The 55,098-nt window shown below is 64.3% G+C and carries 56 protein-coding genes and 2 tRNA genes (1 of these 58 running past the window's edge); 26 read left to right on the top strand and 32 right to left on the bottom strand.

The window, feature by feature from the left end:
- Positions 1-81: 81 nt before the first annotated feature.
- The 4 genes from infC to L5876_RS11185 all read right to left on the bottom strand — a co-directional run bounded on the left by infC (position 82) and on the right by L5876_RS11185 (position 3,804).
- Entirely contained in the window at positions 82-621 is a 540-nt protein-coding gene (infC, locus tag L5876_RS11200; protein WP_369281035.1) for a translation initiation factor IF-3, read from the bottom strand.
- A 120-nt stretch (positions 622-741) separates the two neighbouring features.
- A complete protein-coding gene (locus L5876_RS11195) occupies positions 742-1,722 on the bottom strand; it encodes a glycosyltransferase family 9 protein (protein ID WP_236956444.1) in 981 nt (326 codons plus the stop codon).
- A gap of 5 nt (positions 1,723-1,727) precedes the next feature.
- Positions 1,728-2,855: a glycosyltransferase family 4 protein gene (locus L5876_RS11190; protein ID WP_236956443.1), complete on the bottom strand. Its 1,128-nt coding sequence runs from the start codon at positions 2,853-2,855 to the stop codon at positions 1,728-1,730.
- 94 nt (positions 2,856-2,949) lie between these two features.
- Entirely contained in the window at positions 2,950-3,804 is an 855-nt protein-coding gene (locus tag L5876_RS11185) for an SDR family oxidoreductase (RefSeq protein WP_236956442.1), read from the bottom strand.
- 64 nt (positions 3,805-3,868) lie between these two features.
- On the opposite strand from L5876_RS11185, the gene L5876_RS11180 reads away from it, so the two are divergent.
- A complete protein-coding gene (locus tag L5876_RS11180; RefSeq protein WP_236956441.1) occupies positions 3,869-4,534 on the top strand; it encodes a hypothetical protein in 666 nt (221 codons plus the stop codon).
- A 636-nt stretch (positions 4,535-5,170) separates the two neighbouring features.
- Here L5876_RS11180 and mtgA read toward each other — a convergent pair.
- From mtgA to L5876_RS11160, 4 genes are read right to left on the bottom strand one after another with little or no spacing between them, the layout of a single operon-like run.
- Positions 5,171-5,929 (bottom strand): monofunctional biosynthetic peptidoglycan transglycosylase, encoded by a 759-nt coding sequence (gene mtgA / locus L5876_RS11175; protein WP_236956440.1) that lies wholly within the window; start codon positions 5,927-5,929, stop codon positions 5,171-5,173.
- The gene (queG, locus tag L5876_RS11170) at positions 5,914-7,011 is read right to left on the bottom strand and encodes a tRNA epoxyqueuosine(34) reductase QueG (protein WP_236956439.1); all 1,098 of its coding nucleotides are present in this window, start codon (positions 7,009-7,011) and stop codon (positions 5,914-5,916) included. Before queG ends, mtgA begins: the two co-directional genes overlap by 16 nt.
- A gap of 21 nt (positions 7,012-7,032) precedes the next feature.
- Positions 7,033-7,719 carry a glutathione S-transferase family protein gene (locus L5876_RS11165; protein WP_369281032.1) on the bottom strand — a complete coding sequence of 229 codons (687 nt, stop codon included), beginning with the start codon at positions 7,717-7,719 and terminating at the stop codon, positions 7,033-7,035.
- Between the two features lie 24 nt (positions 7,720-7,743).
- On the bottom strand, positions 7,744-8,718 hold the full coding sequence (locus L5876_RS11160) for a cation diffusion facilitator family transporter (protein WP_236956437.1): 975 nt from the start codon (positions 8,716-8,718) through the stop codon (positions 7,744-7,746).
- Positions 8,719-8,947: 229 nt separating this feature from the next.
- Here L5876_RS11160 and L5876_RS11155 point away from each other — a divergent pair, with 229 nt between their 5' ends.
- A complete protein-coding gene (locus L5876_RS11155) occupies positions 8,948-9,751 on the top strand; it encodes an undecaprenyl-diphosphate phosphatase (protein ID WP_236956436.1) in 804 nt (267 codons plus the stop codon).
- A gap of 119 nt (positions 9,752-9,870) precedes the next feature.
- Here L5876_RS11155 and L5876_RS11150 read toward each other — a convergent pair whose 3' ends face one another.
- Positions 9,871-10,845: a complex I NDUFA9 subunit family protein gene (locus tag L5876_RS11150; protein WP_236956435.1), complete on the bottom strand. Its 975-nt coding sequence runs from the start codon at positions 10,843-10,845 to the stop codon at positions 9,871-9,873.
- Between the two features lie 194 nt (positions 10,846-11,039).
- Here L5876_RS11150 and L5876_RS11145 point away from each other — a divergent pair, with 194 nt between their 5' ends.
- From L5876_RS11145 to L5876_RS11110, 8 genes are all read left to right on the top strand, one after another.
- Positions 11,040-12,278: a hypothetical protein gene (locus L5876_RS11145; protein WP_236956434.1), complete on the top strand. Its 1,239-nt coding sequence runs from the start codon at positions 11,040-11,042 to the stop codon at positions 12,276-12,278.
- A complete protein-coding gene (locus L5876_RS11140; protein ID WP_236956433.1) occupies positions 12,275-12,580 on the top strand; it encodes a hypothetical protein in 306 nt (101 codons plus the stop codon). The genes L5876_RS11145 and L5876_RS11140 overlap by 4 nt, the downstream gene beginning before the upstream one ends.
- 122 nt (positions 12,581-12,702) lie before the next feature.
- Positions 12,703-12,789, top strand: a tRNA-Leu gene (locus L5876_RS11135).
- Positions 12,790-13,166: 377 nt separating this feature from the next.
- A complete protein-coding gene (locus tag L5876_RS11130) occupies positions 13,167-13,913 on the top strand; it encodes an HNH endonuclease signature motif containing protein (protein ID WP_236956432.1) in 747 nt (248 codons plus the stop codon).
- On the top strand, positions 13,910-14,137 hold the full coding sequence (locus tag L5876_RS11125) for an ABC-three component system middle component 6 (protein ID WP_236956431.1): 228 nt from the start codon (positions 13,910-13,912) through the stop codon (positions 14,135-14,137). Before L5876_RS11130 ends, L5876_RS11125 begins: the two co-directional genes overlap by 4 nt.
- On the top strand, positions 14,134-15,882 hold the full coding sequence (locus L5876_RS11120) for a DUF2326 domain-containing protein (protein WP_236956430.1): 1,749 nt from the start codon (positions 14,134-14,136) through the stop codon (positions 15,880-15,882). The genes L5876_RS11125 and L5876_RS11120 overlap by 4 nt, the downstream gene beginning before the upstream one ends.
- A 290-nt stretch (positions 15,883-16,172) precedes the next feature.
- Positions 16,173-16,568, top strand: a complete 396-nt coding sequence (locus L5876_RS11115) for a hypothetical protein (RefSeq protein WP_236956429.1) — start codon at positions 16,173-16,175, stop codon at positions 16,566-16,568.
- Between the two features lie 188 nt (positions 16,569-16,756).
- Entirely contained in the window at positions 16,757-18,919 is a 2,163-nt protein-coding gene (locus L5876_RS11110; protein ID WP_236956428.1) for a TonB-dependent receptor, read from the top strand.
- Positions 18,920-18,931: 12 nt separating this feature from the next.
- On the opposite strand, the gene L5876_RS11105 is transcribed toward L5876_RS11110, so the two are convergent.
- Positions 18,932-20,110 (bottom strand): hypothetical protein, encoded by a 1,179-nt coding sequence (locus L5876_RS11105; RefSeq protein ID WP_236956427.1) that lies wholly within the window; start codon positions 20,108-20,110, stop codon positions 18,932-18,934.
- Between the two features lie 131 nt (positions 20,111-20,241).
- Between L5876_RS11105 and mltF the strand changes: the two genes are divergently transcribed.
- Positions 20,242-21,654 (top strand): membrane-bound lytic murein transglycosylase MltF, encoded by a 1,413-nt coding sequence (gene mltF, locus L5876_RS11100; RefSeq protein WP_236956426.1) that lies wholly within the window; start codon positions 20,242-20,244, stop codon positions 21,652-21,654.
- Positions 21,655-21,692: 38 nt separating this feature from the next.
- On the opposite strand, the gene L5876_RS11095 is transcribed toward mltF, so the two are convergent.
- Positions 21,693-23,093, bottom strand: a complete 1,401-nt coding sequence (locus L5876_RS11095) for a DEAD/DEAH box helicase (protein ID WP_236956425.1) — start codon at positions 23,091-23,093, stop codon at positions 21,693-21,695.
- A 488-nt stretch (positions 23,094-23,581) separates the two neighbouring features.
- Between L5876_RS11095 and L5876_RS11090 the strand changes: the two genes are divergently transcribed.
- From L5876_RS11090 to L5876_RS11075, 4 genes are read left to right on the top strand one after another with little or no spacing between them, the layout of a single operon-like run.
- The gene (locus L5876_RS11090; protein ID WP_236956424.1) at positions 23,582-25,363 is read left to right on the top strand and encodes an N-acetylglutaminylglutamine amidotransferase; all 1,782 of its coding nucleotides are present in this window, start codon (positions 23,582-23,584) and stop codon (positions 25,361-25,363) included.
- On the top strand, positions 25,360-27,147 hold the full coding sequence (gene ngg, locus L5876_RS11085) for an N-acetylglutaminylglutamine synthetase (RefSeq protein WP_236956423.1): 1,788 nt from the start codon (positions 25,360-25,362) through the stop codon (positions 27,145-27,147). Before L5876_RS11090 ends, ngg begins: the two co-directional genes overlap by 4 nt.
- Complete coding sequence (locus L5876_RS11080; protein WP_236956422.1) at positions 27,144-28,319, top strand: osmoprotectant NAGGN system M42 family peptidase; 1,176 nt, start codon at positions 27,144-27,146, stop codon at positions 28,317-28,319. The genes ngg and L5876_RS11080 overlap by 4 nt, the downstream gene beginning before the upstream one ends.
- A gap of 27 nt (positions 28,320-28,346) precedes the next feature.
- Complete coding sequence (locus L5876_RS11075; RefSeq protein WP_236956421.1) at positions 28,347-28,544, top strand: hypothetical protein; 198 nt, start codon at positions 28,347-28,349, stop codon at positions 28,542-28,544.
- Here L5876_RS11075 and L5876_RS11070 read toward each other — a convergent pair.
- Entirely contained in the window at positions 28,541-29,212 is a 672-nt protein-coding gene (locus L5876_RS11070; RefSeq protein WP_236956420.1) for a hypothetical protein, read from the bottom strand. The genes L5876_RS11075 and L5876_RS11070 overlap by 4 nt on opposite strands.
- Before the next feature lie 135 nt (positions 29,213-29,347).
- Between L5876_RS11070 and L5876_RS11065 the strand changes: the two genes are divergently transcribed.
- Positions 29,348-30,382 (top strand): aldehyde reductase, encoded by a 1,035-nt coding sequence (locus L5876_RS11065; protein ID WP_236956419.1) that lies wholly within the window; start codon positions 29,348-29,350, stop codon positions 30,380-30,382.
- Positions 30,383-30,480: 98 nt separating this feature from the next.
- Positions 30,481-30,918 carry a hotdog fold thioesterase gene (locus tag L5876_RS11060; protein WP_236956418.1) on the top strand — a complete coding sequence of 146 codons (438 nt, stop codon included), beginning with the start codon at positions 30,481-30,483 and terminating at the stop codon, positions 30,916-30,918.
- 101 nt (positions 30,919-31,019) lie between these two features.
- On the opposite strand, the gene L5876_RS11055 is transcribed toward L5876_RS11060, so the two are convergent.
- From L5876_RS11055 to L5876_RS11035, 5 genes are all read right to left on the bottom strand, one after another.
- Entirely contained in the window at positions 31,020-32,312 is a 1,293-nt protein-coding gene (locus L5876_RS11055; RefSeq protein ID WP_236956417.1) for a hypothetical protein, read from the bottom strand.
- Between the two features lie 103 nt (positions 32,313-32,415).
- Positions 32,416-32,865, bottom strand: a complete 450-nt coding sequence (locus L5876_RS11050) for a hypothetical protein (protein WP_236956416.1) — start codon at positions 32,863-32,865, stop codon at positions 32,416-32,418.
- A gap of 59 nt (positions 32,866-32,924) precedes the next feature.
- Positions 32,925-34,163, bottom strand: a complete 1,239-nt coding sequence (locus L5876_RS11045; protein WP_236956415.1) for an argininosuccinate synthase — start codon at positions 34,161-34,163, stop codon at positions 32,925-32,927.
- Between the two features lie 66 nt (positions 34,164-34,229).
- Positions 34,230-34,916: an SdpI family protein gene (locus L5876_RS11040; protein ID WP_236956414.1), complete on the bottom strand. Its 687-nt coding sequence runs from the start codon at positions 34,914-34,916 to the stop codon at positions 34,230-34,232.
- Positions 34,913-35,191: a metalloregulator ArsR/SmtB family transcription factor gene (locus tag L5876_RS11035; RefSeq protein ID WP_039712510.1), complete on the bottom strand. Its 279-nt coding sequence runs from the start codon at positions 35,189-35,191 to the stop codon at positions 34,913-34,915. The genes L5876_RS11040 and L5876_RS11035 overlap by 4 nt, the downstream gene beginning before the upstream one ends.
- Before the next feature lie 71 nt (positions 35,192-35,262).
- Between L5876_RS11035 and L5876_RS11030 the strand changes: the two genes are divergently transcribed.
- On the top strand, positions 35,263-36,591 hold the full coding sequence (locus tag L5876_RS11030) for an alpha/beta hydrolase (RefSeq protein ID WP_236956413.1): 1,329 nt from the start codon (positions 35,263-35,265) through the stop codon (positions 36,589-36,591).
- Between the two features lie 122 nt (positions 36,592-36,713).
- Here the strand turns inward: L5876_RS11030 and L5876_RS11025 are convergent, their stop codons facing one another.
- The 4 genes from L5876_RS11025 to L5876_RS11010 form a co-directional block, all read right to left on the bottom strand.
- Positions 36,714-37,133 carry a hypothetical protein gene (locus tag L5876_RS11025; protein WP_236956412.1) on the bottom strand — a complete coding sequence of 140 codons (420 nt, stop codon included), beginning with the start codon at positions 37,131-37,133 and terminating at the stop codon, positions 36,714-36,716.
- Positions 37,130-37,594, bottom strand: a complete 465-nt coding sequence (locus tag L5876_RS11020) for a hypothetical protein (RefSeq protein ID WP_236956411.1) — start codon at positions 37,592-37,594, stop codon at positions 37,130-37,132. Before L5876_RS11020 ends, L5876_RS11025 begins: the two co-directional genes overlap by 4 nt.
- A gap of 58 nt (positions 37,595-37,652) precedes the next feature.
- On the bottom strand, positions 37,653-38,117 hold the full coding sequence (locus tag L5876_RS11015; protein ID WP_236956410.1) for a hypothetical protein: 465 nt from the start codon (positions 38,115-38,117) through the stop codon (positions 37,653-37,655).
- Positions 38,118-38,189: 72 nt separating this feature from the next.
- Positions 38,190-38,663 (bottom strand): hypothetical protein, encoded by a 474-nt coding sequence (locus tag L5876_RS11010; RefSeq protein WP_236956409.1) that lies wholly within the window; start codon positions 38,661-38,663, stop codon positions 38,190-38,192.
- 144 nt (positions 38,664-38,807) lie between these two features.
- Between L5876_RS11010 and L5876_RS11005 the strand changes: the two genes are divergently transcribed.
- On the top strand, positions 38,808-39,629 hold the full coding sequence (locus L5876_RS11005; RefSeq protein WP_236956408.1) for an SDR family oxidoreductase: 822 nt from the start codon (positions 38,808-38,810) through the stop codon (positions 39,627-39,629).
- A gap of 11 nt (positions 39,630-39,640) precedes the next feature.
- On the opposite strand, the gene L5876_RS11000 is transcribed toward L5876_RS11005, so the two are convergent.
- Positions 39,641-40,150: a L,D-transpeptidase gene (locus tag L5876_RS11000; protein WP_236956407.1), complete on the bottom strand. Its 510-nt coding sequence runs from the start codon at positions 40,148-40,150 to the stop codon at positions 39,641-39,643.
- Positions 40,151-40,443: 293 nt separating this feature from the next.
- Between L5876_RS11000 and L5876_RS10995 the strand changes: the two genes are divergently transcribed.
- Positions 40,444-41,130 (top strand): response regulator transcription factor, encoded by a 687-nt coding sequence (locus L5876_RS10995; RefSeq protein ID WP_369281034.1) that lies wholly within the window; start codon positions 40,444-40,446, stop codon positions 41,128-41,130.
- Here L5876_RS10995 and xth read toward each other — a convergent pair.
- The 4 genes from xth to L5876_RS10975 all read right to left on the bottom strand — a co-directional run bounded on the left by xth (position 41,127) and on the right by L5876_RS10975 (position 45,962).
- Positions 41,127-41,942, bottom strand: a complete 816-nt coding sequence (gene xth / locus L5876_RS10990; RefSeq protein ID WP_236956405.1) for an exodeoxyribonuclease III — start codon at positions 41,940-41,942, stop codon at positions 41,127-41,129. The two genes, L5876_RS10995 and xth, sit on opposite strands and share 4 nt — an antisense overlap.
- 20 nt (positions 41,943-41,962) lie before the next feature.
- A complete protein-coding gene (locus L5876_RS10985; protein ID WP_236956404.1) occupies positions 41,963-42,556 on the bottom strand; it encodes a hypothetical protein in 594 nt (197 codons plus the stop codon).
- Positions 42,557-42,875: 319 nt separating this feature from the next.
- Positions 42,876-43,529: an outer-membrane lipoprotein carrier protein LolA gene (locus L5876_RS10980; protein WP_236956403.1), complete on the bottom strand. Its 654-nt coding sequence runs from the start codon at positions 43,527-43,529 to the stop codon at positions 42,876-42,878.
- Between the two features lie 66 nt (positions 43,530-43,595).
- Entirely contained in the window at positions 43,596-45,962 is a 2,367-nt protein-coding gene (locus L5876_RS10975; protein ID WP_236956402.1) for a DNA translocase FtsK, read from the bottom strand.
- A 74-nt stretch (positions 45,963-46,036) separates the two neighbouring features.
- On the opposite strand from L5876_RS10975, the gene L5876_RS10970 reads away from it, so the two are divergent.
- Both L5876_RS10970 and L5876_RS10965 read left to right on the top strand, forming a co-directional pair.
- Positions 46,037-46,393, top strand: a complete 357-nt coding sequence (locus L5876_RS10970) for a hypothetical protein (RefSeq protein WP_236956401.1) — start codon at positions 46,037-46,039, stop codon at positions 46,391-46,393.
- Positions 46,394-46,448: 55 nt separating this feature from the next.
- The gene (locus L5876_RS10965) at positions 46,449-47,720 is read left to right on the top strand and encodes a UbiH/UbiF/VisC/COQ6 family ubiquinone biosynthesis hydroxylase (RefSeq protein ID WP_236956400.1); all 1,272 of its coding nucleotides are present in this window, start codon (positions 46,449-46,451) and stop codon (positions 47,718-47,720) included.
- 86 nt (positions 47,721-47,806) lie between these two features.
- Here the strand turns inward: L5876_RS10965 and L5876_RS10960 are convergent, their stop codons facing one another.
- From L5876_RS10960 to L5876_RS10940, 5 genes are all read right to left on the bottom strand, one after another.
- Positions 47,807-48,112 (bottom strand): gamma-butyrobetaine hydroxylase-like domain-containing protein, encoded by a 306-nt coding sequence (locus L5876_RS10960; RefSeq protein ID WP_236956399.1) that lies wholly within the window; start codon positions 48,110-48,112, stop codon positions 47,807-47,809.
- Positions 48,109-48,333 carry a Trm112 family protein gene (locus tag L5876_RS10955; protein WP_236956398.1) on the bottom strand — a complete coding sequence of 75 codons (225 nt, stop codon included), beginning with the start codon at positions 48,331-48,333 and terminating at the stop codon, positions 48,109-48,111. Before L5876_RS10955 ends, L5876_RS10960 begins: the two co-directional genes overlap by 4 nt.
- A 45-nt stretch (positions 48,334-48,378) precedes the next feature.
- Positions 48,379-49,011 (bottom strand): LON peptidase substrate-binding domain-containing protein, encoded by a 633-nt coding sequence (locus tag L5876_RS10950; RefSeq protein ID WP_236956397.1) that lies wholly within the window; start codon positions 49,009-49,011, stop codon positions 48,379-48,381.
- Between the two features lie 47 nt (positions 49,012-49,058).
- Positions 49,059-49,973 carry a thioredoxin gene (trxA, locus tag L5876_RS10945; RefSeq protein WP_236956396.1) on the bottom strand — a complete coding sequence of 305 codons (915 nt, stop codon included), beginning with the start codon at positions 49,971-49,973 and terminating at the stop codon, positions 49,059-49,061.
- Positions 49,974-50,042: 69 nt separating this feature from the next.
- Positions 50,043-50,564: a prolyl-tRNA synthetase associated domain-containing protein gene (locus L5876_RS10940; protein WP_236956395.1), complete on the bottom strand. Its 522-nt coding sequence runs from the start codon at positions 50,562-50,564 to the stop codon at positions 50,043-50,045.
- A gap of 148 nt (positions 50,565-50,712) precedes the next feature.
- On the opposite strand from L5876_RS10940, the gene L5876_RS10935 reads away from it, so the two are divergent.
- Positions 50,713-50,787: transfer RNA gene (locus L5876_RS10935), tRNA-Gly, on the top strand.
- 211 nt (positions 50,788-50,998) lie between these two features.
- On the opposite strand, the gene L5876_RS10930 is transcribed toward L5876_RS10935, so the two are convergent.
- Entirely contained in the window at positions 50,999-52,447 is a 1,449-nt protein-coding gene (locus tag L5876_RS10930) for a hypothetical protein (RefSeq protein WP_236956394.1), read from the bottom strand.
- Positions 52,448-52,527: 80 nt separating this feature from the next.
- On the opposite strand from L5876_RS10930, the gene L5876_RS10925 reads away from it, so the two are divergent.
- The 3 genes from L5876_RS10925 to L5876_RS10915 all read left to right on the top strand — a co-directional run.
- Positions 52,528-54,405 (top strand): PLP-dependent transferase, encoded by a 1,878-nt coding sequence (locus tag L5876_RS10925; protein ID WP_236956393.1) that lies wholly within the window; start codon positions 52,528-52,530, stop codon positions 54,403-54,405.
- A gap of 104 nt (positions 54,406-54,509) precedes the next feature.
- On the top strand, positions 54,510-54,836 hold the full coding sequence (locus L5876_RS10920; RefSeq protein ID WP_236956392.1) for a hypothetical protein: 327 nt from the start codon (positions 54,510-54,512) through the stop codon (positions 54,834-54,836).
- Between the two features lie 39 nt (positions 54,837-54,875).
- On the top strand, positions 54,876-55,098 hold the 5' portion of the coding sequence (locus L5876_RS10915) for a hypothetical protein (RefSeq protein WP_236956391.1). 836 nt of this gene lie beyond the right edge of the window; 223 of the gene's 1,059 nt are visible here — the first part of the coding sequence; its start codon is at positions 54,876-54,878; the stop codon falls past the right edge of the window.

Raw genomic sequence — 55,098 nt, 5'->3', positions numbered from 1 at the left:
CCCCGGCGGTTCCGCAAAAAGAACACGCCGGGAAATCACTTCCCCGGCGTGCAATTCATCAATCGTTTCAGCGCGAAGGCGCTAGCGCGGTGCCAGCACCATGATCATCTGGCGGCCCTCGAGTTTCGGCGAGAACTCGACCTTGGCGACGTCGGAGAAATCTTCCTTCACGCGCTCGAGCAGGGTCATGCCGCGATCCTGGTGAGCCATTTCACGGCCCCGGAAGCGCAGCGTCACCTTGACCTTGTCGCCTTCCTCGAAGAAGCGGCGCATGGCCTTTGCCTTCACCTCGTAATCGTGGGTGTCGATGTTCGGACGCATTTTTATCTCTTTGATATCCTGCGTCTTCTGCTTCTTGCGAGCCTCGGTCTTCTTTTTCTGCTCCTGGTATTTGAGCTTTCCGTAGTCGAGGATCTTGCAGACTGGCGGGTCGGCGTTCGGTGACACCTCGACAAGGTCGAGGCCTGCCTCCTGGGCAGCTTCGAGCGCGGCGTCGACGGGCATGATGCCCTGCTTTTCGCCAGATTCATCGATGAGGAGCACCCGCGGTGAGCGGATTTCCTGGTTGATGCGCGGGCCGTCCTTCTTGGGCGGCGGGGCGGCGTGTGGTCGGCGGGCTATGCGTATTCTCCCTGATAGCCTCTGAAGAAAATCTGTGACCGGCTGGCCGAGGATAGAACGCGCGAAAGCGCGTCCGGTGCCATACGGAACCGGGCTGTTATCGCCTCAACCGGCGAAAAATCAAGCGGCACGGGTGGTCTCGTCGAATCCGCCGGCGAAACGCATGGCCTGCATCGCCTCTTCCGGCGTGACCTGGGCGAGTGTCGGCGCGTGCATGATGACGACTGTCGACGGGCCGCGCGGCGCGACCAGGGCGGGATCTTCCTCGCCGCCGGGATAGAGCGCCAGAGCCGGCGGACCGGCGGCGACCAAGAGGTGAAGAAGCCCGGTATCCTCGCCGAACACGAATCGCGCCCGGCGGCCGAGACCCGCCAGCTGAACCAGCTTGGCCTTCCCGGTGATGTCGCGCGCACCCGGGGCGCGCTCGGCGATATAGCGGCCGACCTCGCGGGCTGACGGGCCACCCACGACAGCCGGCGTGATCCGGGCTTCGGTCAGGGCGTGCGCCAGCGACGCCCAGCGTTCCTTCGGCCAGCGCAGGGCCGGCTTCACTTCGTCGCCGGCCGGGGCCAGCAGGGCGAAGGGACCGTTGATGCCGAAATATTCCGGCTCGAGCGTGCGCGAGGTCCGGGCGAGATAATCGACCCAGGACACGTCGGGGCCCGCGGCTTCACCGAGGCGATAGGCCCCTGCACCGAGACCCGCCCGGCCCAGTGCCATCGCGGCCGCCTCGACCGGGTGCGTGCCCGGCTCGGGCTTCGCGGCGGCCTCGATCCATTTCGTACGCGAGAAACGGAACCCGCCTTTGATGCGGCGCGAGGTGTCGTTGCCGACGAGATCGAAGACGGCGACCGGCTTGGCGATCTTGATGCGTTTGACCATCAACCGGCCGGCCGGGCCTTCGGCCAGCGCGTCGGTCTCGATCGCGCCGAACCACGGGCAGTGCTTCAGGAGGCCTTCATAGTCCGGCGTCGTCAGGAGGATCAGGCGTGCGCGGCGATTGGCTTCGTGAATCCGGCGCACGCTCGCCAGACCCCGGATGGTCTCGATGAGATCACCCCAGAGCAGCACATAGATCGTATCGCGGGCGGCTTCCTGCATCGGCGCTACTCTAGAAGGTCGCGGTAGACCTGCAAGGTCGCAGACTGGAGTGAAGCGGTGGTGAACAGCGCGCCGATTCTTGCGCGCCCCGCCGCGCCCATGCGTTTGCGCGCGGCCGGGCTTTTCTGGATGGCTTCCCACATGGCATCGGCGAGCGCGTCGGCATCGCCCGGCTTCACGCGCCAACCGGTCTTTCCGGCCTCCACGACTTCGCGGGCGCCGCCATGGTCGGACACGATCACCGGCTTGCCCGCCGCCGAGGCCTCGGCGGCCGTCCGGCCGAAGGCTTCGGGGTCGATCGAAGGGTTGAGCGCGACATCGCAGGCCGCAAAAGCGGCGGGCATGTCGGCGCAATGGCCGGCGAAGATCACCGAGGGCGCAACGCCGAGATCGTTGGCGAGCGTTTCGAGTTCCTGGCGGAAGTCCTTGCGGCCCTGATCGCCGCCCACCAGGACGAGGTGGGGGACGATTTCGCCGCGCGCCTTGAGTGCGCCCAGCGCCTGGATGGCGACGGTCTGACCCTTCCAGCGGGTCAGCCGGGCGGGCAGGAGGAAGAGAAATTCGCTCTCGTCGACGCCCCAGTCGCGGCGCAGCGCCGCACCGCGTTCGCTGGTCTCGTCTGACGGCGCGAAGCGCTCCGTCTCCACGCCGCGCGGAATGACGGTGATCGGCATCAGCGTGCCGTGTTCCAGGACGATATGGTCGTGGATGAAGTTGGAATTGGCGATCACCCGGTCGCCGCGCGCCATCACCGAATTGTACCAGCGCTTCAGCGGCGAGCGCGCATTGTAGGCGCCGTGATAGGTCGTCACGAAAGGCACGCCGGCCTTGCGCGCCGCCCGAAGCGCGCTCCAGGCCGGGGCGCGCGAGCGGGCATGAACCAGATCGACGCCGCGCTCTCGGATGATCGCAGCCAGGCGGTCGGCATTCTTCCAGATCGTCAGCGGGGATTTCGAAGACAGCGGCAGGCGGATTAATTCGCCACCCGCGGCCTCAAGCTCGCCTTCCATCGCTCCGCCTTCGCTGGCGACCAGCGCGGTGTGACCGTCGCGGGTGAGCGCTTCCGCGATCTCGATCGTCGTGCGCTCGGCGCCGCCGGTGTCGAGATTGGGAATGACCTGGAGGATTTTCATGGACAGGGGCGAAGTCGGGTGCGGGGCGGGAAATTGCAAGGGCGGGCCATCGCACGGATCGACGCCCGGGTCATCTGGTTTTCGAAACGAGGTATCAGAGAAGCGCGGTCAGCCCCTCTTTGTAGGTGGGAAAGCGCGGCGTCCAGCCAAGTTCCCGTTTCGCCTTGAGATTCCGCACACGGCGGCTCTCGGCATAGAAGCCGCGCAGCATGGCGCTCATCTCGGCGGTCTCGAAATCCTCTTCCGGGGGCGGGGCCATGGCGAGCAATTCCGCTGCGAAGGCGACCACGTCCGCGTTCGGGGCCGGCTCGTCATCGGCGAGGTTGAACACGCCGTCCGCATGCGGATGGTCGATGGACAGCGCGAGCGCCGCCGCAATGTCGTCCACATGGATGCGGCTGAAGACGTGGCCGGGCTTCACGATACGGCGCGCACGCCCGACGCGCAGCTGGTCGAGCGCGGAACGTCCGGGTCCGTAGATTCCGGCAAGGCGGAAGATCCGGATATCCGGCAGGGCGGCCTGCCAGGCCCGTTCCGCCGCAAGGCGCAGGACGGACCGCGGCTGGCGCGGGATGACGGGACTGTCCTCGGCGACCCAATCCCCGTCGCGGTCGCCATAGACCCCCGTCGTCGAGAGATATCCGGCCCATTGAAGGCGCGGCATCAGCGCGGCGATATCCGGTCCCAGCGCCGTCAGCACCCGATCGCCATGCGGTTCCGGCGCGGCGCTGATCAGGAGGTGGGTCGCCTCACCCAGCGCCGCACGCATCGGATCGGTCAGGCCATCCTCGGCGGACCAGGCAAGCGGCTCGATCCCGGCGGCGTGCACCTCATCGGCATTCGAGCGCGTCGTTCCGGCGCAGCGAATGCCGCGCTTGGCAAGCAACGGTGCCGTTGCGCGGGCGACATAGCCCGCGCCGATCATGAGGCAGAGACGGTCAGTGGACATGGACGGCGGGGTTTGACCTGCTAGTGTTCATGGCGAGTAAGGGTTCAGCTTGGGATCGGGCGTCATGCGTTATGTAGTGCTTCTTTCCGGCATGGCCGGGCTGGCGGCAAGTCTCGCCGCGCCGGCAGCCGCACAAATCGACTATGCCGCCGAGGAACGGGCCCGCTACGAGGCCTGTCTCGACCGCATCGTGACCGACCCGGAAAATGCCTATGAGGACGCGCTGGCCTGGCGCTATGAGGCGGGCGGCTGGCCGGCCCGGCATTGCGAGGCGCGCGCGCTCGTCGCGCTTGGCGAAACCGAGGAAGGCGCGGCACGGCTCGAAGCCATCGCCTCGGCGCCGGACACGACCGAGCAATGGGCCAAGGTGCTGATGTTTGCCGAAGCGGGCGATGCCTGGCGCGCGGCGGGCATGCCGGCGGAAAGCCGCCGCGCCTATACCGAGGCGCTGGAATACAACAATGAGAGCGCACCGCTCTGGGTCGGCCGGGCGCGCGGCGCGCTCGATCAGGAGATGTGGGCGGCGGCCGAGGCCGATGCCTCCGCCGCGATCCGGCAGGACAATACGCTCGGCGAGGCCTACACGATCCGCGCGACGGCGCGGCTCGAGCTTGGCGATCTCGACGGGGCGCAGCGCGACATGGAAATGGCCCGCCAGATCGACCCGGCGGACATCGACGCCCTGCTTATTCGCGGCCGCATCAACGAGGCACGGCGTACCGGCGGGTAAGTCCTGGTTTTCCTCGCTGCTGACGTTTCCCGGACGGCTTTGCCGATCCGGGATCCAGATTTTCTTGCCAGTCGGGGCCCGATCTTCGCTGCGCGAAACCGGGGAGCGTCAATGGGTAAAACCGGAAAGACAGCATCGTCCTTCCTTCTCCCCATTGGGGGAGAAGGTGGCCTGAAAGGCCGGATGAGGGGTTTTTACCGAGAGTCACCCCCCACCCCAACCCTCCCCCAAGGGGGAGGGAGAGACACGCCATGCTTTTCCCTCCCCTTGAGGGGGAGGGACGCGAGCGGCGGCCTTCAGGTCGACGGGAGCGGGGTGGGGTGAGCGTTCTTCTTCTCTCTGGGGTTCCCGCGCTCCCCGCCTCTACACCGACAGGCCCTGGGAATCCGAAACTTGGTGCCGGCTTCAGGTCCCCATTTGCATGGGGACCCCGGATGTATGCTGAATACTGAATTCCCGGACGCGCATCAGCGCGATCCGGGACCCAGAACCGGCAAAGCGCAGAGGCACCTCAAAGATCGCGCAAACTAACGGGCCGCATTGTCTCCCGAACCGGCCGAGGTCCCCGCTTACGCGGGGAATTCAACACGATTGAAGCGCCAACCCCTTCTCTCCCCTGGGGGAGAAGCCGGTTCATCACTCCCCCAACACACAATCCGCATAGCCCTCGCGGCGGACGACGCCGGCGCGGGCTTCGAGCGTGCCGGCCCGGCCGGACACGTAAGGCCCCGGCGGGTCGAGCCGCCACTCATTCGGATTGGGCAGGACGGCCGCCAGCAGTGCGGCCTGACGGCCAGAGAGCTCGCTGGCATGGGTGTCGAAGCGGATGCGCGATACCGCCTCCGCGCCGAAAATCCCGTCGCCCCATTCGGCGATGTTGAGATAGGCCTCCATGATCCGGCGTTTTGGCCAGGTCAGCTCGATCAGGAAGGTGAACCAGGCCTCCGCGCCCTTGCGCGCCCAGCCGCCGCCATTCCACAGGAAGACATTCTTCGCCGTCTGCTGGCTCAGCGTCGACGCGCCGCGGCGGCGGCCGCCTTCGGCGTTGTTCTGAAGCGCCTGGCGGATCGCCTCGACATCGAAACCGTGATGCGAACAGAAGTTCGAATCCTCAGCGCCGATGACGGAATGGACGAGGGCCGGGTCGATCTCGCTGAGCGGCACCTGCACCCGGCGAACGCTCGCGCCCTCGAGGCTGCGCTGGATCATCAGGATGGAGGGCGGCACGCCGACATAGCCCGCGACGAGAACGAGCAGGAGCGATCCGGCGGCGAAAGCCGCCCCGGCATAGAGGCCACCGCGAGCGAGCCGCCACAGGACGGTCAGCGCGGCCTGTCCGGGCCAGCGGCGGGCAAAGCGCCAGCGCGCCTTCACTGCTTTCAGGATGCCGCCCATTCCGCCCGCACCTCGCCGTCCGTCTCGGCCATTTCGCGGCGCGCCTTCAACGCTGCGAACCGGGCCGGATCAAGGCGCGACAATGCCCAGATGGCGGCACCGCGCACGACCGGCGCGTCATCGTCCAGGCGCGCCTCGACCTTTGAAACAAGCGAGGCGTCGCCGGAGTTTCCGATCGCGATCAGGACATTGCGGACAAAGCGGTCGCGCTTGATCCGCTTGATCGGCGAGCCGGAGAACAATTCCCGGAAAGCCGCGTCGTCCAGTTCGACGAGATCGCCGAGTGCGGGGGATTTCAGATCCTCGCGCGCCACGAGCTGCGCCTCGCTGGCCGTCGCGGCGAACTTGTTCCACGGGCAGACGGCGAGGCAATCGTCGCAGCCATAGATGCGGTTGCCCATCGCGGCGCGGAATTCGGTGGGGATCGGCCCGGCATGTTCGATCGTCAGATAGGAGATGCAGCGCCGGGCATCGAGCCGGTAGGGCGTGGGGAAGGCGTCGGTCGGGCAGATGTCGAGACAGGCGCGGCAGGAGCCGCAATGGTCCGTCTCCGGCGCATCGGGCTCCAACTCCGCATCGGTCAGCATGACGCCGAGAAACAGCCAGCTGCCCCACTCCCGGCTGACGAGATTGGTGTGCTTGCCCTGCCAGCCAACCCCGGCATTCGCGGCGAGCGGCTTTTCCATCAGCGGGGCGGTATCGACGAAGACCTTCACCTGATGGCCGGTCGTCTCGGCATAGGTGCGGGCGAGCGCCTTCAGGCGCTTCTTCATCACGTCGTGATAGTCGCGGTGGCGGGCATAGACCGAGATATTGCCGCGGGACGTCGCCTTGAGGTCTTCGAGCGGATCGGTGTCCGGCCCGTAATTCATCGCCACGACGAGGGCGGACTTCGCCTCCGGCCACATGGCGGTCGGGGCCTTGCGGCGCTCCAGAGTCTCCTCGAACCAGGCCATCGTGCCGTGGTGGCCGCTCGCGACGAATTCTTCCAGCCGCTCACCCGCTGCCCACGCCTCGTCGGCACGGCAGACGCGCGCGGCGTCGAAGCCGAGATCGAAGGCGAGCTGGCGGGGGTCGGTCATCGCGCCTTCCCGGTGCGGCGATCAGAAATCGAGGTCCGCATAGTGGCTTGCCGGGTCGAGCCCGGGCAAGCGGTCGGCGAGAATGGCGCGGAAGGCCGGGCGGCACTTGATGCGCGCATACCAGTTGCGGGCCGGTTCGAACTGGTCCCAGGGCACATCGCCGAGATAGTCGGCGCAGGACAGGTGCGCGGCGGCGGAAATGTCAGCAAGGCAATAGCGCGGGCCGGCAAGGCCGTCGCGGTTCTCAAGAAGCCCGGCGAGGTATTCGAGATGCCATTTCAGGTGATCCCGCCCGGCGCGGAGCGCCTTCGGGTCCGGCGCGCCCAGCCCCTGCGCGCCCTTTTCCAGCTTCTCGTGAAGCAGGTAGGCGTTGACCTCGCCGTCATATTTGCGCGCGAACCAGCTCATCAGGCGGCGGGCTTCGGCGCGTTCGGCGGGGTTTTTCGGCAGGAGGGGCGTATCGGGATAGGCCTCCTCCAGATATTCCGCGATCGGCCCGGCCTCGCACACGGTCAGGCGGACGCCCGCGCCGTCGTCGATCAGGACGGGCAAGGTGCCGGCCGGATTGAGGGCCAGGAGCGGTTCGGGACGCGACCACACCTTTTCGATCCGCGTTTCGAACTCCAGCGCCTTCTCGGCGAGGGCGAGGCGGATTTCGCGGGAAAAGGGGTCGAGCGGCCAGTGATGGAGGATGCGCATGAGCGCCATCCCTAACGCGCTTTGTGGCGGGAATTAAGCGGAGTCTTCGGTTCGCGCTGCTTCGCTGCGGAAGAAGTCGGAGCCGTGCGGCTCGGCCATGCCCTCCGGATCGGCGTGGATCAGGATGTCGGCGGCGGGAAACTCCGCCAGCAGGCGGTTCTCCGCCTCGACGATGATCTCGTGCGCCTGCAGCAGGCTGAGATGGGGATCGAGGTCGGCATGGAACTGGATATGCACCAGCGGGCCGGCGGCGCGGGTCCGCAAGAGGTGCACCCCGCGGATACGCGAATCCGCCTCGGCAATCGCCTTGATCCGGTGGCGCACCTCGTCAGGCAATTCCTTGTCGAGCAGATGGTCGAGCGCATTCTTCGCGACGCCCCAGGCCGACCAGAGCAGCCACAGCGCGACGCCGATCGCAATGACCGGGTCGGCGCTGGTAATGCCGGCAAAGGCCGCGAGCGCGATACCGGCGATGACGGACACATTCGCCCCGAGATCGGCCATGTAGTGCGCCCGGTCGCCCTCGACCGCCACCGAGCCCGTGGCCTTGATCGCGCGGGACTGGACCCAGACGAGGCCGATCGTCATTGCAATCGACAGCACCATGACGGCAATCGCCCAGCCGCCCTGCTGGACCGGCTGCGGATCGGCGAGACGGTGACCCGCCTCCCAGATCAGATAGCCTGCCGAGACGCCGACCAGCAGCGCCTGCAGCACGCTGGCCGCGGCCTCGGCCTTGCCGTGGCCGTAGCGGTGTTCCTTGTCCGCGGGAGAGGCGGCATAGCGCACCGCGAAGAATGTGGTGAGCGAGGCCGCGAGGTCGAGACCGGAATCGGCGAGCGAGGCCAGCATCGCGATCGAGCCCGACGCGATCCAGGCGGCCAGCTTTGCCAGAACGAGCGTCAGCGCGACCGCGACGGACAGCGTGGTGGCGCGCGCGGTATGGCGGCGCGCTTCCGCCGGAAGCAGGCGGCCGGGTCCGGTGGTGGAATTCACGTCATGGGGCATGGCAGCGAGTTATCGCCCGATCCCGGGGCGGGTCAACGGACTTTGGTCTGCCCCCTCACCCTCCCCGACCTTCGCCTTCGGTTCAGGCCGGGTCCCCTCCCTCTCCCTTGAGGGAGAGGGAAAGACGTGCGGCTCCGAAGGAGGCGCGCGTCAGGGTGAGGGGGTGAACAGGCGTCTGGCGCCCGCCTGCAAACCGCGCCAGTCTGCGGCGCGACGCGGAGGCCCTGCCATGCTCTTCACCCAGCTTGTCATTCTGGCCCTGGTGCAGGGGCTGACCGAATTCCTGCCGGTGTCGTCTTCGGCGCACCTGATCCTCGCGCCCATCGTGATGCGGCTGGAGGATCAGGGTCCGCTGATCGACGTGATGGCGCATCTCGGCAGCCTGTTTGCCGTCCTCGTCTATTTCTGGCGTGACATCCGCGACATCGCGATCGGCAAGCTGGCCTGGCTGTCGGGCAAGATGACGCCGGGCGGGCGGCTGGCCCTTATGGTCGGCGTAGCGACGCCGCCCGTCCTGATCATGGCGGGGCTGCTCTATTTTGCGGGCATGGCCGATACGCTGCGTTCGCCCGCCGTGATCGCGGGCGCGACGCTGGTCTTCGCCCTGCCGCTGTGGCTGGCCGACAGGTACGGCCCGCAGGTGAAAACGACCGACACGATGGGCTTCCGCGAGGCCATCCTGATCGGCGTCGCGCAGCTCTTCGCCCTGATCCCCGGCGCCAGCCGCTCGGGCGTGACGATGACGGCGGGCCGAGCGCTCGGTCTGACGCGCTCTGACGCGGCGCGATTCTCCATGCTGATGAGTATTCCGGTGATCGCCGCCTTCGGCCTCGTCGCCGGGATCGACCTCGCCCGCGGGGAAGGCGGCACAGCCAGCTTCAGCGACGGGCTGATCGTGGCCGGCCTGTCCTTCGTCTCGGCGCTGGCCTCGATCTGGGTGCTGATGCGGGTGGTGGAAAAGCTCGGCTTCCTGCCCTTCGTGATCTACCGCCTGCTGCTTGGCGCGGCGATCGTGGCGTTTCTGGTGATGTAGAGTTCCTTTCTCCCCCCGCCTGCGGGGGGGAGTGCCCCGGATTTGATCCGGGGCGAGGGGGGATAATCCCCCCTCCACCACTTCGTGGTCCCCCTCCCCCGTAAACGGGGGAGGAAAACTCAGCTCGCGGCGCGCTGGTGGAACTGGCCCTTGTCGCGGTAGGGGACGAGATAGGCGGGGACGATGGCCTCGACCGTCTGCGGCGTGACGCCCAGATCCTCGATGCCCTTCGCACGCGGCGCGACGACATTGTCGGACTTCAGCTGGGTCACCTGATCGCGGGTCAGGAAGGGATCGACCAGCGGCAGCATGCCAGCGATCTCGCCCATCAGTCCCAGCGCCGAGGCGATCGGGAAGGGCACGGGAACCAGGAAGCGCTTGCGATCCGTCGTCTCCAGGATGAATTCCATCAGCTCCTTGAAGGTGTAGACCTTCGGACCGCCCAGCTCATACGTCTTGCCCGCGCTGGCCGGGGTTTCGATCACATTGGCGACCGCGTCGGCCACATCGCCCGCCCAGACCGGCTGGAAGCGGGTCTTGCCGCCGCCGATCAGCGGCAGGGCCGGCACGAAGGGCAGGCTGGCCATGCCCGCGAAGCGGTTGAAGAATTCGTCTTCCGTCCCGAAAATGATCGACGGGCGCAGGATCGTCGCGCCCTTGAAGGCGGCCTTCACCAGCGTCTCGCCTTCACCCTTGGTGCGGGCATAGCGGCTTTCGCTGTCCTGGTCCGCGCCGATCGCGGAAATCTGGATGAAGCGCTTCGCCCCGGCCTTGGCCGCGGCCCGGGCAACGGTTTCAGCGCCCATGGAATGAAGGCGGGCGAAGGTCTGGCGGCCACCCTCGGCGAGCACGCCGACGAGGTTGACCACCGCGCTCGCGCCTTCCACGGCGCGCTCGACCGACGCTTCGACCCGGAGATTGGCCTGGACCAGCTGGACCTGGCCGACCACGCCCATCACCTTGAGTTCGTGCGCCAGATGCGGGCGGCGCGTGGCGACGCGGATGCGGTAGCCGCGGCGCGCCAGTTCGCGCACCACATATTTGCCGACAAAGCCCGAACCGCCGAAAACGGTGACCAATTCGTCGCGCAGCATCTCATCTCTCCCGGTGTGGACGGAAAGCCGTGACGGCATAGACCAAAATTCGTCGCCCCTGTCCATGCGGTGCTGCGCCCCGCCCTGACAGCACACGCGGCTCGCCGCACACGCGAAGCGACTCCCCACGCCCGAGATGGCTTGCTAATGGTTAACGGCAAGCGGGGGGAAATCGTGTTCAAGAGTTGCGTGTCATGACGGCCGAAGTCGCTCTACTCAACAAGCAGGCGACCGCCCTGGCCGCCGATTCGAAAGCCATGTTCGGGTCGGGCCTGACGGTGAAGACCTATGACAGCGTCGACAAGCTGTTTGCCCTGTCGCGCGATCACCCGGTCGGGGTGATGATCTATGGCAATGCGGAATTCATGCGCGTGCCGTGGGAAGTCATCATCAAGGAATTCCGCGAGACCCATGGCGCGACCGCCCGCGCCGACGTGCATGCCTGGTCGCGCGACTTCTTCGAATACGCCCGCAATTTCCAGGAATTCTCCCGCCGCGACACCGAGCTGGCGGCGCTGACCAAGACCGCGCCCTTCCTGAAAGCCATCGAGGCGAGCGCGCTCGTCAACCGCTCGCTCGAGCCGCTGATCCGCGATGTCGAGGCGCGCCGCGTCCACCCGGCGCTGGAAGACATCACCCAGGCCGAATTCGAACGCGCCTATCCGGAGATGATCGAGCGCTTCGAATCGATGCTGTCCGACCAGATCGGGGAGAAGCTCGACAAGCCGATGCGGGCGCAGCTCAAGCGCCTCCTCCACCTCCTGATCCGCGCCGATATCGAGACGGTGGCGCGCTCCGGCGTCGTGATTTCCGGCTTCGGCACGCGCGACACCTTCCCCTCGCTCGTCAACATGGAAAGCGACGGCGTGATCGCCGGCCGGCTCGCCGCCTCGGTCCGCACCGAGAGCGAGATCACCACCGACCACCCCTCCGACGTTCTGCCCTTCGCGGTCAGGAATGTGATGATCTCCCTCGTCCACGGGGTGGATCCGCACTTCCTCGACTATGCGCTGACCGTGTTCCGCGACCTGATCCGCCTCAATGGCGAGCGGGTGATCCGCGATCTCGCGCCCAACGAGGACATCGCCAACCGGCTGTCGACGGAGAATATCCAGGTCTCCGACGATCTGATCCGGCACTTCCTCGACTATCTGCGCGACTATATCCGTGACATGCATCTGGGGCCGTTCGCCGCGACGCTGCAGGGCATGCCGCCCGACGAGATGGCCTGGCTGGCGGAGTCGCTCGTCCACCTGACTTCGGTCAAGATGCGGATGAGCCTCGGGCCGGAAGGCGTCGGCGGGCCGGTCGATGTCGCCGTCATCACCAAGCGCGAGGGCTTCAAATGGGTCAAGCGCAAGGCCACGGGCGACGGCCTGTCCGAACCGCCCTATGTCAAATCTCCGAACCCGCAGGGGAGGATCGAGGAATGAGACGCAGACGTTTCCGCCACGAAAAGGAAGAGCCCGTTCTTCCGGTGCGCAGCCCGGTCGAGGACGCGGTTCCCACCTTCCGCGACCCACCGGCCAAGCACCTGTTCCAGGACGATGCCGCCTCGCAGCGCCTGTTCAACCGCGCCGCGCTCGAAGCGATGGGCGATTATGGCGCGGTGATCCTCGCCTCGGACTCGCTCCGGCCCTCCTGGTCGGAACCGGGCGATCTCGTCCATGTCCGCCGCGGCGCGGAAGACGCCCGCGCCATCGCGGGCAAGCTGAAAGACAAGAGCGGGGAATAGGCGGGACGAGGCCAAGGATTGGGCGGTTTTCCGCCCGTTCGCAGAGCTTTGTGACGCTTGTGCTGATTGGTACGTTGACAGCCCGCCCGCGACCGGAGTATTCCGCCCGCTCTCCAACACCTGCCCAGGTGGCGGAACTGGTAGACGCGCCAGCTTCAGGTGCTGGTTTCCGTATGGAAGTGGAGGTTCGAGTCCTCTCCTGGGCACCATTCCAAACCGGTTTGTTTCACAAAATTTTCGACCCGGTGGGTCGAAAATAGGTTTGGAATGCCCCGGCAGGGGCCCTGAGCGCGCTGCGCGAGCTTCGGCCCGGCGAGCCACACCCTTGAATTCGAGCGATGGATGTCGCGCCGGAGCTTCAGCGAAGGCGGACCGGACGCGCTACGCGCCATCCTTCCCAAAAATCTCATCATTGAGATGCTTGCCCTCGTTGGGGTGCGATGGCATGCGTGGAAGGTGTCTGAGTATGCCTGTAGGTATATGCGTTGGAAGCGCAGAATCTTAGACCGACTCTTATAGCGCTCTGTGATTTTCGGAGTAGATTGCGTTAAACTTCGGTCTTTTCAAATCATTTTCGGGGGTGCTTGTGGGAGCGAGTTATCCAACCAAGATTGCATTAGCATTCCGGAGCGGTAACCGTTGCGCTTATCCAAAATGCGGCGCCGAGTTGGTGTTAGAAGCTAAAGAGGGTTCTGACAAATTGGTCGCCGAAGCCGCTCACATCGCGGGAGAGAAGCCGGATTCTGCTCGCTATGATGCTTCCATGGCTGACGAACAACGTAACGCGTTGGAAAACCTTATTTTCATGTGCCCCACGCATCACACGTTAATCGACAAGGCCGCAGACGACTGGCCTACCGAAAGCCTGCTTGAATTGAAGTCTGAACACGAAAGAAGAGTGAGCGAGGCGATCAGCGCCGGTTTCTCAGAAGTCGCGTTTGGTGAATTGGCAAATGCCGTTAGTTGGGTATCCAATCAGGATGCAGCGCCAAAAATCTCGGATTTTTCACTGCTACCCCCACAAGAAAAAATAGACAAAAATCAACTTTCAATTCGATCAAAGAACATCATTATTGCGGGCTTAGTTTCTCAGCAGGTCGTTTCTGAGTTTGTGAGCGCCGAAACTCGCTTGGATGCCGATTTTCCCGAGAAGCTGAAAGCGGGCTTCTTGATAGAATATTACCGTCTGATCAAAGAGGGCCAAAAAGGAGATGCCCTTTTTGAATTGATGTGCAGCTTTGCTCAACAGGGTATGTCCAGTCAGGCCGAGCGAAGCGCTGGACTAGCTGTTCTCGTATACCTTTTTGAATTATGCGAAGTTTTCGAAAAATGATTCTTCCAACAAAACATGTCTCTGAGAACGACGCCCTGTTGGGTGTCGCTTTAACGCTTCTGAAATCGCTGACGCAGCCGGATACAGTTTCTGGCTTATGGGAAAGCGTTCGTGATGAGCAAAGTGTTGGCACCTTCGAACGCTTCGTCTTGGCTGCTGACCTTCTCTATATTTTTGGTTTGATAGAATTTAACGACGGTCTTATTTCGAGGTGTGAGCGATGATTTTCGGAGTTTCCGCCGACCTCCCAACATTTAGATCGGTCAGCTTTAAATCTGGGCTGAATATCGTGCTTGCTGATCGCACAGAGGCGGCAGGCGATAAAGACACGACAAATGGCGTTGGAAAAACTACACTCATTGAAATAATTGACTTCTGCTTGGGCGGCACAAAATCAAAGAATGAAGGGATATCATCCGAGCGAGTACAAGATACAACATTTACCCTGGATCTCTCCTTGAGGGGCAACCGCGTTAAAATTTCGAGGTCTCCCGCAGAGCCAAATTTGATCTATTGCGATGGGGATTTCTCCGGTTGGCCGATAGCACCCAAGCGCTGTGAGGACGGAAGGTTTGCTCTTAAGGCAGACCAATGGAAGACCGTTCTGGGTTGGGCATTTTTTTCTCTCACTCCAGCTGCCGTTGGGAGCTGGAAATACAAACCGACAGCGCGTTCATTGATCCCCTATTTCATTCGGCGGGGGTTGTCAGCGTACGTGTCGCCGTTCAAGCATTTCGCCAATCAAAAAACGTGGAATATTCAGCTCTCGAACGCACTGCTTCTTGGTTTGGATTGGACCAAGGCGAGTAAGTGGCAAGAGCTCAAAGATCAAGGCAGCGCATTAGACGCTCTTCGAAATGCCATTAAAACCGGCGCTATCGATGGTGAACTCTCTTCAATTGGGGAATTAGAGGCGCAACGGGCGGCGTTGGCGAAAAGGGTCGCATTTCAAACGAAGGCACTACAAGAATTCAGGGTGTTGGAAGAGTACCGAGCGATTGAACGCGAAACTAATGATTTAACTCGGCAGCTTCACGCATTAGCGAACGCAAACAGCTATGACCGTCGTAGAATTGAAAGCTATAGGTATTCAATAGAGTCCGAGAGACCGTCGGACGACAAGCGCCTTGACGCATTATATGAGGAAGCGGGTGTTACCCTACCCGACTCTGTTATTCGTACATTAGCTGAGGCAAGAGCTTTCAATAAACAGATTGTGGAGAACCGGAAGCGGTTCGTAGAGCAGGAGATCGCTTCGCTAGAAAAGGCAATATCCGCTCGGGAGTTCGAAATGGAGAAATTTGCAGCACGTCGACAGGAGCTTATGGCGGTTTTACAAAGCCATGGAGCCTTGGATGAGTTCGTCAAACTTCAAGATCGCTATTCAGAATCCAAACAGGCATTGGAAGCCACGATCCAGCGGATTAGCCAAGTTCACCAGATGACCAACAGGTCGGACGAGATCAAAGTCGAAACCGTTGAGTTGAAGAAATCAGCGTTAGATGACTACGAGGAGCGGCGGGCGATTTGGACTAAATCTCTGAATTATTTTTCCGAATTTTCTGAGGCGCTTTATGAGCGGGCGGGCCGCTTGGTAATTGATATAGCGGAGTCTGGCTACAAATTCGATGTCGAAATCGAAGGCAGCCCTAGTGAAGGCATCGGGAAGATGAAGATCTTCTGTTTCGACCTAGCTTTAATTTCTTTTGCGATGGACCAGGGAATTGGGATCGATTTTCTGGTTCACGACAGTACTATTTTTGATGGTGTTGATTCGCGGCAGAGAGCGCATGCGATTGAGTTGGCTGCAGCTGAATCGGAAAGCAAGAACTTCCAGTACATTTTGACGATGAATAGAGATATGCTGCCAATGAACGATTTCACCAGTAGCTTTGATGTTGACGATTATATTTGCATGACTCTTACTGATACTAACCCATCTGGAAGTTTACTCGGATTTAGATTCTGACCATGGCGAGTAGATACTACCTCTGCTAAATGCTTCGAACGATTGATGGTACCGGTTCACCTTCGCCCTCGTGTATCGTGCGCGTATTAAAAGCAGTCCCAGCGTGACAGATACGATCGGCGGAACCGCTACTTAGTGCCTAAGGAATGGTGCCAGTAGAGGTCAAAGGGCTCTCTGTGGGCTATTGACGGTTCGGCTGGAGCGCCCACCCCCACCTTACATCCCCGTCACGTGACATTATCACATAGGCGCCCCATATTAGGGCTGTCTGAAACCGTTTGGCGAGTGTGATGAAGGCCAGCGCCACGACAGTCCGGCCCGTTCCGGCCGCCGCATGGATGCGGCTGGCCCTGGGCCTCGTCGTGGCTGCGTTCATGGCATTTCAGGGCGGTGTGGCGCGCGGGCACAGCCATGACCCCGTGCTTATCGCCAGCGCCCCGGCGCATGCCGTCTATATCGCGGCCGATGACGGCCAGCCGGCGGTTCCGCTACCGGCCGGCCACGACACGCAATGCCCGCTCTGCCATGCGCCCTTCCACCATGGCGGCATACTGGCCCCGGCCGATGCCGCTCTGGTACGCATCGCGCTTGCGGACGCCCCGGCCCTGCCCGGCGCGGAACTGGGCCCCATTACCGCGCGCGGCCCGCCGAGCCCGCCCGCCCGCGGACCCCCATCCCTGATCTGACCTGACGGACCGGCTCTGACCGAAACGAGCCGGACCCGGATCACGCCCGCAATCCGTCTGGAGAGACCAGCGGCCCCCGTGTGATCCCGTCCGCGATCCGGTGATCCGATCCGTCATTTGACCCCGTTCCGGCTGCGCCCGTTCAAGGCGCGCCGGCCGTCTACCCGTCAGATCCGGATACACATGTCATGAAGCGTTCCTCTTCCCGCCCTGCTTCCGCCCGCCGCGTCCTCCTTGCCGGCGCGAGCCTTTCCCTTCTCATCCCGGCCGCCGCGCTCGCCCAGAGCGGCAGCGAAACGCCCGACGAGCGCGACGTGATCATCGTCACGTCGAGCGTGCTCCGGACCACGACCGACGAGGTGACCGGCGCGGTCGAGGTCGTCGACCAGCGCCATATCGAGGACAATCTCGCCGGTTCGCTGGCCGACACGATCGCGCACGAACCGGGCGTGTCGACCACCTATTTCGGCCCCGCCGCCAGCCGCCCGGTCATCCGGGGTCTCGGCGCTGACCGGGTCATGGTGCTGGTCAACGGCACCGGCCTGATCGACGCCTCCACCGCCAGCCCGGACCACGCGGTCCAGTCCGAGGCGCTCGAGGCCGAGCAGATCGAGATCCTGCGCGGACCGGCCGCCATCGCCTATGGCGGCGGCGCGATCGGCGGCGTGGTCAATGTGATCGACGGCCGCATTCCGCACGCGCCGGTCGACGGTCTCGTGGACGGCCGGATCTATCTCGGCGCGACCAGCGTCGATGAAGGCCGGACCGCCGCGGCACGCGCGCGGATCGGCGCGGGGCCCTTCGTCTTCACCGCCGAGGTGATGAACCGCACCGCCGAGGATTACGACATCCCCGGCTATGCCGAATCCGAGCTCTACCGCCTGCTCGAGGAGGACGAGCATCATGACGACGAAAACCGTCCCGGTTTCGCGCATGATGACGATGATGACCATGATCACGAGGAAGAAGCGATCGGCACGGTGGAGAATACCTGGCTCGACACGCAGAGCGCCTCGGTCGGTGTCTCGCTCATACAGGACTGGGGCTTTGTCGGCGTGGCCTACCGCTCGTCGGAGAGCCAGTACGGCGTACCCGGCCACGCGCATCATCATGACGAGGAAGATCACCATGACGATCTTCTTCCCGCCTTCGCCGCGGACGAAGACGACGAGGAAGAGGCCGTCTACATCGACATGGTCCAGAACCGCTGGGACGTCCGCGGCGAGGTGGACCTGCCCGGCGGCGTGCCGCTCGACAGCGTCCGCTTCTCCCTCGGCATGGCCGACTACAAGCACGCCGAGGTCGAGGGCGGGGCGGTCGGAACGCTGTTCACCAATGAGGGCTGGGAAGGCCGCGTCGAGGGCCGGTTCGAGCCGGTCACGCTCGGGGCCGGAACCTGGGAAGGCGCGGTCGGCATCCAGGCCTTCCGGCGCGACTTCGCCGCGCTGGGCGACGAGGCCTTCGTGCCCGCCTCGGTGACCGAGGATCAGGGCATCTTCACCGTACAGCGCTGGGATGCCGGCGACTGGGGGCTGGAAGGCGGGCTGCGTCTTGAGCAACGCGACCTGTCCTCTCTGGCGGGCGACCGCGACTTCTCGACGGTCAGCGCGTCGGGTTCGGTCTTCTTCCGGCCGGTCCGGGACCAGTTCTTCGCCGTGACGCTGTCACGCAGCGAACGCGCCCCGACCGATGTCGAACTGTTTGCCGACGGTCCGCACCCGGCGACCAGTTCCTACGAGGTCGGTGACGCATCGCTCGATGTCGAAACGGCCTTGTCGCTCGAATTCACGGCCCGCACGCCGGTGTTTGGCGGCGATCTCGAAGCCGCGGTCTTCCGCGCCGGCTTCGACGGATTCATCGGCCTGTTCCCGACCGGTGCCGAAATCGACGAATTGCCGGTGTTCGAATTCCGCGCCGTCGATGCGACCTTCACCGGTTTCGAGGCCCGCTTCGAACGCGAACTGGGACAGCTGCACGGCTGGGACCTGTCCGGCGAACTGACGGCCGAGTATGTGAGCGCCGAGATCGACGGCGGGGGCAATCTGCCCTTCATCCCGCCGCTCTCCATCGCCGGCGGCGTGACGGCGGAGCGCGGCGCGCACGAACTGCACGCCTCGCTCGAATGGGCCGATGTGCAGAACGACACCGCGGCCTTCGAACTGAAAACGCAAAGCTATGTCCTGGCCAATGCGCGCTGGACCTGGCAGCCCTTCACCGAGCGCGACGTGCGCTTCATCCTCGAGGGCCGCAACCTGACCGACGAGGAGGTCCGCCTGCACACCTCCGTCCTGAAGGACCAGGTGCCGCTGCCGGGCCGGAATTTCCGCGCGGCGATCGTCTACAGCTTCTAGGGAAGAGCCGCGTCAGGCCGCCCAGGCGGCCCGGCGCGGCTGCGACCGCCACCACATCACACCGGCCACCAGCGCAGACTGCGCAAGGATGCCGAGGAAGGTGCAGACGAAGACCAGGAAGGCAAGGTGCGAGGTCCGGCTGTGCGCGAGCCAGTCGGGCTGCACCGAGACGAAAAACCAGCCCGGCGTATCGATCCGGGCAAAGCCGACAATCCGCCCGTCCGACGTCCGGAAGGCGCCGCTCTGCCGTCCGTCATTGCGGATGCGCTGGGCAAACTCGCCCGAGCGGGCGGACGCCTCGGCGGCAGTCACCGCCGCCGGGGTCAGCGGATCGACCCCCACAAGGTCGCGGTGGGCGATCAGATCCCCGTCACGCGTCAGGATCATGTTCTCGGTGTGCGGCTCGGCGTCCTGCACAGACGTCGCAAGATAATCCCCCATGGCAATCGTGACGCCGAACGCGCCGATATGCCGGCCGTTCACCCGGACGGGCGTGTGGCAGCCCGTGGTCAGCGCCGAGCCGTCGGTGACGTAGATCAGCCGGCGCAAGGCGGTACAGGCGGTAACGCCGCGCGGATTGGTCTGCAGTCCGACGACCCGGGCGAGACTCTCATCCTGGAAGTCGAAATCGGCCGGGGCTTCACGGCGATAGAATTGCAGCCGGTCGGCCCGGTCCGGGCCGAACATGATCAGATCGTTGTACGGCGTGAAGAAGTAGAGATTGTCGACGGTCGCATGGAGCGCCTCCCCGTGTTGGCGCACGGTCTGGAAGGCCGCAAGGATGATGCGCTGGCGGTCAGCGGTCATGGCCGCCGCATCCGGAATGAAAGCGCCCATGCCGTACACGTCGTCGCCGGCGTCCAGACCGCCGCCGTCGAACAGATCGTCGCGGCTGCGGTGGGTCCCGTCGAACTGGCGGGGGAAGAGGCGGTTGAACGTCGCCGTGACGTCCTGCCCCTGAAGCGCGTTGTAGCGGCGCAGGAAGGTGCGCTGCGCAGCGAAATGGGCCTGGCCGACATCCTCGAACAGGGCACGCTGACGATTGGCGCGCTCGGTGATGTCGCGGGTCATCTCCTCGACAACGAGGCGGTGCTGCCGTTCGGAATTGGCGGAATAGGCGACAATGGCCGCCGCCGAAGACGCGACGACCGCGAACAGCAGAACCATCCAGAGATTTGCAGCCGGACGCATGTTGCCCCACCCTCTTGTTGAGAAACACCTAAACCGGGGAGCGTAAATATTCCGCTATCGGAAACTCCGGATGCAGGGTTTGCGTTATGCAAGCTGATCCCTTCTGCAGAAAGCGAGCCGCTCCCAGAACCATGTTTCCCCGAGACCTTCGTTGCGCCGTCCCCGCCCTGGCCATTCTGGCGCTGGCGGGGTGCAACGACTCCGGGGATGGGGAAGGGGGCGATGCAGGACGGGAAGCGCGCACCCTCACCGAGATCACGGACTCAGGCGAACTCGTTGTCCTGACGACCGAGGCACCGACCACCTGGCAGCGCGGACCGGACGGGCCGGAAGGCTATGAGGTCGATCTGGCTGAGGCCGCAGCCGAGGCGCTGGATGTCGATGTCCGCTTCATCGTGCATGACGACCTGGAGAGCCTCCTCTCCGCCATCGAGGCCGGCGAGGGGGATCTGGCCGCGGCCGGCATCACTGTGACGGAAGCGCGCCGGGCGCGCCTGACCTTCGGGCCCGCCTACAAGACCGTTCGTGAAACCCTCGTCTGCCACCCGGATACGGAGCGGATCGCCGACCGCGGCGATCTCGCCGGTCTCGACCTCGTTGTCGTTGCCGGTTCCAGCCATGCGGAGACGCTCGACCGGCTGCAGGGCGAGCATGCCGGGATCGATTATACGACCCGGCCTTCACCCTCCGCTCTGCGCCTGATCGAACGCGTGTCGCGCGGCCAGCATGACTGCACGGTCGCGGACTCCAATGTCATCGCACTGGCGCGGCTTGAGCATCCGGAACTGACGACGCCGCTCCGCCTGTCCGATGAGCAGACCTTCGCCTGGGTGTTGCCGCAACCGCTGACAAGCGAAGATGACCCCGACGCCTTCGGGACCTGGCTAGACGCCTTCTTCGCCGATGCGCACCGGACCGGTCTGCTCGCCGAGTTCGACGAGCGCTGGTACGGGCATGCGGACGATTTCGACTATGTCGAAGTCACGACTTTCATCCGCCGCGTTTCGCGGCGTCTGCCGCCGCTGCAACCGCTCTTCCAGCGCGCCGCACGAGCGCGGCCCTTCGAATGGCTGTTGCTGGCGGCGCAAGGCTATCAGGAATCGCACTGGGACCGGGATGCGGTCAGTCCGACGGGCGTGCGCGGCATCATGATGCTGACGCTTCCGACCGCACGCGAGCTTGGCGTGCGCGACCGCACCGATCCGGCGCAATCCATCCAGGGCGGCGCGACCTATCTGGAGCGCATGTATGAGCGTGTGCCCGAGGGTGTCGAAGGCGACGACCGGCTCTACATGGCGCTCGCCGCCTACAATGTCGGGTACGGCCATTTGCTCGATGCGCGGCGCCTGGCGCGGCGGAGCGGCCGGGATCCGGACGACTGGACCGATATCCGCGAGATCTTCCCCCTGCTGACGCAGCAGGAATTCTATTCCACCGTCCCGCATGGCTATGCGCGCGGACACGAGCCGGTGCGCTATGTGCGCAATATCCGGCTCTACCACGCGCTGTTGCAGGCTCACGCCGACCGGCGCCGCGCCGGCTGAACCAGCCAACGCGGCGCGGACGGCGGTGTGTTGCAGCCTCAGGAGGCAGCTTGGACGGAATTCTTCCGGCGACGGCGCGGACGGCGGCGCTTGGGCGAGGTTTCGGCTTCCGCCAGGAGCTGTTTCAGCCCGGCTTCGTCCGCCTTGCGGTCGCGGCGCGGACCGCGGCCCGGATCCCGGCCGGATTCGGACGGGCGCGGCTTGCGGTTCGGCTTGCGGGATTGGCCACCGGAGTGAGGACGCTGCGGGCGTTGCTGACGCTCCTCGCGCTCGGCCTCGGCGACGGCGGCCGGAGTCGGCAGGTCGTCGGGGCGGACTTCGCGCTGGCGCACCGGAACGCTGGCACCGATCAGCTTTTCGATATCCTTGAGGTAGGGCCGTTCCGACGCATCGCACAGCGACACGGCGACGCCCGCTCGTCCGGCCCGCGCGGTGCGGCCGATCCGGTGGACATAGGATTCCGGCACGTTCGGCAGCTCGAAATTGATGACGTGCGAGACGTCATCGATGTCGATGCCGCGCGCGGCGATATCGGTGGCCACGAGTGCGCGGACCTGGCCGGAACGGAAGGCTTTCAGCGTGCGCTCGCGCTGGTTCTGGCTCTTGTTGCCGTGGATGGCCGACGCCTCGATACCGGCTGTCTGCAGCGTTTTGCAGACCTTGTCGGCGCCGCGCTTCGTCCGGGTAAAGATGATCGCCCGGTCGACGCCCTCGCCGCGCATCAGCGCAACCAGCTGGCCGGTCTTGCCGCCGCGGTCGATATGGATGACCGACTGGTCGATCCGCTCGATCGGACGGGAGACCGGCGCGACGGCGATCGATTCCGGATTGGTCAGGAAGTCGTTGGCCAGCGCCCGGATCTGCTTCGGCATGGTCGCCGAGAGCAGGACCGTCTGCCGGTCTTTCGGCAGGGCGGCCAGGATGCGGCGGATCGCCGGCATGAAGCCGAGATCGAGCATCTGGTCGGCTTCGTCGAGGACGACGGAAGAGGTCGCGCCGATGCGGATCGCGCCCGACCCCATCAGGTCAAGCAGGCGGCCCGGCGTGGCGACGAGGATATCGACGCCCTTGGCCATGGCGCGGACCTGCTGGCCGGCCTTCGCGCCGCCGATGACGATCGCCACGGACGGACGGGTATGGCGGCCATAGGTGCGGACGGAGTCGGCGATCTGGTTTGCCAGCTCACGCGTCGGCGCCAGGATCAGCGCCGAACAGCCCTTCGGCTCGGGGCGCATGGCATCGGCGTGAATCCGGTGAAGCAGCGGCAGGACGAAGGCAGCCGTCTTGCCGGTGCCGGTCTGGGCGGTGCCGAGAATGTCGCGGCCAGCCATCATGGCGGGCACGACTTTCGACTGGATCGGGGTGGCTTCGACATAGTTCTCGTCCGACAGGGCGCGGAGGAGGGGCTGGGACAGACCCAGCGTACTGAATTCGGTCAATTCGAAATTCCATATACAAGCCCGCCGCGCGGACGCTCGGCCCGGCGCGGCTGGCAATTTCAATTTAGGAAGCTTGCGTAGACCAGCTGCCTGACGGCGCGCCTCACCGGAAATCCGTTCTCGGACAACCGGGGCGCATCTCATACGGCAACGATCACTGTGACAATTGCGCGGTCAACGCGCGCCGCAAACGGTCAATGCCGTCCTCTACGCGCGGCGCGGAACACTTGTTTTTTCGCACGTGCAGCACGTCGTGGCAATCGAATTCTTCCGAACGGAAAAACGCAGTCAAAGTGCGTCGAAACAGGAAATTTTCCCATCAGTTCGGGAACCTCGATCGCAGGGGAAAGTTATTGTGCTGCAGAGTGAAAGCGCCCCGCTTTCCTTGAAACCCGTATTGCGCCCTTATATTAACCGGAGACCATCTGCGCCGGTGAAATTCGGCTGAAATACAGAATAATAACTACAAGACGCGAGGGAAGTACTCCATGTGCGGCATTGCCGGTGACTTGTCCTTTAATGGAAACAGGGTCGATCCCGAAGTCTTGTCCCGGATGGCGCAGCGTCTGGCCCCGCGCGGGCCTGATGGAGACGGGCTGATCATTGCGGGGCCGCACGGCCTGGCGCACCGGCGGTTGAAGATCATCGACCTCAGCGAAGCCGGCCGGCAGCCCATGGTCGACAGCGATCTCGGTCTGACCCTCGTTTTCAACGGCTGCATCTACAATCACCGCGAATTGCGCAAGGAGCTGGAAGGGAAGGGCTACCGCTTCTTCTCCGACAGCGACACCGAGGTGATCCTCAAGGGCTTTCACGCCTGGGGCCATGACCTGCCCAAGCGCATGAACGGCATGTTCGCCGCGGTCATCACCGAACGTGACAGCGGGCGGGTGACGATGATGCGCGACCGGCTGGGCATCAAGCCGCTCTATCTCGCGGAACGTCCGGGCGGGCTGCGCTTCGCCTCGACCCTGCCGGCGCTTCTGGCGGCGGGCGATATCGACCGGTCGATCGATCCGGTCGCGCTCAATCACTATTTCTCCTTCCATGCGGTCGTGCCGCCACCGCGAACCCTGTTCAACGGCATCAGGAAACTGCCGCCAGCAACTATCCTCGAGATCGAACCCGATGGACGGCGCAAGCAGCACCGCTACTGGACGCCGGACTACAATACGGCCGCGGACGAGCGCGCCCTGGGTTTCGACGACTGGAAGGCGCGCATCGCCGAGGCGCTGCGGAAGTCGGTGAAGCGCCGCCTCGTCGCCGATGTGCCGGTCGGCGTGCTGCTTTCGGGCGGGCTCGATTCCTCGATGATCGTGGCACTGCTGGCCGAGGCCGGCGCGAAGGATCTGAAGACCTTCTCGATCGGATTCGAGACGGTGGGCACGGAGAAGGGCGACGAGTTCGAATATTCCGACATCGTCGCCAAGCGTTTCGAGACCGACCACCGCAAGATCGAGGTCGCGACCGAACGCGCCCTGCCGGCCCTGCCGCGTGTGATCGACGCGATGGCCGAACCGATGACGAGCCATGACTGCGTCGGCTTCTACCTCCTGTCGGAGGAGGTCTCGAAGCATGTGAAGGTCGTCCAGTCCGGCCAGGGCGCGGACGAGGCCTTCGCCGGATATCACTGGTATCCGCCCATGGATACGGCCAACGATCCGCTTGCGACCTATCGCGAACATTTCTTCGACCGTGATCACGCCGAAATGGCGGAGGTGCTGCAGCCGCAATGGATGGGCGGCGACCATGCCGGCGATTATGTCCGCGAGCATTTCGCGCAGGACGGTGCCGACCGGCCCCTGTCCAAGGCGCTCAGGATCGATTCCAACGTCATGCTGGTCGACGACCCGGTGAAGCGGGTCGACAACATGACCATGGCCTGGGGGCTGGAAGCGCGCGTGCCCTTCCTCGATCACGAGGTGATCGAGCTGGCCGCGCGCTGTCCGCCGGAGCACCATCTGCGCGAGAACGGCAAGGGCATATTGAAATCGATCGCGCGGGACATTCTGCCCCATGAAGTGATCGACCGGCCGAAGGGCTATTTCCCGGTTCCGGCACTGAAATATCTGCGGGGCCCCTATCTCGACATGGTGCGCGACGCGGTGACGTCAGAGGCTTTCCGGGGCCGTGGCCTCGTTCAGGCCGGCTATGTCGACTCCCTGCTCGCCGATCCGGAAGGCCAGATCACGCCGCTGCGCGGCTCGAAGCTGTGGCAGGTCGGAGTGCTGGCCCTCTGGCTGGACGCGCATGACGGGGCGGCGGCATGACGACGGGTACGCGAAACCGGGCCGCCAAGGCCGTTCAGCACCGCCTGAAGCGAAAGCGCGAAAAGGCACTGCAGACGCCCGACCGTTCATCGCGGATCGATCCGGACTCATCTGCGGAAACCCGGTCCAATGCCTGGATCGATTGCGGCTGGGGCCGGCTGATCTTTGCACAGACATTTTCCGAAGCGTCCGACCTCGTCGAGCTCCTCAAGCGGGAAGAACCGGACCGCCGCGACATCTGCTTCTATGTCCGCGACCCGCACGTCCTGCTCGGACTCGCCCCGCTCGACCTGTTTCTCGATCCCTCGCACACCTATCAGCTGGATCTCTCGGCGGCGCGGCTGAGCGCCGATCCGCCGCGCGGCTTCGTGATCCGCAAGCTGGGGTCGCGCAAGGATGCCGAGGCGGTGAACCGGATCTATGCCTCGTGCGGCATGGTCGGTGTCGATCCGGAATTCTTCTGGAACAACCGGGACAATCGCGCCCTGACCTATCTCGTCGCGGAGGACAGCAAGACCGGCGACATCATCGGATCGGTCACGGGTGTCGACCATGTACGCGCCTTCGGCGACCCGGAGCACCGCTCCTCGCTGTGGTGCCTGGCAGTGGATCACCGCGCCAGCCATGCGCGGATCGGCGAGGCGCTGACACGGCATCTGGCGGCGCATTTCGCGGCGCGCGGCCGGCGCTACATGGATCTGTCCGTGATCCATGACAACGAGTCCGCGATCCGGCTCTACGAACGGATGGGATTCGAGCGCGCACCGACCTTCACGGTGAAACGCAAGAACCCGATCAATGAGAAACTCTTCACCGGCGAGCCGATGGAGACCGGTCTCAACCCCTATGCGCGGATCATCGTCGACGAGGCGCGGCGCCGCGGTATCGCAGTCGATGTTCTCGACAGCGAGGGCGGCTTCTTCCGCCTTTCGCACGGCGGACGGGCGATCGTCTGCCGCGAGTCGCTCAGTGAACTGACGACCGCCATCGCGATGAGCCGGTGCGACGACAAGGCGGTAACGCGGCGGTTGATGACCGAGATCGGTCTGACCGTGGCGGAAGCCGCCGACGGCAATGACCGCGACGCGGCCCTGGCGCTGCTGGAACGCGCCGGTTCGGTCGTCGTGAAACCGGTGCGCGGCGAGCAGGGGCGCGGCGTGACGGTCGACATCCAGTCGGAAGACGGGCTCGATACCGCCATAGAGGCCGCGCGCACCTATTGCCCCGACGTGCTGGTTGAAACCTATGCGCCGGGGGACGATCTGCGCGTCATCGTAATCGGCGGCGAGGTGGTCGCGGCGGCGCTGCGCAAACGCCCGGCCATCCATGGCGACGGTGCCAAGACCGTCCGGGAGCTGATCGAAGGCCTCAGCCGCCGCCGCGCGGCCTCCACCGACGGCGAATCGACGGTTCCGCTCGACACCGAGACGGAGCGCTGCGTCGTGGCAGGCGGGTTCGGCTTCGACGACGTCCTGCCGCAGGGCACGCGGCTGGAAGTGCGGCGTACGGCGAATCTCCACACCGGCGGCACGCTGCACGACGTGACCGACATCCTACATCCCGCCATCGCCAAGGCCGCGCGCGCTGCCGCCGAAGCAATCGACATCCCGGTCGCCGGGCTCGACTTCATCGTCGAGGCTCCAGACGCGCCGCACTTCATCTTCATCGAGGCGAACGAACGTCCGGGCCTCGCCAATCACGAACCGCAGCCGACGGCGGAACGCTTCGTCGACCTGCTCTTTCCCCAGACGATCCGACACGAACGCAGCGGAGACCGCTCATGAGCCAATGCGAGATCGATTCCGGCTATCTTCGGGACACGCTCGAGACCCTGCTCTCCATCCCCAGCCCGTCGGGCTATACCGACCAGATCGCCCGCTGGTGCGGCGAGGAGCTCGGGCGGCTCGGCGTCGAATACGAACTCACCCGCCGCGGCGCGATCCGCGCCCGGCTGAAGGGAGAGAAGTCCCAGCCCGCGCGGGCCATCATCTCGCATATCGACACGCTTGGGGCGCAGGTCGCCCGGTTGCAGGAGAATGGCCGGGTCTCGGTCATCCCGATCGGGCACTGGTCCTCGCGCTTTGCCGAAGGCGCGCGCTGCACGCTGTTCACCCGCCAGGGCAGCTATCGCGGGACGATCCTGCCGCTGAAGGCCTCAGGTCACGTCTATGGCGACGAGATCGACACGCAACCGACGAGCTGGGAGCATGTCGAATTGCGGCTCGACATCGCGGTGCATGACGCTGCGGGCCTGCATGACCATGGCATCGCGACGGGTGACTTCATCGCCATCGATCCGCAGCCGGAATTCATCGAAAGCGGCTACATCGTCTCGCGCCATCTCGACGACAAGGCCGGCGTCGCGGCCGTGCTGACGGCGCTGAAGGCGCTGACCGAGGCCGATGTCACCCCGACGGTCGATACGCTCTTCCTGTTCTCGATTTCCGAGGAAATCGGCGTCGGGGCGTCCTCGATCCTGACACATGACGTCGCCTCGATGATCGCGGTCGACAACGGGGCGTGCGCACCGGGACAGAATTCCCGGGAAACCGGCGTGACGCTCGGCATGGCCGACATGACCGGGCCGTTCGACTATCACCTGACCAACAAGCTGGTCGATCTGTGCGAGGAAAGCGGCATTCCCTATCAGCGCGACGTGTTCCGGCACTACCGGTCGGACAATGCCTCCGCCGTCGAGGGCGGCGCCGATGTCCGGACCGCGCTCGTGACCTTCGGGATCGACGCCTCGCACGGCTATGAGCGCGTCCACATGAATGCGCTGCAGAGCGTGGCCCGCCTGTTGACCGCCTACACGACCAGCGAAGTCCGGATCGGCCGCGATGCCGAGCCGGCCAGCGGCCTGGAAGGCTTCACCGACCAGCCGGTCAACCCGGCGGAGTCGGAGACGTCGGACGAAGGGGCGGAACGGCTGTTCGGTGACATGCCCGTCAGCTAGACTCGCGGCGCATCGAGGGAGCACATCATGAGCCTGTTCAGAACGGTCATCGCGGTCATCACCATCGTCCTGATCGTGATCTTCGCAGTCCAGAATCTCGACCTCGTCGAGATCGACTTCCTGACCTGGTCGTTCACGACCAATATGGCGCTGGTGCTGATCGGCGCCTTCCTGCTCGGCACGCTTTTCGGCCGCGCGCTGATCCGGGTGGTCCGCCGGCGCTAGTTCGCGTCGTTCGCCGGATCCATGAAGAAGACAAGCGCGAGCGCGGCGAGCAAGACCGCCTCCTGGTCGGGCGAGCCGTCCGGCGGGACGGCAATGTCCGGGCGCATCATGTTGTATTCCATGCGGCCGATGTGGTTGCCCGATCCGTCATAATAATTGTAGCCGGCGACCGGCTGGCCGGTCAGGAAGCCCGAGCCGACGGGCAGGGTCTCGAAACGCACGGTGCGGCCTTCATGGTGAATTTCTCCCGCCCGGCGATTGCGTGACATGCGGTCGAGGAAGCCGCGCCCCTGCGAGAAGGCCAGTTCGAACCGCGTGTCGATCAATTCCTCGTTCCGGTAGAAGTCACAGGCATAGACCAACTCGTCCCGGTCGAATTCGATCCAGCCGATGGAGAAGGAGGATTCGCGGCCTTCGCAGCGGACGCCGACCTCGCCATCCTCGAAATGCGGTCCGTGTATGGTGAAGCTGGCGCGCGAGTAATTGTTGCTGCGGCCGGGGATCAGGCTGCCGCGCCTTGCCATGCCGCCGAAGGTTCCGGACCAAGGGCCGAGCGACCAGGTGTTCTGTCCGTCGCTGCGGCCCCGGTCGAGCCGGTGCTCGGTCCCCGGCAGCTCGGCGTCGGCGCTTTGCAGCGCGGCGGCAGCGATCAAGGCGATGACAGACATGAATTTCCCCTTCCCGGCTGGTCACAACGCTAACGCGCAGGCAAGGGCGCGATCAAGGCAATATCATCCCGCGATCGCTGGACCGGACGCCGTCCTGCTCCATAGTGTAGGGCAGGCAAAGGCGGGGAGAACGTCATGGCAGACCGCGTATTGGTGACCGGTGCAACCGGCTTTCTGGGGCAGCACTGCATCCTTCAACTGATCGCCGCGGGCTATGAGGTTCGCGGTACGGTGCGCTCCCTGACGCGCGAGGCGGAAGTCCGCTACGCGCTGCGGCGGGGCGAAGCGGACAACACGAAGCTGACGCTGGTCGAAGCCGATCTGTCCGCCGATGCGGGATGGGACGCGGCGGTGGCCGGTTGCACCTCTGTGATGCATGTCGCCTCGCCCTTCCCGCTCTCGCAGCCGCAAGATGATGACGAACTGATCCGCCCGGCGCGCGACGGCGCGCTGAGGGTGCTGAAGGCCGCAGCGAAGGCCGGCGTGAAGCGCACCGTGATGACGTCGTCGGTCGCGGCGGTCTCCGCGGGACACGACAAGTCCGGCAGGCGTGTGTTCGACGAGAATGACTGGTCGGACCTCGATGGGCCGAATGTCTCGGCCTACGAGAAGTCGAAGACGCTGGCCGAACGTGCGGCCTGGGACTTCATTGCCAGCCCCGAGGCCAAGGGGATGGAGCTCTCGGTGATCAATCCGGGCGCGATCCTCGGCCCGGCGCTTACCGCGGACATGTCGACCTCGCTGGAAATCGTCCGCCAGCTGATGGCCCGCGCCCTTCCCGCCTGTCCGCGGATCGGTTTCCCGGTCGTGGATGTCCGCGATGTCGCCGCCGCACACCTCGCCGCGATGACGACACCGGAAGCCGCCGGCAAACGCTATATCTGTACCGAGAAGCAGGCCTGGTTCAGCGAGATCGCGAAAGTACTTGATGCCCGCTACGGACCGGAGGGCTGGAAAATCCCGACCGGCGAATTGCCGGGCTTCGTGGTGCGGATCGTGGCATTGTTCAACCCGACCGTCCGATCCATCCTGCCTTCACTGGGGGTCGAGCGCCGCTTCGATACCAGCCGCATACGCACCGATCTGAACTGGCAGCCCTGCGGAATGGAGGCGATGAGCCTCGCCTCGGCCGACAGCCTGATCGAGCTGGGGGTCGTGACGAAGCCGTAGTCCGGGGCTCAGTCCCGTCTGCGGGCCATGCGGCCGCGCATGTTCCCTATGTGCGCCGCCGGTCCTAGATAAGGCCCGATGATCAGGGAGACAGAGCAATGGCGGCGATCTGGCACGGCGGAACATTCCCCATCGACGCCTTCAACGAGGCGGCGAAGACCTGCCTGAACGGGCATCTGGGCATGGAGATTCTCGAAGCCGGCGACGACTGGCTGAAGGCCCGCATGCCGGTCGACGAACGCACGAAACAGCCCTTCGGCCTGCTTCACGGCGGGGCGTCGGTCGCGCTGGCCGAAACGCTGGCCAGCCAGGGCGCGTTCGCGACGCTTGATCCCGCGACCAAGGCCGCGGTCGGGATGGAGATCAATGCCAACCATCTGCGGCCGGTGACCGGCGGCTGGGTCTATGGCGAAGCCCGCCCCGAAGCGATGGGCCGCACGACGCAAGTCTGGACGATCCGCATCACCAACGAGCAGGGCAAGCTGGTCTGCATTTCCCGCTGCACGATGGCGATCATCGACCAGAAGAAGGGATAGTCGGAGCGGCGCACTCCCCCTCTCCCCTCGGGGGAGAAGGAATTGGCTTCAGCCAATATTCAAGTGTCGGGACCCCGTTTTCACGGAGATCCCATGAAACGTTAATCGAGATCGATCTCCAGAACGACGAGCGGATCGACCGTACCGGTCGGACCGGTGCCGTCGTCCGGGAAAAGACCCCAGGGCGAATTGGCAACGAGCCAGACGCGGCCGTCCTCGACGTCCAGTAGCGTCGGCTCGCCAAAATCGGCGTGACCGCGCAGCAGGACTTCCGTCCCCGAGACGATGCGGCCGCGCGGCGCGAAGTCGATGGCAAAGACCTGGTGCGGATTCATGCCGTTGCGCACCGCAATGAGGCGTTCGCCGTCGCGGGTTGCGCCCAGACCGTCGATGCCGATGAGGCTTTCCGAACCCGAGCGGACGAGCGTCGCCGCCCCGTCATCCAGATCGACCCGCCACAGGCCGAGCGCATAATCCGCGACGTAAAGCCCGCCCTGCGCCAGGGCGAGGCCCTGAAGCGAGGCAAAGCGCGGATCATCCGACAGGAGTTCGAGATCGCTGTTCAGGGTCTGGAGCCGGTAAATGCGGTTGGCCCCGCTGTCGGTCACGTAGACGATGCCGTCGCGTACGGCGATATCGGCCATCCGGTCCGCACCGTCGATCGTGTAGCGGCGGTAGACATCGCCGGTGATCAGGTCGAGCGCGACCAGCGCGGTCTCTCCGCTCTCGCCTTCCGGCAGGCCGGTCTGGGGCAGAACGCCCGTCGTCACCCAGAGCACGCGGTTGCGGCTGTCGACCGCCATTCCGAATACGGAATAAAGCCCGTCCTCGGCATCGGCGAAGACGGAATAGGTCTCGCGGTCGAAGGGTTCGATCAGCAGGACTTCCCGGCCGGTCACGCTCGACAGGAAGAGACGGTCGGTCTCGATGTCCATGGCGAGGCCTTCGATCAGGCCGTCATAGGCGATCGTGGCCTCGCGTTCGGCCTGCCCGTCCGGCGAGCGCAGGCGCGCCATGGCGGCGTCGAGCGCGGCATAGCGGTCGGGCTGCATCGTGCGCAGGGATTCGTCCGCATCGCCGAGACTGGACAGCGTGACCGCGAGCCCGGCATCGGCCATGCGTTCGAGCGCGTCGAAAATCAGTTCGGTATCGCCGGTATTCATCCCGATACGGACGAGGCCGGACAGATAGGCGGGGTGCTGCGGCTTCAGCGCCAGTGCGGCTTCGAGCGCGCGGCGCGCGGCCTCCCAGTCGCCCGCCTGCGCGGCACGGCCCGCTTCGGCGGCCATCGCCGTCGCGGCGTCCTGCAGTGAAAAGGGCGCGTCATCCTGCGCGACGAGCGGCGCGGATGTCAGGCAACAGGCGGCGAGCGCCGGCAGGGCGAAACGAAACATGCGGAACCTCCCCCGAGGGCTTTTGAAATTCAATCCGGGGGCAGACTAGCCGCCGCACCGGAACACGCCACCTGACAATGCCGTGACGGAGCTGACAAATCCGTCATCGGCTGTGCGCGAGGCCCAGCGGTCGCGGCAGGCGTTCGAGCGCGACATAGGTCGCGTAAATCATCGGCAGGAAGCCGAGGCTCGCAACAAGGGTGAAAAGCAGCCCGCTCCCTGAAAACCGGTCGACCGGCTCGCGGCCGAGCCACCCTGTCAGAATGGCGCTCAGATTTGTCGACCAGATGAGGATCAGCACCTGCATGAAGACCAGGGCCATGATGCTCAGCGTGGCGAACTGGACCGGTGCGAGAATGCGTCTTCCCCTGAGGAAGAACACGGTGAAGAGCGACCAGACAGGAGGAAACAGGAGGCCGAGCGCGATGATCTCCGAATCCCGGCCATAGCCCGGCCTGACGGGTTCCTCGACAATCATCCACCAGGAAAGCCACAGTGCGGGGGCGCACAGGGCAAGCGTCAGGATCCACCGGATGACAACGGCGATGCGCATCGCGCCTCCTTACACCGAGAGGATGCGATGCGCAGGCAGGCCGGTCCAGCGGGAACGGGCTAGTCGTTTTCCCCGAGACGCTGGCGGCGCGCGGCCAGCAGGCGCAGGCGCAGGCCGTTGAGGCGGATGAAACCTTCGGCGTCCTTCTGATCGTAGACGTCGTCCTCCTCGAAGGTGACGTGCTCCAGCGAATAGAGGGTGTGCGGCGAGGACCGGCCGACGACATTGACCGAGCCCTTGTAGAGTTTCAGCCGGACATCGCCAGTGACATGGCGCTGTGACAGGTCGATCGCGGCCTGCAGCATCTCGCGCTCGGGCGAGAACCAGAAACCCTCATAGATCAGCTTGGCATAGCGCGGCATCAGCTCGTCCTTGAGGTGCATCGCGCCGCGGTCGAGCGTGATCTGTTCGATGCCGCGATGGGCGGCCATCAGGATGGTGCCGCCCGGCGTCTCGTAGATGCCGCGCGACTTCATGCCAACGAAGCGGTTCTCCACGAGGTCGAGACGGCCGATGCCGTGGGTGCGGCCCAACTCGTTCAGCTTGGTCAGCAACGTGGCCGGCGAACAGGATGTGCCGTCGATCGCGACGGCGTCGCCGCGCTCAAAGCTGATCGTGACGTATTGCGGCGTGTCCGGCGCCTTCTCCGGGTCCTCGGTGCGCTGATAGACGATGTCGCTGGCTTCCTGCGACGGGTCTTCGAGAATCTTGCCCTCGGACGAGGTGTGCCAGAGATTGGCGTCGACGCTGAACGGGGCCTCGCCGCGCTTGTCGCGCGGGATCTCCAGACCGTTCTCCTCAGCATAGGCGATCAGCTTCTCGCGGCTGTTGAGCGTCCATTCGCGCCACGGCGCGATGACTTTCAGCGACGGGTCGAGCGCGGCAAAGCCCAGCTCGAAGCGGACCTGGTCATTGCCCTTGCCGGTGGCGCCATGGGCGACGGCATCGGCGCCGGTCTTGTGCGCGATCTCGACCTGGCGCTTGGCGATCAGCGGGCGCGCGATCGAGGTGCCGAGGAGGTAAAGCCCCTCATAGAGCGCATTGGCGCGCACCATCGGGAAGACGTAGTCGGCGACGAATTCCTCGCGCACATCCTCGATGAAGATGTTCTCCGGCTTCACACCGGCGGCGAGCGCCTTCTTGCGCGCGGGTTCGAGTTCCTCGCCCTGACCGAGATCGGCGGTGAAGGTGACGACTTCGGCGCCGTATTCGTCCTGCAGCCATTTCAGGATGACCGAGGTGTCCAGTCCGCCGGAATAGGCCAGCACGACCTTCTTCACATCACGCGCCTTCGCCATCACTGATCCTTTCCTTCGCAAGTGCGGCATAGCGACTACGCGCTTGCCGCCTTTTGCGCAAGGCGATCACGCGTCTTCAGGCGAGAGCGTTTCGCGCTTCGGGTCGTTCTTCCACACCCACCAGGAATAGATGGCGAGACCCAGCGACCCGGCGAGCATGGCCGCGATCAGTCCGATCGTGACCGTCGCCGGGGGCAGAAGGAAGAAGGCGACGAGACCGAGAAGGCCGATGGCAAGAAAGACCCGGCTCGCCCAGCGGTGGGTCTTGTCCCAGGAGAGGTCGGAGGACAGCGTCCAGGGCGTGCGCACGCCGACGAAGAAGTTCGGCCGCGCCCGCGCGATGACGAGGCCGATGACGATCGAGGTCACGACGATGAAGAGCACGACGCCGCGTGCCATCATGTCCGGCGGAATGCTGCCGCCAAGCGCGTGGTAGACCGCCATCACCTGCGCGCCGAGGAGGGTGACCGCGCCGATGATCCAGGCCGTGACGAGCACACCGCGGGACCGGCGGACATTGTCGCCGCGCGGATCGATCTTCGGGACAATGCTCATCAGCAGGGTCAGTCCGGCGAGAAAGGCCGGCATGGTCAGCAGCGCCTCGGCCTTGCCGCCATAGCGGTCGGCCTCGCCCGTGGGGCCGAAATGGACCGGGATCTGCGCGCCTTCGGGCGTCGCCATCCAGCCCCAGGCCGCCAGGGCACAGGCCACGATCAGGCAGGTCAGCGAGATCAGGAAACCGATGCGTATCATGCCGTGTCCTCTTCACCTTTCGAACCGACCAGCCCCATGAGCAGGGCCAGCGCCTCTTCCGCCGCGCCGGCATTGAGGCGGTAGCGGATCGTCGTGCCGTGGCGTTCCGCGCGGATCAGCCCGGCGTCCTTGAGCGTGTTGAAGTGCACGCTCATCGTCGGTTTCGAGACCGGAAAACGGTCGGCCAGATCGCCGGCCGTCATAGGTCCCTCGCGCAGCACTTTCAGAACCTCGCGCCGGACCGGGTGGGCCAGCGCCTTGAACACATCCGCCATGGGAGATGATTGCCACGCGATCTAATTAGTGTAAAGTCTAATTATACAGATTGCTAAACAGGAGCCGTCCCATGCGCCTTCTCGCCTTGCTGGTTTCGCTTGTCCTCACCGCGCCCGCCTCAGCGCAATCGCCGTTCGAAGGGGTCTGGCATGGCACGCTGCAGGCCGGGCCGACCCAGCTGCGCATGGAGCTGGAGGTCGTTGAGACCGAGGACGGGCTGAGTTCTGCCCTGACCAGTCTCGACCAGAGCGCGGCGCCGATCCCGGCCAGTTCCACCACCGTCTACGAGAACACACTGACGGTCGAGTTTAACAATCTCGGCGCGCGGATCACGCTGACGCCAGAGGGCGAAGACCGGCTGACCGGCAGCTTCTTTCAGGGCGCCAGCTTCCCGTTCGAGATGGAGCGCGGGCGGTTCGAAGACGGCTACACACCGCCGGAGATGATCGGCACGGACAGCGATATCACCGTAATCGCCGGCGGGGTGGTGCTGGCCGGTTCGCTGCGCCTTCCCGAGGGCGACGGGCCCTTCCCCGGTGTCGTCCTTCTCAATGGGTCCGGCTCACAGGACCGCGATGCGACGATCGCCGGGCGGGCCGTGTTCGGCGCGCTGGCGAGCGCATTGGCCGAGCGGGGGATCGCCTCGCTGCGGCTCGACGACCGGGGCGTCGGCGGGTCCGACCTCGTCATCCCGGATTCGCCCCATGCCCTCGCCAACGATGCCGCCGCGGCGCTCGAGGCGCTGAGTGTGCGTAGCGAGATCGCCGCCTGCACCGGCTTTCTCGGGCATTCGGAAGGCGGGATGATCGCCTTCCTCGCCGCGGACGCGGCCGATCCGGACTTCATCCTGTCGCTGGCGGGCATGGCTGGGACGATGCGCGAGACGCTCTACGAACAGTCCGAGGCGCTGATCCTCGCCTCCGGCGCGGGTCAGGCTGCCGCCGGCCAGAACCGGGCGCTGCAGGATGCGATGTTCGCGGTGATGAGCGATCCTGACGTCGAGGACTATCCCGCCGCGATCACGGCCGCGCTGATCGAGCGCGGCTTCCCGGCCGCCGCAGCACAGCAGCAGGGCGCGATCTGGGGTCAGAACTATTCCATTGCTTCGCTCGACCTCGACCCGGCAGCGGCCATGGCGGATTATGACGGGCCGGTCCATGCGATTTTCGGCGAACGCGATCTGCAGGTCCTGGCCGACGCCAATGCCGCGCGGGTCGAGGCCGCGCGGGACGGCCTGCCCACGGAGATCACCGTCATTCCCGGCGTGAACCACCTGTTCCAGGATGCGGAAACCGGACTTCCGGACGAGTACGCGCGGGCGACTCACGCGATGGCACCGGAAGCGCTGGATATTATCGCCGATGCGATGGAAGGCCTGATCGCGGCGGGGTGTGAATAGACTTGACTCCCCCTCACCCTGACGCGCGACCCTTTCAGGGCCGCACGTCTTTCCCTCTCCCTTGAGGGAGAGGGAGGGGACCCGGCCTGAGCCGAAGGCGAAGGTTGGGGAGGGTGAGGGGTCTAAGTCCGCCGTCCCGGCCGGCCGGCGAAATACCAGTAGGCGAAGCCGCCTGCGGCTCCGGCGACAGCGAGCATGATGTCGGCGAGCTTGAAGCTCTCAGGCGAGAAGTCGAACCCGCCGAGGATGGCGTGCGACAGGAATGGCCCCATCAGCGCCCCGGCGAGCGCATCGGTCCAGCCGCGCGGCGCATTGGTGAGGCGCAGCGTCCACACGGCGAGCGTCGCCGGGATGGCGCTGAGCACGGCCGTGTAGACCAGCACCGCGAAGAAGAAGCCGGCGATCGCCCCGGGCGAGTCCGGCATGATTCCGGCGAGCGTAAAGAGGCCGACAAGAAGGACGAGCGTCGCGGCGGCAACCGCCATGACCCAGGCGGCCATGCCCTCCATGCCCATGTGGACGAAGCGCGCCCAGGGGGTCATGCGGGCAGACCGTCAAGCCGCGCGAGGCGCGTGCCGGTCGACCAGTAGACAAAGCCGCCCACTGCGCCCGCGACAGCAAAGAGGGTGAGGAAGCCCAGCCATTCCTCGCTGGGGCTCTGGGCCAGAACCCAGAGCGCGATCGCCGCCCCGACGATGGCACCCGAACCGGTATCGGCCCATCCGCGGATCGCGCCCGTCAGCCTTATGGCCAGTACAGCGGCCAGCGTCGGCAGGGCCGCGATCGGCAGGGTCAGAAGCGTCAGGAAGACGATCAGGGACACGGACGCCTCCCCCAGCTGGGCCCATCCACCGGCGTCCGGCCGGGTGAGGACGGCCGGCAGGACGAGGCCACCGTATACGAGCACGACGGCCACGGCGACACTCGCGGCGAGATAGCTGAACAGCGGCCGGGCGAGGCGCAGCCATAAAAAGCGGGCGGGGGTGTTCCAATCCTGTCTCATGCGGGCATTCAAGACCGCCGCACGGTCCCGGACCATGCCCTGAACAGGGGAGGACGGATCAGGCTACCACCCGCTCCCGCGCCGCCGGCCGCCCGGCAGCGAGCCAGTAGGTAAGGCCGCCGATGGCGCCGACAGCGGCGAAGACGACGGTGAGCGGCTCGGGGGCCGCCGGCCGGAAACCGGAGATGAGGAGATGGGCGAGGACGCCGCCGACCAGCCCGCCCGCAATCGTGTCGCTCCACCCGCGCGGCCATCGGAGCGCCCGGATCAGGAGGACGGCGGCCATCGCCGGCAGGGCCGCGAAGGCCGCGACATAGACCGAGGCGAAAACGATGAAGACCACAGCACCCGCGATGTCGTTCGTCGACAGGGAGAAATGATCACCGGAATCGAGCTGGGCGATCACGAGGAAGATCAGAAGGAACGCAACACCCGCCACCAGGCTGGCGAGGAGATAGCTTCCGACCGCGCGCAGCAGACGAAGCCAGAGTGGAGGCCGCGAGGGTGACGAAGCGTGATCCATGACCCGATTGAAGCCGGATTCCGCGCGTCGCGCCACGTGAATTCGTGACCCGAACGCGGACGCCGGGAAAGGTTATGGACTTACCTTTTGAGTTGGCGTCGGCCGCCCGGCCGCGAGCCAGTAGACCAGGCCGCCGATGGCTCCCGGTATCGAGAAGACTGAATACCGGAATACGTCGTTTCCATCGCCGAGCGCGAACATGAAAAGCGCTGGAATCGCGGCCCCCACACACGCGCCCAGAAACGTGTCGGTCCAGCCGCGCGGCAGTCGCAACTTCCGCATTGCCAAGACTGCCAGAGCACCGGGAAGCGCCGCCAGACCCCCGATAATCGCCGAAAAGTTCAACACCATCGTGATCGCGGTCCAGACCAGGACGAGAACCATGATCGTATCGAGTTCCGTCGAAACCGGTGCGGGATCACGAAAGGCTCGCACAAAGCCATCAACGTTGAACATGACAAACGTGGAGAGGCCCGCGGCGAAGCTGGCAATGCCATAGGCAATAAGGCCCCGGAGCGGTTGTCCCTTCGAGGCGGGATGGGTCATGCCTGACGGCGTTTCCATTGCCGGATTAGACGCCAGTCCTCACCGTCCTGCCACCCTGACGGCAGCTGGTGCGTCACTTCGCCCCGCTCTGGACACGCCCTGCGCCGCACCCCACTTTCCCCGCCAGCTTCAAGGGAGTGATCCATGGCCCGCCGTCTCGTCGTCATCACCGGTGCCTCGTCCGGCATCGGCGCCGCCTTTGCCCGCGTCTTCGCCCGGAACGGCTGGGATCTCGCGCTCGTGGCGCGGCGGGAGGACCGGCTCAATGATCTCGCCGAGGAGATGAAGGCGCAGTTCGGGGTCAACAGCCTGGTGATCGCCGCCGACCTGTCGAAGGCGACCGCCCCGCAGGAGATCGTGAAAGCTGTCACCGACGCCGGGCGTCAGATCGACGGCCTCGTCAACAATGCCGGAGCGGGCCAGCCGGGCGAGTTCGCCGAGACGAAATGGGCCGACCAGAAGCGCTTCCTGCAGCTGATGCTCAATTCCTATCTGGAGCTGATCCATCTCGTCCTGCCGGGGATGCGCGAGCGCGGCTTCGGGCGGATCGTCAATGTGTCCTCGGTCTCGGCGCTGCTGCCGCCCTCGCCCGGCCATACGAAATATTCCGGGACGATCTATCCCGGCATCAAGAGCGCGCTGATCAAGGTATCCGAAGCGCTGCGGATCGAGGGGCAGGACCGCAATGTCCACGTCTCCGCCGTCGTGCCGGGCTATACGATGAGCGAGTTTCACGATGTGAACGGTGCGCGCGCGACCGTGTCGCGCCTGCCGTCCTACTGGTTCTCCACCGCCGAGGAGGTCGCGTCCGCGGGCTATGACGCGGTCGAGCGCAATGTTCCAGTCCGGGTGGTCGGCACCTGGTACAAATTCATGTCCGGACTGGCGCGGGTGTTGCCCGATCCGGCGATGCGCTGGCTGATCGCGTCGCAGACGCGGCGGATGGCGAAGTCTGCCGGAAACTGATCAGACCGGCATCATTCGGGAATGATGCCCAGCGTGTCGCCCGGCTTCATCGCCTTCAGGAGCGTCAGCAGGTCAGGCTTGGCGAGCGCAACACAGCCGAGCGTCGGGCCGTAATCGGGCCGCGCGCAATGCAGGAAGATGGCCGACCCGGCGCCGGGGCGCGGCGGGTCGTCATTATGCCCCAGGATTACGATCGCGTCGTAAAGCCCGTCCTCGCGGACCAGCGTTTCGGCCGAGGCCGGATAGGGCAGGCGGACGGGCCGGTTGTAGGCCGGGTCCTCCGGCGCATCGCACCAGCCATCGTCTTCGCGGATCGCCCGGACCGGCAATTGGGTTTCCGGTGCCTCGCCCCGGTCCGCGCGGTAGAGGACGCGGCGCACCGGCCAGCGGCCCAGCGGCGTCGCCTTGTCGCCTTCACACTTGTCGGCTTCGGGCCGCACGCCGGCCTTGCCGAGCGCGGCGCGCAGCGTCTGCCCGTTGAAATCGAGTTGGCCGGAGGCGGAAACAGTCCAGTCGGTCATGACGGGGACACAAGCACGATCACGGAAGATCACAAAGCGGTTGGCGCGGGACGCGAGCGGCCGGGTGTGGCGGCCAACCGCGTCCCGGGCGCCTCCCCCACCACGGAACGGACGCGTTGCCCTGTCTGGACACGCGATCGGCATTAACCATGCAATATTCCTGCCGAAATCCGGGGGCGGCTTTTCAGGGTTTTGAGGCCGCGAAGCCGGTGATCCCGGCAATTTCTGCCGGGCAGTCCTGACCGCCCGGTAACAATTGCCTCCCGCGAAAAAACCGGCATATGCTCCGCGCCATGAACGTCCAGAAGACCATTCTCCTTGTCGATGACGATGACGATCTGCGCGAGACGCTGATCGAACAGTTCGCGCTGCACGAGGAGTTCAAAACCGTCGGAGCGGCGACCGCCGGCGACGGGATGAAACAGGCCAAGGCCGACCGCGTCGATCTCGTCCTTCTGGACGTCGACCTGCCCGACATGGACGGGCGGGAAACCTGCCGACTGATGCGCAAGAATGGCGTCTCCGCGCCGATCGTGATGTTGACCGGTCAGGACACCGATGCCGACCAGATCCTCGGGCTGGAATCCGGCGCGAACGACTATGTCACCAAGCCGTTCAAATTCTCGGTCCTGCTGGCGCGGGTGCGGGCGCATCTGCGCAGCCACGAGCTTTCGGAAGACGCGATCTTCCAGATCGGTCCGTACGAATTCCGTCCGGCGATGAAGCTTCTCGTGCTCAGTGACGGCCGCAAGGTCCGCCTGACCGAGAAGGAAACCAATATCCTGAAATATCTCTACCGCTCGGGCGGCAAGCCGGTCGGTCGCGACGAATTGCTGCACGAAGTCTGGGGCTATAACCCCGCGGTGACGACCCACACGCTGGAGACCCATGTCTACCGGCTGCGCCAGAAGATCGAGCCTGATCCGGGCCAGGCGCGCCTCCTGATCACCGAGTCGGGCGGATACCGGCTGCAGGTCTAAAGGCTGAGCCTCAACGTCACCGGCACGTGGTCGGACGGCTTTTCGCGGCCGCGCTCGTCTTCCCAGATGGTGAACCCGTCCCGCCCGTTCGACAGGGCGGCGTCCTTCAGCGCGGGCGACACCCAGATATGGTCGAGGCGTCGGCCGCGATTGGATTCGCGGTAATCACGCGAGCGATAGCTCCACCACGTGTAGAGCTTCTCGTCTTCCGGCACGAGTTCGCGCGCGACATCGAGGAAATTGCCCGCATCGCGCATGGCGATCAGGCCCCCGGTCTCGACCGGCGTGTGCGAAACGACTTTCAGAAGCTGCTTATGCGACCAGACGTCATGCTCATGCGGGGCGATGTTGAAATCGCCGACCAGCACCATGGGCGCATCCTCCTTCGCCCGTCCCTCGAAATAGCGCGTCATGCGCTCGAGGAAGTCGAGCTTGTGGGCGAAGCGCGGATTGATGTCCGGGTCGGGCTCGTCGCCGCCGGCCGGGACGTAGAAATTGTGCAGCTCGACGCCCTTCACGCGGACGCGCTGGTGACGCGCCTCCCCGGAACGGCAGAAATCCTCGTCGGGCAGGTCTTCCAGCGGATGGCGCGAGGCGATCGCGACGCCGTGCATGCCCTTCATGCCGCGGACGTGGAAATGCTCGTACCCCATCTCGCGGAAGGCCTTCTCCGGGAATTCCTCGTTCCGGCATTTGATCTCCTGCAGGCAGAGCACATCCGGGCGGACCTGTTTCACGAAGGGCGCGATCAGCGGTTCGGCACGCAGGCGCACGGAATTCACATTCCAGGTGGCGATCGTCAGCTCGGTCATCCGCGAATCGATCCTTCGGGTCAGAGAATGTTGTAGCTGGTGCCAGCGAGGCCGACCGGCCAGCGGCCGCGCGCGAACAGGCGCCAGCGCGCGAGGAAGGGATGCGGATCGTTATCGTCCGCGTCGTCGCCGGCGAGAATCACCAGCGCCGCGCCATTGGCCGCCTGCACCAGCATGCCGGCGGCGGCGTTCTGCAGCGATTCGTCGCGCATATCGGCGAGCGCGGAGAAATAGGCGACGGCGTCCTGCGCCGCCTCGCCGGCTTTCATCGCGACATAGGCGAGCAGAGCTTCCACGCCGGCCTCGTCGACCTGGTCGAGCGCGCGCGAGATGAGACCGGCCCGAAGCATTTCCTCGGCCTCCCATCCTTGCGGGTCGACATCAAGCGCTTCGGCGGCATCGGCCGCCTCGTCCCAACTTTCCAGCAGGGCGGGATCGGCTTCGGGAAAGCCCAGCCCGTCGAGATAGGAGCGCGCCAGCGCCTTCTCCGGCACCGAGAGCGGTTCGCCCAGCCGGGTGAAGACGCGCGCGTCCTGGATGGCGTCGGCGAAGGCCCGCGCCTTGTAGAGCAAGGGGATCTCGTCAAGCAGGCGTTCGATGTCAGGATCTGTCATGAGAGCGATTTCGTCCGGTGGATTCCCCTTCTGCCGCAATCGGGCGGGAACGACAACAAGGACGGCAGACACAAACGCCCGGCCGCGAGGGGGTGCGGCCGGGCGCTGTCTGTGTTCAGCCCTGCGGCCCGGAGGAAGGCGGACGCAGGCGCCGGGAGGGGATTGCACCGGCGTGGTTGAGAGCCAGAGATCCGCAAGCGGGGGGACGACGCCGATCCATGTGGCTCTCAACCAGCCGTGTTATTAAAGACACGCGTCTCGAACTTTTTCAAATGAAAAATCGGAAACCTATTGCGCGTGTCATTTTTGACACAGTGCGTTATCGACCACGACGGCGGTCGTCGCGTTCGTCCGCGTCGTCGAGAACAAAGAGCCGGGGGTCGAGCGAGACGCCGGTTTCGACGTCTTCCAGCGCGATGCGGGTCGTCATCTCGGTCGCGTCGGTCACATACCATTGCGACAACTGATAGGTATCCGCGTCGAACAGGAAGAGCGCGCTGCCCTGGACCTCCTCGTCGCGATCCTCGATCCCGACATAGACAAAGCCGTCCTGTTCCCAGACATCGCGCACTATGGCGTCGCGGCCGATATCGACATCCTCGGCCAGGATCCACCACAGCGGGGTGGAGCGCAGCGGCACGCGGTCCGTGGTTTCGAGGTCGGTGTCGCGCACAGCCACGGTCGAGCCGTCGGACACGATCAGCATCGGCGCATCGTCATATTCGAAACGCAGGCGGCCGGGGCGGCGCACGGAGAGCGTGCCGGTGGTCGAGGAAAGGTCCGGCGCGGTCTGGACGAAACGGGCCTGCAGCGTGTCGATGCCGTTCAGCGCAGCATTGATCGCGGCGAGCGTTTCGGCGCGCTCGGTCTCGCTCATCGAGGCGGAGAGGGCGGGCTCGTCGGCGCCGGTTTGATTCGCCGCGCCCGCGTCTTGCGCGGACAGGGCGAGGGAGAGGAGCAGGGTCGTGATCATGGCACCAGCATAAACGCGCGAAATGCGGCGGCGCGATGGCTCATTTCATGATCGATTCTTGGCGTTTCAGGCCACATCCCGTTCAGGAAGATAAATCTCCCGGCGGCCGGCATGGTCGGACGGGCCGATCATGCCCTCGTCCTCCATGCGCTCGATCAGCACCGCGGCGCGGTTATAGCCGATCTGCAGCTTGCGCTGGATGTAGCTGGTCGAAGCCTTGCGGTCGCGCGCGACGATGGCCACGGCCTGGTCGAACAGATCGTCGCCCGACCCTTCACCGTCCTCGCCGCCGCCGAACGGGCTGTCGCCGTCGTCGGAGTCCTCGGTGACAGCTTCGAGATAATCCGGCACGCCCTGCTTCTTCAGATAGCTCGCGACGTCCTCGACCTCCCGGTCGGAGACGAAGGGGCCGTGCAGACGGCGGATACGCCCGCCCCCCGCCATGAAGAGGAGGTCGCCCATGCCGAGCAGCTGTTCGGCGCCCTGCTCGCCCAGAATGGTGCGCGAGTCGATCTTCGAGGTGACCTGGTAGGAAATCCGGGTCGGGAAGTTGGCCTTGATCGTGCCGGTGATGACGTCGACCGAAGGGCGCTGCGTCGCCATGATCAGGTGGATGCCCGCGGCGCGGGCCATCTGCGCCAGACGCTGGACCGCGCCTTCGATCTCCTTGCCGGCGACCATCATCAGGTCGGCCATCTCGTCGATCACGATGACAAGGAAGGGCATGCGCTCGGCCGAGATGGATTCGGTCTCGTAGACCGGCTCGCCGGTCTCGCGGTCGTAGCCGGTCTGCACCGTGCGCTCGAGCGGCTCGCCCGTCGCGATCGCCTGTTCGACCTTCTCGTTGAAGCCGGCGACATTGCGCACGCCGATCTTCGACATGCGCAAGTAACGGCTTTCCATCTCGCGCACCGCCCATTTCAGCGCGGTCACGGCCTTCTTCGGATCGGTCACGACCGGGGTCAGAAGATGCGGAATGCCGTCATAGACCGACAATTCCAGCATCTTCGGGTCGATCATGATCAGGCGGCAGTCTTCCGGCGGCAGGCGGTAGAGCAGCGACAGGATCATCGCATTGATGCCGACCGACTTGCCCGAACCGGTCGTACCGGCGATCAGCAGGTGCGGCATGCGCGCGAGATCGGCCATGAAGGGTTCGCCGCCGATCGTCTCGCCCAGCGCCAGCGGCAGTTCCGCCTTGGTGTCCTCGAAGGCTTTCGAGTTGAACAGGGCGCGCAGGAAAACGGTCTCGCGGCGCGGATTGGGCAGTTCGATACCGATCGCATTGCGGCCCGGCACGACCGCGACGCGCGCGGCGGTCGCGCTCATCGAGCGGGCGATGTCGTCGGCGAGATTGATGACGCGCGAGGATTTCACGCCGGGCGCGGGTTCGAATTCATAGAGCGTCACGACCGGGCCGGGACGGACCTGGACGATATCGCCCTTTACCCCGAAGTCCGACAACACGCCCTGCAGAAGCTCGGCGTTCTGCTTCAGCGACGATTCGTCGATCACGTCGGTGCGGGCCTTCGGCTTGGCCAGCAGGTCGAGGCGCGGCAGTTCGAATCCGCCCGCCTTCACGAAGGGCAAAGCGCCCTGCGCCTCGCGGACTTCCCGTTCGCTTGCCTTGGACTTGCGTGTCGGGGCGACCTTCACGGCCGGGCTCATCGGTTCGGGTTTCGGCGCGCGCTCGCGGCGGGCGCGGACCGGTTTCGGGGCCGGTTCGACGAGACGCGGGCCTGCCGGGCGCTCCGGTGCCGGCACCTTGCCCGTCAGCTGGTCCCACCAGACGCGGACGCTGGCCCAGAGATAGGAGGCGGTATCGGCCGCGGCGGTCAGGTCGCGCGGCCTGAGGCCGAAGGTGAAGAAGACGCCGGCGATCGCCAGAAGCAGCGCCAGTCCGGAGACGATGCCGGTGGCGAAGGGCAGGCCCGTCTCGCCCAGCGGCCCGGCGAGCGAGAAAAGCGCGAAATCCCCGAGCGCACCACCCAGACCGGCCGCGAACGGCCAGGCTTCCGGGATCGGCAGAGCCGACACGGCGGCGGCAAAACCGATCAGGCCGAACAGGGCGGCAAGGCCGCGCAGCGCCAGCATCGCCGGTGAGCGGCGGCGCGGCGTCTGCACGATCAATATGCCGCCCCACACGAGCAGCGCCAGAACCGGCCCGCCGGACGCCCAGCCGAGCAGCTGCAGCATCAGGTCCGACAGGATTGCGCCGAATCCGCCGAGCGGGTTGAGCGGCACGGCGTCCGTCGCCACGTTGAGGCTCGGATCGAGCGGATTGTGCCCGAAGATCGAGACCGCCAGCGCCGCACCGGCGGCGATCATGACGAGGCCGATCAGGCCGGAGCGCAGGCGCGCAGCCAGGCGCGAGGGGTCGCGGCGGACCTTCGCGTCGATGTCGTCCTGTGATGCGGCGTCGTAGCTGGCCATGACCGCCGATCTAGCCGCAAAAGGGTGAGTCGAAGGTAAAGATCGGTTAAGCTTGTCAGCGGGACTGGAGGAACATGACCGAGACATTCGGCATCGCCGCCGTGGTGCGCTATCTGCGCCCCTTTCTGAAGCGCTGGGGATTCCGCCCCGACCCGCCGCGCGCGCGCCGCGGGCTGCTGCGCCGGCCGGCCCCGTGGTCGGACTATCGCGACACCTCGCGCTGGACGAAGGACGACCGGCATGTCGCCATTTCCGTCGATCGCAGCGAGCTTCAGGTCGTGGTCTGGCGCGATGGCGAGAAGGAGCAGCGCATCGATCTCGACTGCCCGGTGCATGAAGGCCGCATCGGCAGTGTCGCCTGCATGCGCCATTTCACCCGCGAGACGCTGAAATGCGTCTGCGAAAAGCTCGATGCCTGGGCGCGGGACTGACTGCGGCAGTGCGCCCCGCTTTCCATTCCCGCGCGAAAAGCTAGTCTCCCGGGCCATGACACAGCGGCTTTCCTTCGACGGCGATGTGGTGATTGCGGGCGGCGGCCTCGCCGGTCAGACGCTCGCCCTGGCGCTGCATTCCGCAGGGGTCGGCGTCGCGCTCGTCGACGTCCTGCCCTTCGAGACCCAGCTGGAAGACCGGTTCGACGGCCGCGCCTCTGCGCTCGCCTATACCAGCATGCGCATGCTCGACACGCTGGGCGCCGGCGAGCGGCTGCGCGAGTTCACCCAGCGGATCGAGGACATCCTCGTGTGCGACGGACGGCCGGAAGACGGGCTGCGCGCAGGCGGGCCCGGCCCGTTCACGCTGCATTTCGACCGGCACGAAATCCATCCCGGCGCGGACGGGGAACCGCTCGGCTGGATGGCGGAGAACCGCCATTCCCGCCTCGCCCTGACCGAGGCGATCGCCGCGCGGCCCGACATCGCCGTCTTCGCCCCGGTAAGGGCCGTCGGCTGGACACGGAATGCCGCCTCGACCGATCTGCACCTCGAAGACGGGCGCACGCTGCGCGGCAAGCTGCTGGTGGCGTGTGACGGGAAATTCTCCGCGGTCCGCCGTCAGGCGGGAACGCGCAGCTTCGGCTGGGATTACGGCCAGAAGGGCATTGTCGCGACGGTCGAACACGAACGCCCGCACAATGGCGTGGCGTACGAGTATTTCATGCCGTCCGGCCCGTTCGCCATCCTGCCGCTGACCGGCAACCGGTCCTCGCTGGTCTGGACGGAAAAGGCCGCGGCCGCCGACGCGCTGAAAGCCATGGACCGGGAGGGGTTCGAGGAGGCGCTGCGCGCCCGCTTCGGCGACTTTCTCGGCGCGGTGAACGAGACCGGGCCGCGCTGGACCTATCCGCTGACGCTGAAGGTCGCCGAGCGCTTCCATGCCGACGGCATCGCCTATTGCGGCGATGCCGCGCGCGGCATCCATCCGCTGGCCGGGCAGGGCTTCAATCTGGGCATCCGCGACGCCGCGGCGCTGGCGGAGATCACCGCCGAGCAGAAGCGGCTCGGCCTCGATCTCGGCTCCACGGTCGGGCTGCAGCGCTATCAGGCCTGGCGGCGGATGGATTCGATGGCGCTGGTGGCCGCGACCGATGTGTTCAACCGGCTCTTTTCCAATGACATCGCGCCGCTGCGCCTCGCGCGCGGGCTCGGCCTGTCCCTCGTCGACAAGATCCCGCCGGCGCGCCGCTTCTTCATGCGCCATGCTGGCGGCGAGATCGGCGACCTGCCGAAGCTTCTGAAGGGCGAAAGCCTGGCGGCCTAGGGACGCCACGATGACGTCATCCCGACGGACGTCGGGATCCAGATTGACGAGTTTTCTGGATTCCGGCTTTCGCCGGAATGACGGCCCTAAGTGTTCCGCTCGCCCAGTTCCCGGAGATAATCCCAGGTGAAGAGGCCGCTGTCGTGGCCGTCGTCGAAGACGATCTGGACGGCGTAGCGGCCGACCGGATTGGCCTCGCGCACGCCGACATTCTCCTTGCCGGTGACGGTCACCTTCTGGCCCGGGCCGTGGCCCTGCACCTCGGCGCTGGGGCTTTCCACGCGCAGGGTCTGAAACGGGATGGTGAAGGCCGCGCCATCGTCATACGCGATGTGCAGCGCGCGGCCGGCGCGGTCGAAATCGAGCTTCACGGGCCAGGGGCGCGCGGTCATTTCGCCCTGGCTTCCGCGTCGCTGAGTTCGCGGGCCTCGCTTTCCAGCATGATCGGCACGCCATCGCGGATCGGATAGGCGAGCCGGGCCGATTTCGAGACCAGTTCCTGCCTGTCCCGGTCATAGTGGAGCGGGCCGCGCGTGACCGGGCAGACGAGGATTTCCAAAAGCGCGGGGTCGACCTCGCGCGCCGTGGGGGCTGGGGTTTGCGTATCGCTCATGGCGTGACCCTTAGCGCCGATGTCGCCGCCTGACCAGATCGTCTGCTAGTTGGCGGAGCCGCCCGCGCCCTCGGCGAGCCGGCGTTCGAGAATGGTGGACATCGTCTCGAGCCGCTGCGTGTCTTCCGGCGCTTCGAGCATGTCCTGCTTTTCCTTCGCGGAGAAAGGCGCGCCCATGGCGAGCTGGTTGACGACGCGCGGCAGCGGGGCATGGGCGATGGCGTCCCAGTCGGTGACGAGTCCCTCCGCGTTGAACCAGGATTGGAGGAGTTGCAGCAGCCGGTCGCGGTCGGCCCCCAGCATCACGTCCGGGCCCTGGCGGTCGCCAGCAAAGGGCGACCAGTCAACGCGGCCGACGCGGTAGGGGGTCTGCAATTCCTCCTCCTCGACGAGGCGGAAGCGGCTGACGCCCTCGAGCACGATCAGATAGCGCCCGTCATCGGTTTCCTTGTGCGAGACGATCCGGCCCGCCCCGCCGATGGTTTCGAGCGCCGGCCTGTCCTTCGCGCCGCCGGGGCGCGTCTGGATGATGCCGAGCATTTTCTCGCCCGCCATCGCGTCGTCCGTCATGTTGAGATAGCGCGGCTCGAACACGTTGAGCGGCAGCATCTCGCCCGGCAGCAGGATTGCGCCGCCGAGCGGAAAAAGAGGCAGGAGCTGGGGCAGGGACTGGCTCATGCCTCAAGACGTAGGCCGCCCGCCCGCCCCCGCCAAGGGGCAGCGCCTTATGCGAACAGAACCGAGGAGAGGCGTCTGCGTCCCGTCTTCGCGATGTCGGAGGCCGGACCGGCCGCGTCGAAGACTTTCAGGAGGAGGACGCGCGCCGCGCCTTCATTCCAGTCCTTGTCCTGAGCGATGATGTAGAGCAGCTGGTCGACCGCCTCGGCGAGCTGGCCGTAACCGATCAGGGCGCGGGCGAGCTGATAGCGGGCCTCGTGATCGCCCGGTTCGCGCTCGACCTGCGACGCCAGTTGTTCGGGATCGCCGGCGTCTTCGGTTTCCTCGGCCAGTTTCAGCGCGGTCAGCACACCCTGAACCGAGGCGGCGTTCTTCTTGTCCTCGGGGACGCGTTCGATGATGGTTTTCGCCTCTTCCAGATTGCCGCCGGCGAGATAGCAACGGGCGAGACCGGCGATGGCGTCGGCATTTTCCGGGTCGGCCTGAACCGCAAGCGCATAGTCCTGCGCCGCGCCGCCGAAATCCTGCGCCTTCAGGCTTTCCTCCGCGCGCGCCATCAGGTCGGCGACGGCTTCCTCGTCCGCGCCCTCACCCGTCAACCGGCCAATGAAATCCTTGATCTGGCTTTCCGGCAGCGCGCCCATGAAGCCGTCGACCGGCTGGCCGTTCTGGAAGGCGAAGACGGCCGGGATGGACTGGACGCGCAGGCGTCCGGCGATGTGCGGGTTCTCGTCGATATTGATCTTCACCAGGCGCACCTTGCCGCCCGCGGCGCGCACCGTCTTCTCGATGATCGGGCCGAGCTGGCGGCAGGGGCCGCACCAGGGCGCCCAGAAATCAACCAGGACCGGAACCTCGCGCGAGGGCTCGACCACATCGGCCATGAAGGACTGGTCGGTCCCGTCCTTGACGAGGTCGGCGCCTTGCGGGTCGTGCTGCGAGTTCAGATGGAAGTCGGTCATGGCGGCTCACCAGGGTGTGGGTGGAAAATCGCCCCCTAATTGGAGGCGCAGGGGCCTGTGTGCAAGCACTCAGTCGTCTGCCGCCAGTGCGTCAAAATCGACGATCGTCGGCTCGTGCCCCGTCGCCTGCGCGAATTTGACGAGATCTGCCGCGGCGATGGCGGTGGTGGCGTCATTCTTCAGCGGGTGGAAATTCACCGGATCGGTCGCCAGAAGCGCCTGATCGATCACGAAGCGGACGCGGCCTTCCGTGTCGTTCATCAGCGCGAAGGCCGTCACCGAGCCGGGGCGGACGCCCAGCGTCTCGTAAAGCGCCTCCTCCTTGCCGAAGGAGAAGCGCTTCGTGCCCAGGACGCGGTGCAGCCGGTTCACCCGGATCACCGTCTCGCCCAGCGCGGAGACGAGGACCAGCGCGCCGCGCCCGTCATCGAGGAAGAGATTCTTGGTATGCCCGCCGGGCATGGCCGCCTTGATCGCCTGGCCCTCCTCGACCGTGAAGACCGGGTCGTGATCGATGGTGGAATGGTCGATGCCCAGCCGGTCCAGCAGGGCGAAGAGATCGGCGCGGGTGGCGGGTGCTGTTTCGCTCATGGGCCGGCGTTGAAACCCGGCCTGCGCCCGCGATCAAGCGGCAATTTCCCGCTCCGGTGCACCACGTGCATTCGAGTGCTTGAAATCGGTCCGGGTTTGGGCGATATACCGCGCCTCCCCGGCGCAAGCCGGGTGATACCTCGATTGAGCGGGCGTAGCTCAGGGGTAGAGCGTCACCTTGCCAAGGTGAATGTCGTGAGTTCGAATCTCATCGCCCGCTCCATTCTTTCTCCTTATTTTGTATCGGCGTTGCGATACGTGCTGGCGCCCGGAAACGGCGGGGGCAAGACCCTTCGAATTCCGGTCAATCCGATGGGGCAGCCCGGTGCCCGGTCCACAGCAGCTAACGGTCAGGGTCAACAACAGTCGGCCACTCCCGCACCGACGCGGCCCCGTCGAGGAACAGATCGTTCCGCCCGTTGAGCGCCAGACCGTCAGCTCGCCAACGCGCGAAGCGCATTGCCAACTCGTTTGAAATTAGCCGACCCAGCAAACTCCGATTCAAGGGCTTTCAACATGCCTGCTATAAAATCCTCATAAGGCTTTGCGGTATCCGGAGAAAGCTCCCACCATATCCCATGAATTTCCTCCGTGTACTTTTCCAATGAGCGCCAGTCTTCGTCGACAAAGCATTGGTGTAATATCTCAATAATTATTTGAACCTTCTGTTCTGGGCGCCCCCTTCCCGAGCGCATATATAAATCATAAGCGTCTATGGCGTATTCTTTTAGTGTTTTGTCCCAATCCCGCACCAAATTTTTAAGCTCAGAGCTATTTACAGAAAATTTCCGGCAATGCGAAAGAATATATACTGGCAAATATACATCATCAAGACCTATTCCGTAATTTTTACTGACATAAGCAGATATGTCGAAGTATGTTATTGCACGTGTGCGGGCGAGGCTTGTATCCAAAATTCCATGCTTCGTTGATCCAAAAAGGGAAATCAAATTTCCAAGATTTGCAGCCGTCTGTTGAACATTATACGGACTCCCGAACATAATTGAATCAGAAAATGCTGACTCCATTTCACTTATCGACTCAAGAGCCAATTCCTCTTTTTTTGATCCAGCATTAGAAAGGGATAAGCGCCTTACCACCAAAGAATATAAATTTTTCCACTCCAGTTGAGTATCATAATTATTGAACGACGCATTCATACACGACTTAAGTATTTTGTATGCATTGTCATATTCTTTATCAAATGAATAATTATACCATGCCCTCGATATTTGCGCATATGAATGCAATTTTTCCGCGGCTTTACGATCTGTTTTTATGTTCTCTAGCCCTTCCACGAGACGGATTGTTTTCAGCAATTCTGGATATCGCTCGAGACGCCGACTGGATTTAAGTAATTTAAGAAGTATCAAATCATAGGATTCGTTATGATGACCTTTATATACATTGGAGTATAATTCATGTGCAGAATTAAGGTCTCCACGCGAAAAGTAAAAATCGGCATTTACCAATTTTTTCAAATCAGAAAGTCTTATACCCGCCGTGTCTATTAGGTTGGAACGATTTCCATCACCAACAACTGTATCCGAAATTTCAGTTCGTTCATTGGAATATATAATTTTACAATCTGTAATTTGCTTCTTCAAGCACCAAGGACCAGTTGTTTTATTTTTATAATCTATAATGTTACTGTCAAGATTATCCGTAATATAATCGATAACTCTACAAACTATAGTTCGAACACCCCTATTAGTTTCGCATATGGTGTCATATAGCTTATTATTATAAACATTTCGATCCTCATTTCGAGAAAATTCGATCAATACCGCAAGAAATTTCATTGCCCGCTTGTGTGTTTTTTTCGCACTCTTTAGTTCAACATCGCGATACTTAATAACGTTATTACGAAAATCGACGATCATGTGCGAGTTTCCTGTGTTACAAACGTAACAATTTACATCCGACGCAAGCCGCCATTTTTCTGTTGGCGGAGGTCGGCCCCATGCTTGTGCCCGTCCAGCTTACATCGATCTTGAAATACAGGCACGCGGCGTTGCGCGGAGCTTATTCCTCTCCGTGGCTGGAAGAGGCGGCACATCGCCGTCTGTTGAAGGCGAACGAGGTTGTCCAACGCGAGATCGGGAGGGACGTTACTATCTGCGTGTGGGATGCCCTGAGGCATTTCGAAACGCAGAAAGACCTCTACCGACGGCACCTTGAAGATCTGAGGATGCAACACCCGAACTTCGCTGAGGAGGCCCTGCACAGACTCGCGTCGACCGTGGTCCGGCCTCCGGTGTTCGATCCTCCTCCACCGCATACGACAGGCGGCGCCGTCGACGTGACGTTGCTGGTAAGCGAGCGGGATGATCGCCTCGGGAGGTTCGACGACTTTTCCGAGTACGGCCGGGCTGACTATTTTCTGCGTCACAATCCAAAATCGAAGGAGGAGCTGGCCGCGAAAGTCTATCGCCAAATCTTGGCTGAGGCGATGATCGAGGCGGGCTTCGTCGGAATCGAAGAGGAGTGGTGGCACTTCGAATACGGTACCACCTACTGGGCCGAGAAGACGGGCCGCACCTGCATCTACAATGAGGTTCAGACCGCGCCAGCGAGTACGTTTCTGGCCGAGCAGGTACAGGCTTTCGCCAATCCGCAAATAGTGAATATGCGAGGCGTTGCGCAGGCATTTGGCAGTCCGGATGCTCGCCAGGCCGCCCTTCAGGGAACGAGCAAGGGTCACTATTATGCGCGCACCCGACATCCAAACGAACGTGCTCTCGCGAAGCAACTTGCCCAGGTGGTCGGTGGGCAGGACGCCGTTTTCGCCCCGTCCGGTCTCAGCGCGGCGATCGGGGCGGTTGCTTCGGGCATGCCGATGAACGGGGAGCTGATTGTCGACCGGAATATCTACTACGAAACGAACGAGGCGCTGCGGGCGCTAGGGAAATCCAATGGCTGGAGAATAACCGTCTTCGACCTTGCCGACCCGAGCGAGTGGAATCTTGAATTGCTCCGGACAGCCGACATCGTGTTTTGCGACCACCCTCGCAACTGGTATCTGTCGGCCCCCGCATTGGCGGAAATCAGACAGGTTATCCGACAAGGGAAAGGCGAGCTCATCGTCGACACATCGGTTCAGCCGGTTCAAAGCCTGTTGGACAAAAACCTTGCAGATGTAGTCGTATGTTCGCTGTCGAAATACCCTTCGGCTGGCGAGACATTGGGCGGCGGCATCTTCGGTTGCGAGCCTCGAATCGTCCGCGCCCACAATTGGCTCCGCAGGTTGGGCGCCGCGATGGCACCCGAAGCCGCGGACACCATCAGGAGACAGAGTGCTTCGCTGGTCGATCGAATTGACCGCGTCACCTGGAAAGCGGAACGGATAGCAAACTGGTTGAAATGTCTTCCGGAGATCGACGTGGTTAACGTTGCGGACTTGCACCACGTCGGCGCTCCGTCCGGCGGGCAAATATCGGCGGTTTTTTATTCGCCCGAGTTCGCAGCGTGCCTCGAAGAGGTCGTAAGCTGGAACTCGCACCGCGATGACTTCCCGCTGAAGCTGGCATGCACATTCGGCGCGCATTTCACGACAATTGAGCACTTCGGCGCGCGCACCGGTGCGGCGGACCTTCCTCGCCGGGCCAACATTCACCAGATCGGTCCGGGCTGGATACGCATCGGGGTGGGGCATGAGAGCGAAGACTTGATCCTGCGTGCCCTAGAGAACTCAATCCTCACCGTCCGATTGCTAAAGGATCAACTATGCCGAGATCAGTGCCTTTCGTCGGGAAATACCCAGAGGGACCAGAGCCGTGGCGAGAGTTCGGCTCAAGCCGGGAAGACTATATACGATGGAGTCCGCATGTTTGCGGAATAGCATGCTGTCGGTCCCTTATTCAGGCAAAACATCGGGCCGCCCCGTCTCTTTGGGCGCTAACCGAAATTGGGCTGGAATTGGGAGTATATAAGGTCGTCGATGATATGATTCTCGGCGCGCACCACTGGCCGTTGTCATCATTATTGGCTAAATTTGATATTCTGTCTGAGCCGTTCGGGGAAAAGACGGAACATGACGTGTTTAATTATTTGAAAGAAGGCCCGCTGATTTTGAGCATAAATCTGGGCGCCGTTAATAAAGAAGTTTCCGGGTCGCATTTGATACTTGTTTTTGATCGCAACGGGTGCGAGGCCGTCACGGCGCACGATAATGCGTGTGTTCTAAGTGAGACGGGCCGTAATATCAATATTTCATTGCGAGAACTGTCTGGCATTTCAAACAAAAAGGGTATACGAATTCTGCAATGGTAGAAAATTGAGCGAAATATATATAAGCGACCGCATATCACCATGAAAAAATTTTTTGCCCCCGAATTTCAAGGTTTGGACTACTCTATTCCGCCGGACGTCAATTATGCCGATACCTATTCCGAAGCCGTTAGTGAACTAACCCGCATCGAGCGGACCGGCGGCTCTATCCGATACGCGTTTGTCTCCCTGTCCGCAGCGAATGCAAGTCGGAGAATAGGCCGGTTCGATAACGTAATCGAATATATCGACCGGGCTCGTGTGA

Source organism: Hyphobacterium sp. SN044 (assembly GCF_021864465.1).
Classification (GTDB): domain Bacteria; phylum Pseudomonadota; class Alphaproteobacteria; order Caulobacterales; family Maricaulaceae; genus Hyphobacterium.
Note: the sequence above shows the minus strand (reverse complement) of the source record. Positions and strands in the feature narration are given on the sequence as shown.

What these genes read in the sequence shown, in the direction of transcription:
- L5876_RS11195 (WP_236956444.1), bottom strand. Translation starts at nt 1,722, where the DNA reads ATGCAGGAAGCCGCCCGCGATACGATCTATGTGCTGCTCTGGGGTGAT.
- L5876_RS11190 (WP_236956443.1), bottom strand. Translation starts at nt 2,855, where the DNA reads ATGAAAATCCTCCAGGTCATTCCCAATCTCGACACCGGCGGCGCCGAG.
- L5876_RS11185 (WP_236956442.1), bottom strand. Translation starts at nt 3,804, where the DNA reads ATGTCCACTGACCGTCTCTGCCTCATGATCGGCGCGGGCTATGTCGCC.
- L5876_RS11180 (WP_236956441.1), top strand. Translation starts at nt 3,869, where the DNA reads ATGCGTTATGTAGTGCTTCTTTCCGGCATGGCCGGGCTGGCGGCAAGT.
- mtgA (WP_236956440.1), bottom strand. Translation starts at nt 5,929, where the DNA reads ATGGGCGGCATCCTGAAAGCAGTGAAGGCGCGCTGGCGCTTTGCCCGC.
- queG (WP_236956439.1), bottom strand. Translation starts at nt 7,011, where the DNA reads ATGACCGACCCCCGCCAGCTCGCCTTCGATCTCGGCTTCGACGCCGCG.
- L5876_RS11165 (WP_369281032.1), bottom strand. Translation starts at nt 7,719, where the DNA reads ATGGCGCTCATGCGCATCCTCCATCACTGGCCGCTCGACCCCTTTTCC.
- L5876_RS11160 (WP_236956437.1), bottom strand. Translation starts at nt 8,718, where the DNA reads ATGCCCCATGACGTGAATTCCACCACCGGACCCGGCCGCCTGCTTCCG.
- L5876_RS11155 (WP_236956436.1), top strand. Translation starts at nt 8,948, where the DNA reads ATGCTCTTCACCCAGCTTGTCATTCTGGCCCTGGTGCAGGGGCTGACC.
- L5876_RS11150 (WP_236956435.1), bottom strand. Translation starts at nt 10,845, where the DNA reads ATGCTGCGCGACGAATTGGTCACCGTTTTCGGCGGTTCGGGCTTTGTC.
- L5876_RS11145 (WP_236956434.1), top strand. Translation starts at nt 11,040, where the DNA reads ATGACGGCCGAAGTCGCTCTACTCAACAAGCAGGCGACCGCCCTGGCC.
- L5876_RS11140 (WP_236956433.1), top strand. Translation starts at nt 12,275, where the DNA reads ATGAGACGCAGACGTTTCCGCCACGAAAAGGAAGAGCCCGTTCTTCCG.
- L5876_RS11125 (WP_236956431.1), top strand. Translation starts at nt 13,910, where the DNA reads ATGATTCTTCCAACAAAACATGTCTCTGAGAACGACGCCCTGTTGGGT.
- L5876_RS11120 (WP_236956430.1), top strand. Translation starts at nt 14,134, where the DNA reads ATGATTTTCGGAGTTTCCGCCGACCTCCCAACATTTAGATCGGTCAGC.
- L5876_RS11115 (WP_236956429.1), top strand. Translation starts at nt 16,173, where the DNA reads ATGAAGGCCAGCGCCACGACAGTCCGGCCCGTTCCGGCCGCCGCATGG.
- L5876_RS11110 (WP_236956428.1), top strand. Translation starts at nt 16,757, where the DNA reads ATGAAGCGTTCCTCTTCCCGCCCTGCTTCCGCCCGCCGCGTCCTCCTT.
- L5876_RS11105 (WP_236956427.1), bottom strand. Translation starts at nt 20,110, where the DNA reads ATGCGTCCGGCTGCAAATCTCTGGATGGTTCTGCTGTTCGCGGTCGTC.
- mltF (WP_236956426.1), top strand. Translation starts at nt 20,242, where the DNA reads ATGTTTCCCCGAGACCTTCGTTGCGCCGTCCCCGCCCTGGCCATTCTG.
- L5876_RS11090 (WP_236956424.1), top strand. Translation starts at nt 23,582, where the DNA reads ATGTGCGGCATTGCCGGTGACTTGTCCTTTAATGGAAACAGGGTCGAT.
- ngg (WP_236956423.1), top strand. Translation starts at nt 25,360, where the DNA reads ATGACGACGGGTACGCGAAACCGGGCCGCCAAGGCCGTTCAGCACCGC.
- L5876_RS11080 (WP_236956422.1), top strand. Translation starts at nt 27,144, where the DNA reads ATGAGCCAATGCGAGATCGATTCCGGCTATCTTCGGGACACGCTCGAG.
- L5876_RS11075 (WP_236956421.1), top strand. Translation starts at nt 28,347, where the DNA reads ATGAGCCTGTTCAGAACGGTCATCGCGGTCATCACCATCGTCCTGATC.
- L5876_RS11070 (WP_236956420.1), bottom strand. Translation starts at nt 29,212, where the DNA reads ATGTCTGTCATCGCCTTGATCGCTGCCGCCGCGCTGCAAAGCGCCGAC.
- L5876_RS11065 (WP_236956419.1), top strand. Translation starts at nt 29,348, where the DNA reads ATGGCAGACCGCGTATTGGTGACCGGTGCAACCGGCTTTCTGGGGCAG.
- L5876_RS11060 (WP_236956418.1), top strand. Translation starts at nt 30,481, where the DNA reads ATGGCGGCGATCTGGCACGGCGGAACATTCCCCATCGACGCCTTCAAC.
- L5876_RS11055 (WP_236956417.1), bottom strand. Translation starts at nt 32,312, where the DNA reads ATGTTTCGTTTCGCCCTGCCGGCGCTCGCCGCCTGTTGCCTGACATCC.
- L5876_RS11050 (WP_236956416.1), bottom strand. Translation starts at nt 32,865, where the DNA reads ATGCGCATCGCCGTTGTCATCCGGTGGATCCTGACGCTTGCCCTGTGC.
- L5876_RS11045 (WP_236956415.1), bottom strand. Translation starts at nt 34,163, where the DNA reads ATGGCGAAGGCGCGTGATGTGAAGAAGGTCGTGCTGGCCTATTCCGGC.
- L5876_RS11040 (WP_236956414.1), bottom strand. Translation starts at nt 34,916, where the DNA reads ATGATACGCATCGGTTTCCTGATCTCGCTGACCTGCCTGATCGTGGCC.
- L5876_RS11035 (WP_039712510.1), bottom strand. Translation starts at nt 35,191, where the DNA reads ATGGCGGATGTGTTCAAGGCGCTGGCCCACCCGGTCCGGCGCGAGGTT.
- L5876_RS11030 (WP_236956413.1), top strand. Translation starts at nt 35,263, where the DNA reads ATGCGCCTTCTCGCCTTGCTGGTTTCGCTTGTCCTCACCGCGCCCGCC.
- L5876_RS11025 (WP_236956412.1), bottom strand. Translation starts at nt 37,133, where the DNA reads ATGACCCCCTGGGCGCGCTTCGTCCACATGGGCATGGAGGGCATGGCC.
- L5876_RS11020 (WP_236956411.1), bottom strand. Translation starts at nt 37,594, where the DNA reads ATGAGACAGGATTGGAACACCCCCGCCCGCTTTTTATGGCTGCGCCTC.
- L5876_RS11015 (WP_236956410.1), bottom strand. Translation starts at nt 38,117, where the DNA reads ATGGATCACGCTTCGTCACCCTCGCGGCCTCCACTCTGGCTTCGTCTG.
- L5876_RS11010 (WP_236956409.1), bottom strand. Translation starts at nt 38,663, where the DNA reads ATGACCCATCCCGCCTCGAAGGGACAACCGCTCCGGGGCCTTATTGCC.
- L5876_RS11005 (WP_236956408.1), top strand. Translation starts at nt 38,808, where the DNA reads ATGGCCCGCCGTCTCGTCGTCATCACCGGTGCCTCGTCCGGCATCGGC.
- L5876_RS11000 (WP_236956407.1), bottom strand. Translation starts at nt 40,150, where the DNA reads ATGACCGACTGGACTGTTTCCGCCTCCGGCCAACTCGATTTCAACGGG.
- L5876_RS10995 (WP_369281034.1), top strand. Translation starts at nt 40,444, where the DNA reads ATGAACGTCCAGAAGACCATTCTCCTTGTCGATGACGATGACGATCTG.
- xth (WP_236956405.1), bottom strand. Translation starts at nt 41,942, where the DNA reads ATGACCGAGCTGACGATCGCCACCTGGAATGTGAATTCCGTGCGCCTG.
- L5876_RS10985 (WP_236956404.1), bottom strand. Translation starts at nt 42,556, where the DNA reads ATGACAGATCCTGACATCGAACGCCTGCTTGACGAGATCCCCTTGCTC.
- L5876_RS10980 (WP_236956403.1), bottom strand. Translation starts at nt 43,529, where the DNA reads ATGATCACGACCCTGCTCCTCTCCCTCGCCCTGTCCGCGCAAGACGCG.
- L5876_RS10975 (WP_236956402.1), bottom strand. Translation starts at nt 45,962, where the DNA reads ATGGCCAGCTACGACGCCGCATCACAGGACGACATCGACGCGAAGGTC.
- L5876_RS10970 (WP_236956401.1), top strand. Translation starts at nt 46,037, where the DNA reads ATGACCGAGACATTCGGCATCGCCGCCGTGGTGCGCTATCTGCGCCCC.
- L5876_RS10965 (WP_236956400.1), top strand. Translation starts at nt 46,449, where the DNA reads ATGACACAGCGGCTTTCCTTCGACGGCGATGTGGTGATTGCGGGCGGC.
- L5876_RS10960 (WP_236956399.1), bottom strand. Translation starts at nt 48,112, where the DNA reads ATGACCGCGCGCCCCTGGCCCGTGAAGCTCGATTTCGACCGCGCCGGC.
- L5876_RS10955 (WP_236956398.1), bottom strand. Translation starts at nt 48,333, where the DNA reads ATGAGCGATACGCAAACCCCAGCCCCCACGGCGCGCGAGGTCGACCCC.
- L5876_RS10950 (WP_236956397.1), bottom strand. Translation starts at nt 49,011, where the DNA reads ATGAGCCAGTCCCTGCCCCAGCTCCTGCCTCTTTTTCCGCTCGGCGGC.
- trxA (WP_236956396.1), bottom strand. Translation starts at nt 49,973, where the DNA reads ATGACCGACTTCCATCTGAACTCGCAGCACGACCCGCAAGGCGCCGAC.
- L5876_RS10940 (WP_236956395.1), bottom strand. Translation starts at nt 50,564, where the DNA reads ATGAGCGAAACAGCACCCGCCACCCGCGCCGATCTCTTCGCCCTGCTG.
- L5876_RS10930 (WP_236956394.1), bottom strand. Translation starts at nt 52,447, where the DNA reads ATGATCGTCGATTTTCGTAATAACGTTATTAAGTATCGCGATGTTGAA.
- L5876_RS10925 (WP_236956393.1), top strand. Translation starts at nt 52,528, where the DNA reads ATGCTTGTGCCCGTCCAGCTTACATCGATCTTGAAATACAGGCACGCG.
- L5876_RS10920 (WP_236956392.1), top strand. Translation starts at nt 54,510, where the DNA reads ATGATTCTCGGCGCGCACCACTGGCCGTTGTCATCATTATTGGCTAAA.